At 71.3% G+C, this 55,862-nt stretch carries 50 protein-coding genes and 2 pseudogenes; 33 read left to right on the forward strand and 19 right to left on the reverse strand.

Features of this window, described 5'->3' with window-relative positions; translation table 11 throughout:
* Window positions 1–95, forward strand: a pseudogene (locus tag ACFXKZ_RS35260) (SAM-dependent methyltransferase); the annotation flags it as partial.
* 350 nt (window positions 96–445) lie between these two features.
* The gene (locus ACFXKZ_RS35265; RefSeq protein WP_380006126.1) at window positions 446–1,039 is read left to right on the forward strand and encodes a TetR/AcrR family transcriptional regulator; all 594 of its coding nucleotides are present in this window, start codon (window positions 446–448) and stop codon (window positions 1,037–1,039) included.
* Between the two features lie 19 nt (window positions 1,040–1,058).
* On the opposite strand, the gene ACFXKZ_RS35270 is transcribed toward ACFXKZ_RS35265, so the two are convergent.
* Complete coding sequence (locus ACFXKZ_RS35270) at window positions 1,059–1,790, reverse strand: response regulator transcription factor (protein WP_380006128.1); 732 nt, start codon at window positions 1,788–1,790, stop codon at window positions 1,059–1,061.
* Window positions 1,791–2,014: 224 nt separating this feature from the next.
* Here ACFXKZ_RS35270 and ACFXKZ_RS35275 point away from each other — a divergent pair, with 224 nt between their 5' ends.
* Genes ACFXKZ_RS35275 through ACFXKZ_RS35285 form a run of 3 tightly spaced genes read left to right on the forward strand, consistent with a single transcriptional unit; the run spans window position 2,015 to window position 6,248 of the window.
* On the forward strand, window positions 2,015–3,763 hold the full coding sequence (locus ACFXKZ_RS35275) for an amidohydrolase (RefSeq protein WP_380006130.1): 1,749 nt from the start codon (window positions 2,015–2,017) through the stop codon (window positions 3,761–3,763).
* Window positions 3,760–5,073 carry an ArgE/DapE family deacylase gene (locus ACFXKZ_RS35280; RefSeq protein ID WP_380006132.1) on the forward strand — a complete coding sequence of 438 codons (1,314 nt, stop codon included), beginning with the start codon at window positions 3,760–3,762 and terminating at the stop codon, window positions 5,071–5,073. Before ACFXKZ_RS35275 ends, ACFXKZ_RS35280 begins: the two co-directional genes overlap by 4 nt.
* Window positions 5,070–6,248 carry a nitrilase-related carbon-nitrogen hydrolase gene (locus ACFXKZ_RS35285; protein ID WP_380006134.1) on the forward strand — a complete coding sequence of 393 codons (1,179 nt, stop codon included), beginning with the start codon at window positions 5,070–5,072 and terminating at the stop codon, window positions 6,246–6,248. The genes ACFXKZ_RS35280 and ACFXKZ_RS35285 overlap by 4 nt, the downstream gene beginning before the upstream one ends.
* Before the next feature lie 144 nt (window positions 6,249–6,392).
* On the opposite strand, the gene ACFXKZ_RS35290 is transcribed toward ACFXKZ_RS35285, so the two are convergent.
* Complete coding sequence (locus tag ACFXKZ_RS35290) at window positions 6,393–7,073, reverse strand: TetR/AcrR family transcriptional regulator (RefSeq protein WP_380006136.1); 681 nt, start codon at window positions 7,071–7,073, stop codon at window positions 6,393–6,395.
* Window positions 7,074–7,224: 151 nt separating this feature from the next.
* Here ACFXKZ_RS35290 and ACFXKZ_RS35295 point away from each other — a divergent pair, with 151 nt between their 5' ends.
* On the forward strand, window positions 7,225–8,151 hold the full coding sequence (locus tag ACFXKZ_RS35295) for an NADP-dependent oxidoreductase (protein WP_380006846.1): 927 nt from the start codon (window positions 7,225–7,227) through the stop codon (window positions 8,149–8,151).
* 982 nt (window positions 8,152–9,133) lie between these two features.
* Entirely contained in the window at window positions 9,134–9,850 is a 717-nt protein-coding gene (locus ACFXKZ_RS35300; protein WP_380006138.1) for a helix-turn-helix domain-containing protein, read from the forward strand.
* Window positions 9,851–9,886: 36 nt separating this feature from the next.
* On the opposite strand, the gene ACFXKZ_RS35305 is transcribed toward ACFXKZ_RS35300, so the two are convergent.
* Complete coding sequence (locus ACFXKZ_RS35305; RefSeq protein WP_380006849.1) at window positions 9,887–10,456, reverse strand: TetR/AcrR family transcriptional regulator; 570 nt, start codon at window positions 10,454–10,456, stop codon at window positions 9,887–9,889.
* Window positions 10,457–10,645: 189 nt separating this feature from the next.
* Between ACFXKZ_RS35305 and ACFXKZ_RS35310 the strand changes: the two genes are divergently transcribed.
* From ACFXKZ_RS35310 to ACFXKZ_RS35325, 4 genes are read left to right on the forward strand one after another with little or no spacing between them, the layout of a single operon-like run.
* A complete protein-coding gene (locus ACFXKZ_RS35310) occupies window positions 10,646–12,118 on the forward strand; it encodes an MFS transporter (protein ID WP_380006140.1) in 1,473 nt (490 codons plus the stop codon).
* Between the two features lie 55 nt (window positions 12,119–12,173).
* Window positions 12,174–12,566, forward strand: a complete 393-nt coding sequence (locus tag ACFXKZ_RS35315; RefSeq protein WP_380006142.1) for a GntR family transcriptional regulator — start codon at window positions 12,174–12,176, stop codon at window positions 12,564–12,566.
* Entirely contained in the window at window positions 12,563–13,582 is a 1,020-nt protein-coding gene (locus ACFXKZ_RS35320; RefSeq protein WP_380006144.1) for an ABC transporter ATP-binding protein, read from the forward strand. The genes ACFXKZ_RS35315 and ACFXKZ_RS35320 overlap by 4 nt, the downstream gene beginning before the upstream one ends.
* A complete protein-coding gene (locus ACFXKZ_RS35325) occupies window positions 13,579–14,538 on the forward strand; it encodes an ABC transporter permease subunit (RefSeq protein ID WP_380006146.1) in 960 nt (319 codons plus the stop codon). The genes ACFXKZ_RS35320 and ACFXKZ_RS35325 overlap by 4 nt, the downstream gene beginning before the upstream one ends.
* A 110-nt stretch (window positions 14,539–14,648) precedes the next feature.
* Here the strand turns inward: ACFXKZ_RS35325 and ACFXKZ_RS35330 are convergent, their stop codons facing one another.
* The gene (locus ACFXKZ_RS35330) at window positions 14,649–16,133 is read right to left on the reverse strand and encodes an MFS transporter (RefSeq protein ID WP_380006148.1); all 1,485 of its coding nucleotides are present in this window, start codon (window positions 16,131–16,133) and stop codon (window positions 14,649–14,651) included.
* Window positions 16,134–16,253: 120 nt separating this feature from the next.
* Here ACFXKZ_RS35330 and ACFXKZ_RS35335 point away from each other — a divergent pair, with 120 nt between their 5' ends.
* On the forward strand, window positions 16,254–16,694 hold the full coding sequence (locus tag ACFXKZ_RS35335) for a MerR family transcriptional regulator (RefSeq protein ID WP_380006150.1): 441 nt from the start codon (window positions 16,254–16,256) through the stop codon (window positions 16,692–16,694).
* 66 nt (window positions 16,695–16,760) lie between these two features.
* On the opposite strand, the gene ACFXKZ_RS35340 is transcribed toward ACFXKZ_RS35335, so the two are convergent.
* Complete coding sequence (locus tag ACFXKZ_RS35340; RefSeq protein WP_380006152.1) at window positions 16,761–17,663, reverse strand: MurR/RpiR family transcriptional regulator; 903 nt, start codon at window positions 17,661–17,663, stop codon at window positions 16,761–16,763.
* A 206-nt stretch (window positions 17,664–17,869) separates the two neighbouring features.
* Between ACFXKZ_RS35340 and ACFXKZ_RS35345 the strand changes: the two genes are divergently transcribed.
* The 6 genes from ACFXKZ_RS35345 to ACFXKZ_RS35370 all read left to right on the forward strand — a co-directional run bounded on the left by ACFXKZ_RS35345 (window position 17,870) and on the right by ACFXKZ_RS35370 (window position 24,489).
* Entirely contained in the window at window positions 17,870–19,024 is a 1,155-nt protein-coding gene (locus tag ACFXKZ_RS35345) for a C45 family autoproteolytic acyltransferase/hydolase (RefSeq protein ID WP_380006852.1), read from the forward strand.
* 78 nt (window positions 19,025–19,102) lie between these two features.
* On the forward strand, window positions 19,103–20,755 hold the full coding sequence (locus ACFXKZ_RS35350; protein ID WP_380006154.1) for an ABC transporter substrate-binding protein: 1,653 nt from the start codon (window positions 19,103–19,105) through the stop codon (window positions 20,753–20,755).
* Between the two features lie 62 nt (window positions 20,756–20,817).
* On the forward strand, window positions 20,818–21,768 hold the full coding sequence (locus tag ACFXKZ_RS35355; protein ID WP_380006156.1) for an ABC transporter permease: 951 nt from the start codon (window positions 20,818–20,820) through the stop codon (window positions 21,766–21,768).
* Window positions 21,765–22,640 (forward strand): ABC transporter permease, encoded by an 876-nt coding sequence (locus ACFXKZ_RS35360; RefSeq protein ID WP_380006158.1) that lies wholly within the window; start codon window positions 21,765–21,767, stop codon window positions 22,638–22,640. The genes ACFXKZ_RS35355 and ACFXKZ_RS35360 overlap by 4 nt, the downstream gene beginning before the upstream one ends.
* A 2-nt stretch (window positions 22,641–22,642) precedes the next feature.
* Entirely contained in the window at window positions 22,643–23,671 is a 1,029-nt protein-coding gene (locus ACFXKZ_RS35365; protein WP_380006855.1) for an ABC transporter ATP-binding protein, read from the forward strand.
* Window positions 23,668–24,489: an ABC transporter ATP-binding protein gene (locus ACFXKZ_RS35370; RefSeq protein WP_380006160.1), complete on the forward strand. Its 822-nt coding sequence runs from the start codon at window positions 23,668–23,670 to the stop codon at window positions 24,487–24,489. Before ACFXKZ_RS35365 ends, ACFXKZ_RS35370 begins: the two co-directional genes overlap by 4 nt.
* Here ACFXKZ_RS35370 and ACFXKZ_RS35375 read toward each other — a convergent pair.
* Entirely contained in the window at window positions 24,402–25,190 is a 789-nt protein-coding gene (locus ACFXKZ_RS35375; RefSeq protein ID WP_380006162.1) for a TetR/AcrR family transcriptional regulator, read from the reverse strand. The genes ACFXKZ_RS35370 and ACFXKZ_RS35375 overlap by 88 nt on opposite strands.
* Window positions 25,191–26,034: 844 nt before the next feature.
* Between ACFXKZ_RS35375 and ACFXKZ_RS35380 the strand changes: the two genes are divergently transcribed.
* Window positions 26,035–27,051, forward strand: a complete 1,017-nt coding sequence (locus ACFXKZ_RS35380) for an ArsR/SmtB family transcription factor (protein ID WP_380006164.1) — start codon at window positions 26,035–26,037, stop codon at window positions 27,049–27,051.
* A 108-nt stretch (window positions 27,052–27,159) separates the two neighbouring features.
* Here ACFXKZ_RS35380 and ACFXKZ_RS35385 read toward each other — a convergent pair.
* Window positions 27,160–27,267 (reverse strand): annotated as a pseudogene (locus tag ACFXKZ_RS35385) (SAM-dependent methyltransferase); the annotation flags it as partial.
* A gap of 106 nt (window positions 27,268–27,373) precedes the next feature.
* A complete protein-coding gene (locus ACFXKZ_RS35390) occupies window positions 27,374–27,823 on the reverse strand; it encodes a nuclear transport factor 2 family protein (protein WP_380006166.1) in 450 nt (149 codons plus the stop codon).
* Window positions 27,824–27,953: 130 nt separating this feature from the next.
* Between ACFXKZ_RS35390 and ACFXKZ_RS35395 the strand changes: the two genes are divergently transcribed.
* Window positions 27,954–28,496, forward strand: a complete 543-nt coding sequence (locus ACFXKZ_RS35395) for a MarR family winged helix-turn-helix transcriptional regulator (protein WP_380006168.1) — start codon at window positions 27,954–27,956, stop codon at window positions 28,494–28,496.
* Window positions 28,497–28,502: 6 nt separating this feature from the next.
* Here the strand turns inward: ACFXKZ_RS35395 and ACFXKZ_RS35400 are convergent, their stop codons facing one another.
* The 6 genes from ACFXKZ_RS35400 to ACFXKZ_RS35425 all read right to left on the reverse strand — a co-directional run bounded on the left by ACFXKZ_RS35400 (window position 28,503) and on the right by ACFXKZ_RS35425 (window position 36,183).
* On the reverse strand, window positions 28,503–29,546 hold the full coding sequence (locus ACFXKZ_RS35400; RefSeq protein ID WP_380006170.1) for a LacI family DNA-binding transcriptional regulator: 1,044 nt from the start codon (window positions 29,544–29,546) through the stop codon (window positions 28,503–28,505).
* Between the two features lie 141 nt (window positions 29,547–29,687).
* Entirely contained in the window at window positions 29,688–31,919 is a 2,232-nt protein-coding gene (locus ACFXKZ_RS35405; RefSeq protein ID WP_380006172.1) for an RICIN domain-containing protein, read from the reverse strand.
* 267 nt (window positions 31,920–32,186) lie between these two features.
* Complete coding sequence (locus ACFXKZ_RS35410; RefSeq protein ID WP_380006174.1) at window positions 32,187–33,695, reverse strand: GntP family permease; 1,509 nt, start codon at window positions 33,693–33,695, stop codon at window positions 32,187–32,189.
* An 88-nt stretch (window positions 33,696–33,783) separates the two neighbouring features.
* The gene (locus ACFXKZ_RS35415) at window positions 33,784–34,203 is read right to left on the reverse strand and encodes a RidA family protein (RefSeq protein WP_380006176.1); all 420 of its coding nucleotides are present in this window, start codon (window positions 34,201–34,203) and stop codon (window positions 33,784–33,786) included.
* A gap of 58 nt (window positions 34,204–34,261) precedes the next feature.
* Window positions 34,262–35,017, reverse strand: coding sequence for an IclR family transcriptional regulator (locus ACFXKZ_RS35420; RefSeq protein ID WP_380006178.1), 756 nt, complete (start codon window positions 35,015–35,017; stop codon window positions 34,262–34,264).
* Window positions 35,014–36,183, reverse strand: coding sequence for a sugar kinase (locus tag ACFXKZ_RS35425; RefSeq protein WP_380006180.1), 1,170 nt, complete (start codon window positions 36,181–36,183; stop codon window positions 35,014–35,016). The genes ACFXKZ_RS35420 and ACFXKZ_RS35425 overlap by 4 nt, the downstream gene beginning before the upstream one ends.
* Before the next feature lie 122 nt (window positions 36,184–36,305).
* On the opposite strand from ACFXKZ_RS35425, the gene ACFXKZ_RS35430 reads away from it, so the two are divergent.
* Both ACFXKZ_RS35430 and ACFXKZ_RS35435 read left to right on the forward strand, forming a co-directional pair.
* A complete protein-coding gene (locus ACFXKZ_RS35430; RefSeq protein WP_380006182.1) occupies window positions 36,306–37,595 on the forward strand; it encodes an amino acid deaminase in 1,290 nt (429 codons plus the stop codon).
* Window positions 37,596–37,605: 10 nt separating this feature from the next.
* Complete coding sequence (locus tag ACFXKZ_RS35435) at window positions 37,606–39,222, forward strand: amidohydrolase family protein (RefSeq protein ID WP_380006184.1); 1,617 nt, start codon at window positions 37,606–37,608, stop codon at window positions 39,220–39,222.
* 90 nt (window positions 39,223–39,312) lie between these two features.
* On the opposite strand, the gene ACFXKZ_RS35440 is transcribed toward ACFXKZ_RS35435, so the two are convergent.
* Window positions 39,313–40,191: an SDR family oxidoreductase gene (locus tag ACFXKZ_RS35440; protein WP_380006186.1), complete on the reverse strand. Its 879-nt coding sequence runs from the start codon at window positions 40,189–40,191 to the stop codon at window positions 39,313–39,315.
* A gap of 211 nt (window positions 40,192–40,402) precedes the next feature.
* Between ACFXKZ_RS35440 and ACFXKZ_RS35445 the strand changes: the two genes are divergently transcribed.
* The 3 genes from ACFXKZ_RS35445 to ACFXKZ_RS35455 are packed head-to-tail and all read left to right on the forward strand — an operon-like array spanning window position 40,403 to window position 42,319.
* Window positions 40,403–41,059: a HemK2/MTQ2 family protein methyltransferase gene (locus ACFXKZ_RS35445; protein ID WP_380006188.1), complete on the forward strand. Its 657-nt coding sequence runs from the start codon at window positions 40,403–40,405 to the stop codon at window positions 41,057–41,059.
* A gap of 34 nt (window positions 41,060–41,093) precedes the next feature.
* The gene (locus tag ACFXKZ_RS35450) at window positions 41,094–41,282 is read left to right on the forward strand and encodes a CDGSH iron-sulfur domain-containing protein (RefSeq protein WP_380006858.1); all 189 of its coding nucleotides are present in this window, start codon (window positions 41,094–41,096) and stop codon (window positions 41,280–41,282) included.
* Complete coding sequence (locus tag ACFXKZ_RS35455) at window positions 41,279–42,319, forward strand: iron-containing redox enzyme family protein (protein ID WP_380006190.1); 1,041 nt, start codon at window positions 41,279–41,281, stop codon at window positions 42,317–42,319. The genes ACFXKZ_RS35450 and ACFXKZ_RS35455 overlap by 4 nt, the downstream gene beginning before the upstream one ends.
* Before the next feature lie 421 nt (window positions 42,320–42,740).
* On the opposite strand, the gene ACFXKZ_RS35460 is transcribed toward ACFXKZ_RS35455, so the two are convergent.
* From ACFXKZ_RS35460 to ACFXKZ_RS35470, 3 genes are all read right to left on the reverse strand, one after another.
* Window positions 42,741–43,061 carry a hypothetical protein gene (locus tag ACFXKZ_RS35460; RefSeq protein ID WP_380006192.1) on the reverse strand — a complete coding sequence of 107 codons (321 nt, stop codon included), beginning with the start codon at window positions 43,059–43,061 and terminating at the stop codon, window positions 42,741–42,743.
* A 284-nt stretch (window positions 43,062–43,345) separates the two neighbouring features.
* A complete protein-coding gene (locus ACFXKZ_RS35465; protein WP_380006194.1) occupies window positions 43,346–43,597 on the reverse strand; it encodes a hypothetical protein in 252 nt (83 codons plus the stop codon).
* A gap of 99 nt (window positions 43,598–43,696) precedes the next feature.
* Complete coding sequence (locus tag ACFXKZ_RS35470; protein WP_380006196.1) at window positions 43,697–44,725, reverse strand: alpha/beta hydrolase; 1,029 nt, start codon at window positions 44,723–44,725, stop codon at window positions 43,697–43,699.
* 156 nt (window positions 44,726–44,881) lie between these two features.
* On the opposite strand from ACFXKZ_RS35470, the gene ACFXKZ_RS35475 reads away from it, so the two are divergent.
* Both ACFXKZ_RS35475 and ACFXKZ_RS35480 read left to right on the forward strand, forming a co-directional pair.
* Complete coding sequence (locus tag ACFXKZ_RS35475) at window positions 44,882–45,346, forward strand: MarR family winged helix-turn-helix transcriptional regulator (protein WP_380006198.1); 465 nt, start codon at window positions 44,882–44,884, stop codon at window positions 45,344–45,346.
* 613 nt (window positions 45,347–45,959) lie between these two features.
* Entirely contained in the window at window positions 45,960–47,921 is a 1,962-nt protein-coding gene (locus ACFXKZ_RS35480; RefSeq protein ID WP_380006200.1) for a bifunctional aldolase/short-chain dehydrogenase, read from the forward strand.
* Window positions 47,922–48,099: 178 nt separating this feature from the next.
* On the opposite strand, the gene ACFXKZ_RS35485 is transcribed toward ACFXKZ_RS35480, so the two are convergent.
* Window positions 48,100–48,822 carry a GntR family transcriptional regulator gene (locus ACFXKZ_RS35485; RefSeq protein WP_078982397.1) on the reverse strand — a complete coding sequence of 241 codons (723 nt, stop codon included), beginning with the start codon at window positions 48,820–48,822 and terminating at the stop codon, window positions 48,100–48,102.
* Between the two features lie 114 nt (window positions 48,823–48,936).
* Here ACFXKZ_RS35485 and mtnA point away from each other — a divergent pair, with 114 nt between their 5' ends.
* Genes mtnA through ACFXKZ_RS35515 form a run of 6 tightly spaced genes read left to right on the forward strand, consistent with a single transcriptional unit; the run spans window position 48,937 to window position 55,804 of the window.
* Complete coding sequence (gene mtnA, locus ACFXKZ_RS35490) at window positions 48,937–49,980, forward strand: S-methyl-5-thioribose-1-phosphate isomerase (RefSeq protein ID WP_380006202.1); 1,044 nt, start codon at window positions 48,937–48,939, stop codon at window positions 49,978–49,980.
* A 53-nt stretch (window positions 49,981–50,033) separates the two neighbouring features.
* On the forward strand, window positions 50,034–51,176 hold the full coding sequence (locus ACFXKZ_RS35495; protein WP_380006204.1) for a sugar ABC transporter substrate-binding protein: 1,143 nt from the start codon (window positions 50,034–50,036) through the stop codon (window positions 51,174–51,176).
* Between the two features lie 33 nt (window positions 51,177–51,209).
* Window positions 51,210–52,829 carry a sugar ABC transporter ATP-binding protein gene (locus tag ACFXKZ_RS35500; protein ID WP_380006206.1) on the forward strand — a complete coding sequence of 540 codons (1,620 nt, stop codon included), beginning with the start codon at window positions 51,210–51,212 and terminating at the stop codon, window positions 52,827–52,829.
* A complete protein-coding gene (locus ACFXKZ_RS35505; protein ID WP_380006208.1) occupies window positions 52,826–53,962 on the forward strand; it encodes an ABC transporter permease in 1,137 nt (378 codons plus the stop codon). The genes ACFXKZ_RS35500 and ACFXKZ_RS35505 overlap by 4 nt, the downstream gene beginning before the upstream one ends.
* Window positions 53,955–55,172 (forward strand): S-methyl-5-thioribose kinase, encoded by a 1,218-nt coding sequence (mtnK, locus tag ACFXKZ_RS35510; protein ID WP_380006210.1) that lies wholly within the window; start codon window positions 53,955–53,957, stop codon window positions 55,170–55,172. The genes ACFXKZ_RS35505 and mtnK overlap by 8 nt, the downstream gene beginning before the upstream one ends.
* Window positions 55,169–55,804, forward strand: a complete 636-nt coding sequence (locus ACFXKZ_RS35515) for a class II aldolase/adducin family protein (RefSeq protein ID WP_380006212.1) — start codon at window positions 55,169–55,171, stop codon at window positions 55,802–55,804. The genes mtnK and ACFXKZ_RS35515 overlap by 4 nt, the downstream gene beginning before the upstream one ends.
* Window positions 55,805–55,862 lie beyond the last annotated feature (58 nt).

The raw sequence follows: 55,862 nt of genomic DNA on the forward strand, positions 1-55,862 counted from the left end.
CGTCCTCCCTCACCACGGGCATCGAGGATGCCTTCCTCAACTCCTACCGCAACGGCTCCTTCCAGTACCTCCTGATCGCAGCCGACCGCATCTGAACGCATCCGACCGCCGGGCGGTGATCACCGCCCGGTCCCGGAACCGTTCCCACGCCTGACGGCGCGTCCGCTCTTCCCACCTCTCTTCCCGCCTCCTCGCGAAGACCGTAGCACCAGTTTTCTCCAGATGGAGAAAACTTTGCCGGGGAACTAGCGCGTGTCTTCAAGCCCCCGTCGGGCTCTGCGGCGTGAGCGCAGCGAGGAGCCCGAAGGGCGGATGCCGTGCATCGGCGTGCCGGAGAAGCAGGTGCGCAGTGGTTCCATTCGCCTGTTTCACCGGGGCGGCGAGGTGCGGTGCCGGGCGTCGTGGAGCTCGGCGGGGGTTTGAAGACACGCGCTAGGGTGCCCCCATGTCTCCCGTCCGAGCACCCCGGTCGGCCGGCGGCGCGGCGCGGCGCGAGGCCCTTCTCGACGCCACCGTGCGGCTGCTCGCCCGGGACGGCGCCCGGGCCGTTACGCACCGCGCCGTGGCGGTCGAGGCGGGCACCACCCACGGGTCCGCCCGCTACTACTTCGGCACCCGTGAGCAGCTGCTCGACGAGGCCCTGCGCCGCCTCGCGGCCCGGCAGATCGACGAGATCCGTACCGTGTTGCGGCGCTCGGCCACCGCCGACCCGCAGGAGTTCGCCACCCGGCTCGCCCGCTACCTGACGGACACCGTCGCCGGCGATCGGGACGCGAGCATCGCCCGATACGAGCTGTTCCTGGAGGTGGCCCGCCGACCCGAGCTGCGCCCGGCCCTGGCGGAGTGGGGGGCGGTACAACGCGAGGCCCTGGCCGCCCGGTTGGCGGCCGTGGGCGCAGTCGAACCCGAGGCCGCCGCAGCCGACCTGCTGACCCTGCTCAACGGCCTCGTCCTCGAACAACTCGCCACACCCGACGACGACTTCGAGCACACCCGCCTGCGCCCCGCGATCCTGCGCCACTGCACCGGCCACGGATAGGCCCTGTCCGGGCCCGCCGTCAGCGCGCCGCCCGATCCGCCGGCCCGTCCCGCAACATGTGGGCCAGGAGTCGGCCCCGGGACCGCAGCCCCGTCTTGTCGAAGATGTGCTGAAGGTGACTTTTGACCGTGGGCACGCCGATCGACAACACGCGGCCGATCTCCGCGTTCGTGGCACCGTCGAGCAGCAGGGCGACGACCTCGGCCTCGCGCGCGGTCAGCTCCCAGGCCGCCTCGGGGGCCGGATCGGCCGCCGGCTGCTGCCACGCCCCGAACGCATACTCCACGTACGGGTGCGCCTTGCGGAGAAACCGCAGCTCGCGCGCGGTGAAATCGCCCTCGCGCGCGTCCCGCAACAGCGACACACCCCCCACGAGCCGGCCATCGTGGCGCAGGTACAACTCGGCCTCGTAGCGGATCCCGAGCGGACGCATGAAGTGCCGGTAGTAGTCCGACGCGTCGAACCGTTCCCCCAGGTCGAACAGCGTCGCCAGCGGGGTGTCCGACGCGGCGAACCGCCTCGGGTGGAACGGATCGAGCAGATGGAAATGGCTCAGGTAGCCGACATTGCGCACCGGCGGAATGGCCCGGAAGACGTGGCCGACCGCGTTCAGGCCCGCGTCGACGGAATAGAAGACCATCCCGGTCGCCGAGACCGACTCGGCCAGGAAGTCCATCGTCTGCGCCTTGAACTCGTCGACGTTTCGCGGGCCGACGGTGGATCGTGTGCCGCTGGGGTGCGTGGGGTGCATCGGGGCCGCCCGCTTCGTCCGAAGGAAGGGTCGAGGAGGGGTCGACCGAGGTGGCCGACCGGAGGAGATCGACACAAGGAGGTCGAAGGGAGGCAGGAGGAACCTAACCGCGTCCGAAGCCGGGGGTCAAGGTCGGGTGTCAACCGTTGGATCGATGTGCCCCACCGCGTCCGCGCCTACTTTCACCCGATGACCGGACCCGCCGGTCGGAGCGGAGGCAGCGGATGGCCAGGACACTCATCACCGGTGGCAACGTACTGACCCTCGATCGGTCCGCGCCGGACGCCGAGGCGCTGGTGGTCGAGGCGGGACGGGTGCTCGCCACCGGCAGCGCCCGCGACATGGCGAGCCTCGCGGGTCCGGGCGCGCGGACGATCGACGTGGCCGGGGCGACCGTGCTGCCCGGTCTGATCGACACCCACCCGCACGTGCTGCACTTCGGTGGCCTGGCGGCGGGCCTGGTCGACCTGACCGACGCCGTCGACCACGCCGACATCGTGGCCCGGATCCGCGAGCACGCGGCACACACGCCCCCGGGCGAGTGGATCATGTGTACGCCGGTCGGGGAACCGCACTACTTCGTTCGGCGCTCGTCGGCCGACCTCGCCGAACGGCGCCTGCCCGACCGGCACACCCTGGACGCGGCGACCGCCGATCACCCGGTGCTGATCCAGGCATGGGCGCCGCGCATGCCGAACGTGGTGGCGTTCAACAGCGCGGGACTGCGCGCCGTCGGGCTGAGCGCCTTCATCCCCGACCGCGTCTGCGACGTCGAGATCGACAAGGACGACGACGGCGCACTCACCGGCATCCTGCGCGGACCGGTCACCAACTACTACACGTACGACCCGTTCTGGTCCCAGATCCTGAGCAAACTGCCCCCGCTCGACCCCGCCCGCGCCGTACAGGGCACCCTCGACGAGATGGCCCGCTTCACCGCGCGCGGGGTGACCACCGTGTACGAGGGCCACGCGATGGAACCCGAACACATCGACGTCTACCGGCACTTGCGCGCCCAGGGGCTGCTCACCTTCCGCGTGCTGACCGCGCCGGACATCGAATCGGTCATCTTCAGCCCGTTCGAGCCGCTGACCACGGCCGACTTCGGGGCTCGCCTGGAGCGGCTGACCGCACAACCCTCCGAGCGGGACGACGAGTTGTTGCGCGTCGACGGCATCACCATGAGCCCGGGCGGGCCGTGCTTCTCCGGCTACTTCGCGACACACGAGCCCTACCCCGACCCGTTCGGGCGGCCCACCCGGGGAGTTCGGTTCCTGTCCCTGGAGAAGGAGGAACTGTTCGTCCGGTTCTGCGCCGAGCGCGGCATCCGCGCGAACATGTGCATGGGCGCCTTCCGCGAGCACGACGACTTCCTCGCGATCGCCGAACGTGTGGTCCGCGAGCACGACTTCCGCGATCGGCGCTGGATCCTGCAACACGCGATCACCATCACCCCCGACCAGGTCCGCCGCTACCGCGCGCTCGGATTCCAGGTCACCACGTCGGTCGGCTTCGCATGGGGCAAGGGCCGGATGTACGGGGAGCGGATGGGCGAGCACGTGTGGCGCGATCTCGTCCCCCTGCGCCGACTGCTCGACGCGGGCCTGGACCTCGGCGGCGGTACCGACTGGGGACCGAAGAACCCGTGGGAGCAGATCAAACTCGCTCAGACGCACGAGTTCGCCGGCTCCGCTCACCGCAACGCCGGTCCCGACCAGGTCCTCACCCGCGCCCAGGCACTGGAGATGTGGACCACCGGCGCAGCCCGGGTGCTGGACTGGCCGGACATCGGAGCCCTGGTACCCGGTCACCACGCGGACATCGCGATCGTCGACCGTGACCCCTCGCGCTGCGACATCGACGACCTCGCGGACACGCGGGTGCTGCGCACCCTCCTGGGCGGACGCACCGTGCACGACAGCGGCGACCTCGCGGACGCCGGCGACGAACCCGAAACGGAGAACGGCCGATGACCGCACACGAGCAGGTGCTCACCCGAATCGACGGCCTGCGCGACGAGTTGCTGGCCACCGTCGCCGCGGCCATCCGCATCCCGAGCGTCACGCCGACCTTCCCCGGCGAGGACTACGCCGACGTGGTGGGCGCAGAGGGCGCGGTCTCTCGCCTGTTGGCGGGCGTGTACGCCGACGCCGGCGCCGAGGTCGACGTGTTCGCGGTCGACCCCGGGCGGGACAACGCGGTCGGGGTGATCCGCGGTACCGGGGGCGGCCGTTCGTTGATTTTCAACGGTCACGTCGACGTCGTCCCGCCCGGCGACCCCGCCGCGTGGCGCTCCGGCGACCCGTTCGACGGGGCGATCGAGGACGGCTGGATCCACGGGCGCGGCTCGGCGGACATGAAGAGCGGCCTGGTCGCGCAGGCGTTCGCGGCCCGCGCGCTGCGCGAGGCCGGGGTGCGGCTGCGCGGCGACCTGATCCTCCAGGCCGTGGTCGGCGAGGAGAACCTCGAACACCACATGGGCACCTCGATGGTGCTCGCGCGCGGCTACACCGCCGACGGCGCGATCGTGGCCGAACCCACCGGCGCGGCTCGGCCGTTGACCGTGATGGCCGCGACCCCCGGCGTGCTGGTGATGAAGGTCGACGTGGTCGGCAAGAGCGCGCACTCGTCGATGCGCGGGCGCATGTTGCGCGGGCAGGGCACGCGGGACCCGATCGCGGTCAGCGCCATCGACCGGGGACTGGTGATCCACGAGGCCCTGCGACGCCTCGAACACGACTGGGCCGTCACCAAGTTCGACCCGCTCTTCGAACCCGGACAGTTCACCATCGCCCCCGGCGCCCTCGACGGCGGCGCCCGACACTCCCGCAGCGGCGCGTTCATCCCGGACCAAATGAGCATGGTCTACGCGGTGTTCCACCCGCCGGCCGAGGAACAGGACACGATTCGGGCGGAGATCGAGAGCCACATCGCGCACGTCGCCGCCACCGACCCGTGGCTGTGCGACCACCCGCCCGTGGTCACCTGGCAACTGTGCTATCCCGGCTCGCGCGTGGACCCGACCCATCCGCTGTGCGACGTCGTGGTCGGCGCGCGCGAACTGGCCGGGCACGACAGTCGATACGCGGCCCGACCCGGCATCGAGGCGTTCCCCTCCGCGACCGACGCCACCTGGCTCTGCCGGGCGGGTATTCCGACCGTGGGCCTGGGCCCGGGTGAACTGGCCATGGCGCACACCTACGACGAACGTTGCGCGGTCGACGAGATCATCTGCGCGGCCCGTACCTACGCGCTCGCGGCGATCGATTGGTGCGGCGCATGAGCGGTTCCGAACCGATCGCGCCGTACATGGCCGTCGGACTGTCGACCATCGTGCACGGCATCGGCGCCCGCCGGCACATCACCCGCAACCTCGACACCATCGAGGACGCCATCCACGCCGCGGTCTCGACCATCGGGATCAACATGCCGGTCAAGCTGATCGCGCTCGCCGAGGGCGCGCTCACCGGCTTCACCGACGAGATCTTCGACCTCCCGCACGTCCGGGCCGCCCGGGACCTGTTCATCGACATCCCCGGCCCCGAGACCGACCGCCTCGCCGCCCTCGCCCGCCACTACGGCACCTACCTCGTCGTCCAGTGCAAGGCCCGCTGGCCCGAGATCGTGCCCGACCGCTACTTCAACGTGCTGTTCGTGATCTCCCCCGACGGCGAGATCGTGCACCGCGCCGCCAAGAACCACGTCTGGTGCCGCGAGCGCTCGTGCACCCCGCACGACGTCTACGACCGCTGGGTCGAGGTGTTCGGCGACGGGATCGACGCCTTCTACCCGGTGCTGCGCACCCCGGACATCGGCAACATCGGCACGATCTGCTGCAGCGACGGCGAATACCCGGAGGCGGTACGGGCGTTGGCGCTGAACGGCGCCGAGGTGGTGTATCGCCCCAGCGAAGCGGTGCCGATGACCCAGGCCGGCCCCGACCCCGGCGGCACGTGGCTCCTGCAGAACCGGGCCCACGCGCACTTCAACTCCCTGTACATGGTCTGCCCGAACGTCGGCCCGGTGTACGTGACTCCCGACGCCCGGCACCCCTACGACATCGCCGGCGGGCACTCGCACATCGTCGACCACCTCGGCGCCGTGATCGGACACACCGTCTCCGGCGCGAACAGCTTCGTCGCCGGCATCGTGGACATCGAGGCGCTGCGCCGATTCCGGACGATGAACCTCAACTCCAACTGGCTGAAGGACCTGCGCACCGAACTCTTCCGCCGGATGTACGACCACCCCGTACACCCGGCCAATCTGTGGCTCGATCAGGATCCAACGGGCCATGCCGACGTCGACGAGATCTATCGCGCCAACATCCGCCGCCTGATCGATCGCGGCTCCTACACACCGCCCGCACACGCCTCCCCGGGCGCGCGGTACATCCCACCGCCCGGCGGCGACGATCCGGCGATGCTTTTGGACCGGTGGGCGGACGCGGACGGGTGAACGTCGGCCCGGTGAACCCGTGCCGTCGGCCGTCCGTGTAGGTGACGGAGACTCCAGGCTCCGGCCCACCATCGGGGCCCTGCCGGAATCAGGAGGGGATCGACGATCGACCGCGGCCCGGACGACGCCGACCGGTGCGGGCGTTCACTGCGCTCGATGCGCCGGCCGGTGGAGGTCGTCGAGGTGGAGTGGGGCCGGGGCGGGTAGGGGTGTGTCGGGCGATGGCCGGCAGGACTGGAGGAAGTAGGCGAGCAGGCGGCGGGATGCGGCGACGGAGTCCGCCGGGGAGTCGCGCAGGACGCCGTTGTTGGCCAGGAGCAGGAGGGTGACGTCGCTGGTGTCGAAGTCACGGCGCAGTTGTCCGGCGTCCTTCGCCCGCTGTACCAGCCGGGCCAGGCCCGCCTCGGCGCGGACACGCTCGCGCCGGACGTCGGGCGCGTCGGGGAATTCGGCGAGGAACGCGGCGCTGAACCCTCGGTCGTGGGCCTGCATCATGCAGACCTTGGTGAGGGCGGTGCGCAGTCCGCGCCAGGGATCGTCGTCCCGGAGGGCCTCGTCGAGGGCGGCTACGCACTGGGCGAGTTGTTCGGAGAACGCGGCGGCGATCAGCGAGCCGCGGGTGGGGAAGTGCCGGTAGAGGGTGGCGGCACCCACGCCCGCCCTGCGGGCGATTGCGCCGGAGGACACGCCGGGGCCGTCCAGGGCGTACGCCTCGCGGGCGGCTCGGAGGAGCCGGGCGCGGTTGTTCCGGGCGTCGGCCCTTCGGCCCGTCGCGGGGGTGCCGGAGGTGCTGGGAGGGGGGTTCCGAGACAGTCGGGCAGGCATGTCTCCCACTTAAGCACAAACGGAAGGGGTCGACCGTTTGGCGGGTTAGCGTGACGTGGTGCCGCGGTGTTTCGCGGCCGACCGTCGGCCGCGAAGGTGCGCGGCCGTGAACTCTCCCGCCGAACGACGGGCGTGTGTACGGAGGTTGACCGTGTTTGCCGTGCAATACCACCGCTATGGGGGTTCCGAGGTTCTCGCGGTCGAGGAGGTCGAGGAGCCGCACGCGGGGCCCGGGCAGGTCCGCATCGCGGTGCGGGCCACCGGTGTCACCCCTGCCGACTGGTACCTGCGTTCGGGGAGGCTGCGGGACTTCGTCTCCCTGGACTTCCCGCATACGCCGGGCATGGATGCCGCGGGAATCGTCGACGAGGTGGGGGAGGGGGTGATCGGCACCGCCGTGGGAGACGCGGTGTTCGGTCTCGTTCCCTTCGTGGATCAGGGCGGCGCCGCGGCCGAGTACGCCGTGCTGGAGGCGTGGGCGTCCAAGCCTCGGTCGTGGTCCTTCGAGGAGGCGGGTGGAGCCGCGGGCAACATCGACACGGCCACGCGGGTATTGGAGGCGTCGGCCGCCGCCGAGGGCATGACCCTGTTGATCGAGGGCGCCGCCGGAGGCGTCGGCACCATCACGGCGCAACTCGCCCGGGCCCGGGGCCTCGCGGTGATCGGCACCGCGAGCGAGGGCAACCACGGCTTTCTGGAGCAGTTCGGTGTCGTACCGGTCACCTACGGGGCGGGGCTGGCCGATCGGGTCGCCGCGCTTGCTCCGCGCGGGGTCGATGTGGTTCTGGATGCGGCGGGCAAGGGCTCTCTCGCCGACCTTGTGGCCATCGCCGGTGACCCGGGGCGGGTGGTGACCATCGCGGACTTCGATGCCGCTCGGCACGGTGTGCGGTTCTGCCGCTCCGAGGCGGGGGAGTCGCCGGGCTGGGCCGGGCTGCCCCTGGCGGCCGAACTGGCCGACGCGGGCCGCCTCACCGTCCCGCTGCACGCGGTGTTCCCGCTGAAGGAGATCGCCACGGCGCACGACGTCAGCGCCCTCGGCCACGCACGCGGCAAGATCGTCGTGACGGTGCCTTGACGCCCGGCGGCGGGTTTGCGGATGGGCGGCCCGGAAGCACACCGAGGCCGCGCACGATTCCCGGCGCGACCACCCGGCTCCGCGCTTCGCCGTTGATCTCGGCGCGGACGAGCGGGGCCGAGGTCGCGCCGGGTACGCCCTGCCGGCCTGCGCGTCGCGCGTTGCCCGACCCCGACCCGCTGCTCCGTCGCGACGGGTTCGCGATCGTCCCCATCGGGCCCGGATGGGCTTCGCTGCCCGGTGCTTCCCTCCCGGGGGCATGAGGACAAGCACGGCTCCGGGCCGAGGCATGGGTGGTGCCTCGGCCCGGGCGGCGGCCCCGCGGATCGGGCGCGGCATCACACGAGGTGGCGATTCGTGTCTGCCGCGGGTCGAGGACCCGGGCGCGTCCGAGGGCGTCTTGGTGTTCATGACCGGTCGCGAGCGCCGGTCCGCTCGCCGGGGAGGCCGGATCGGCGATACGGGCGCGGGCAGCGCCCTCCCCCCGGTGCTGCCCGCCCCCCGTCGACGGGCAGCCGGTCGGTCGAAGCGGTGATATCGGTACTTCTTCGTCCGTCCGCGGCCCGCCCCGCGGCCGATTCGCGGCCGATTCGCGACCGAGGAGCCGGCGGTGCGGGATCGCCGTGCCCGAGTCCCAGATTGGCGGGTCCGAGGGCGCGTGTATTGCACGAATACGTCACGGTGGGGGCTGCGGCGCGTTCCGGCAGCCAAACGGTCCGATTCCGGGCTCGTCGGCGCCGTGACCGACACGCTACTGTGCGTCGATATGCGAGAAGCCGGTCGACCGTCGGGGGACAGGCGCCCCGAAGCGCGCGGTGGTGGGAGCGCGACGAGTGCCGTCCGCGCCGAGGTGAGCCCTGCGGCAAACGGTGCGGAGGCAGGGGAGTTCGTGGCCCGAAGGGCGGGTCCGGCATTGCGCGGACAGGTGTTGGGCCTGCGTGGATTCCGCCTCCGAGCCCGTGGCACCAGACACCGGTTGGTCGTGCCGGACGGGGTCGTCAGGGTGATGATCGGGTTCGGCGAACCGGTGCGGGTGGTCGACGCGATCGACCCGAGGCGTGCCGTGTCCGGAACCTCGATGGTCACCGGGGGGTGTACGAAGACCGTGATCGGCGAGCACACCGGTGTCCTGGCGGGCGTCACCGTGCTGCTGACGCCGCTCGCGGCCTACCGGATCTGCGGCCTCCCGATGGCCGAATGGGTTGACCGCCCGCTGGACCCCGTGCACCTGCTCGGCTCGCGGGGGCGGCACTTCGACGAACGCCTGGCCGAATGCCCGGACTGGTCGGGCCGTTTCGGCTTGGTCGAGGACCTGCTTGCCGCCCGGCTCCGGGACGGTCCGCTTTGTTGTCCCGAAGTCGTTGACGCCTGGCGGGAGTTGGTGCGGGTGGACGGACGCACGCGAGTGGACGAGCTGGCCGACGCGGCCGGCTGGAGCGTACGGCGCCTGGAGCGGCGCTTCCGCGAGCAGATCGGCACGTCGCCCAAGACCATGGCTCAAGTCCTGCGCCTGCGCGCGGCGTTGCGACTGCATGACGCGGGGCTGTCGTGGACGGAGGCGGCCACGGAGACCGGCTACCACGATCAGCCCCACTTCGTCCGCACCTTCAAGGGTCTGATCGGGTGTACGCCCGGCCGATTTCGGTCCGACCAGGAGGTGCGGCGAAGTGTGGGCGAGGCGGGGTGGGTCGATTCGTGACCGGGTCGATTGTGGGATTACCCGGCCGGCGGCGGGTCACGACAACAGTCGGTCGACCAGCCCGTCGATGTACTCCGGAGTGAGTGCGCCGATCCCGAACAGGACCCGGATGTACATCGGGGCCATGACGTGGTCGAGTACGTCCAGCGCGTCGGGTGGGTTTTCCCCGCGCTCGGTGGCGCGGTCGAGCATCGACTGCAGTTGCCGGGAGCGTTCGGCGAGGAAGTCGTCGCGTGCCCGCAGGCCCTGTTCGTCCATGTCGGACAGCGCGATGGTCAGGCGCAACACCGCCGGGCCGTCGGGGCCGGTGATTTCGCGGGCCACGTTGGCCGCGTAGGTGTGGAGGTCGCCGGACAGGCTTCCGGTGTCGGGCATCGGCGAGCGTGCGGTGAGGCGGGAGTTCGTCACGTCGGCGAGCAGATTCTCCAGGCTGCCCCACCTGCGATAGATGCTCGTGTCGGCCACACCCGCGCGGGCGGCGACCTCGCCGACGGTGAAGCCGGTGTAGCCGCGTTCGCCGACCAGATCCGCGACGGCCTGGTGTACCGCCGCGCGCACGCGGGCGCTGCGCCCGCCGGGCCGCCGGGCTCGTTGTGGTTCATCCATCCGCGGCTCGTCGATCTGTGACTCGTCCATCCGCTCACCTTAACGCAGCCACTGCTTGCGTTAGTGGGCGGATGCGCTTTACAGTCCTCTCTAACGCAGTAGTCAGCTGCGTTTGTGGGTCCTGCCGGGCTTATTTGTGCCGGCAAATCGGTCATGCCCGGTCGTACCGGGCGAAAGAGGGGGACGAGCATGGCTGCATTGCCTGTGGCCGCAGGCGGTCGATCGAGCCGGACGGCGTTGCTCGCTGCGACCTGCGCGGGCCAGTTCATGGTGCTGCTCGACAACACGATCGTCGGCGCGGCGCTGCCCGACATGCAGGAGCGCCTGCATACCGAACTGACCGGCCTGCAATGGATCGTCGACGCCTATGTGCTGCTGGTGGCCATGTTGCTGCTGTCCGGCGGCGTGTTCGCCGACCGCTTCGGCCGAAAACGGGTGTTCCTGTCCGGCGTGGCGGTGTTCACCCTCGCGTCGTTGATGTGCGCCATGGCGCCCTCGGTCGGCTGGTTGCTCGCCGGACGGGTGCTCCAGGGCGTCGGTGCCGCGGCGTTGAGCCCGGCGTCGCTGGCCCTGCTCGTCGCCGCCCATCCCGTTCCGCAGGAACGAGTGAAGGCGATCGGACTGTGGGCCGGCTTCAGCGGCATCGGCCTGGCCGCCGGTCCGCCGGCCGGTGGCATGTTGGCCGATGCCTTCGGATGGCCCGCCATCTTCCTGATCAACGTGCCCATCGGCGTGCTGCTCCTGGCGGCCGGGCTGCGCCTTCTGGGCGAGTCCCGTAATCCGAACGCGCCCGCGATCGACGTCCCCGGGACGGTGTTGTCCGTCCTCGGCGTGGGGACGCTGACATATTCCCTGATCGAGGGCGGCAGCCGCGGCTGGACCTCGCCGCCGATCCTGGGCGGCTTCGCCGCCGCGGTCGTCGTCCTCGCCGCCTTCGTCGTCGTCGAGGGGCGCCGCGCCAATCCGGTGCTCCCGCCGCGGTTGTTCCGCCGGCGACTGTTCACCGTGTCCAACACCGCCATGGTCGTGGTGGGCTTCGCGCTCATGGGCTCGACGTTCTTCTTCTCCCAGTTCTTCGTGTACGTCCAGGGCACTTCGCTGGTGCGCGCCGGCCTGCAGACCCTGCCGTCCACGCTCGCGATGGTGATCGTCAGCCCGTTCGCGGGCAGGCTCGCCGCCCGGTACGGCTTCCGCGTCGTGGTGACCGCAGGTCTGACCCTGGCCGGACTCGGGCTGCTGGCGCTGGGCTTCGTGCACGCCCACACCGGCTACGGGAACGTGTGGTGGCGACTGGCGATCGTCGGTATCGGCTTCGCCCTGACCATGTCCCCGCTCACCGGCGCCGCCATCCAGGCGGTCGACCCGCAGGAGGGAGGGCTTGCCGCGGGCATCAGCAGCACCACGCGCCAGATCGGCGCCGTGCTGGGCGTGGCCGTGCTCGGGGCCGTCGTGCGCACGCGGCAGTCCGACGGTGCCTCGTTCGAGGCGGGCCTGAACAGCGCGTTCCTGGTGGCCGGCGTGATCACCCTGATCAGCGCCGTATTCACGGGCCTGTGGCTGACGGCAACCACGCCCACCGAACCCCCTACGCGACGGCACCAGGCCGGCGATCCCCGCGTGACCGCAGCCGCCGGCGCGGTCGAGCCTCCCGGGAACAGTTGACTCGGGGTTCTCGCCTCTCTACTTTTACTATCATCATAGTGAAACGGAGAGTCGGGTGTTGAAGTTACGTCTCGACGGTGCCACCGGCGTGCCGCCCTATCTGCAGATCGTGCAGCAGGTCCGACAGGCGCTGCTGCTCGGCTACATCCGCGTCGGTGACCGACTGCCGACCGTCAAGGAGGCGGTCGCCGAACTGGCGATCAACCCGAACACGGTGGTCAAGGCGTACCGGCAACTGGAGCACGAGGGCCTGGTCTCGGCCAAGCCCGGCCAGGGCACGTTCGTCGTCGGCGAGGTGGCCCCGGTGCCGCCCGGCGTACACGCGGCGCTGCGGCGGTCGTTGCAGCGGTGGGTGCACGACGCCTACGCGGCTGGGCTGGACGACGAGATGGTCACCGCGATGTTCGCGACGATTCGTGCCGAGGTTCGAAACGAGGGCGTCGCGTGAGCGCGCCGCTGTCCATCGAGCCGGTTCTCGCCGGCGCGGCGCCGGCCCTGGAGACCGAGCGTCTGGGCCGGCGTTATGGGAAGGTCCGGGCGCTGCACGACTGTTGGTTGTCGTTGCCGGCGGGTTCGGTGATCGCGTTGGCGGGGCCCAACGGCGCGGGCAAGAGCACCCTGCTGCAGTTGGTGACGGCGCTCCTCGAGCCGACCGAGGGCGTGATCCGGGTGTTCGACGAGCCCGTGCGGGCGGGCGTGGCGGCGGGTCTGGAACGGGTGGCGTTCGTCGCGCAGGACCACCCGCTGTACCGGCACCTCACCCTGGCCGACCATCTCGAACTGGGCCACAGGCTGAACCGGCGCTGGGATCGGACGCTCGCGGAACGGCGCTTCGCCGAACTGGACCTGCCGCTGCGCCGTCGCGCCAAGGACCTCTCCGGCGGCCAACAGGCCCAGGTCGCCCTCGCTCTCGCGATGGCCAAGCGCGCGCCGTTGCTGGTCCTGGACGAGCCTTTGGCCAGTCTGGACCCGCTGGCCCGACGCGAGTTCATGGCCACCGTGCTGGCGGCCGTCGTGGAGGACGGGCTGACCGTACTGATGTCCTCCCACGTCGTCGCCGAGCTGGAACGGGTCTGCGACTGGCTCGTGGTGTTGTCCCACGGCCGCGTCCGGATGACCGGCCCGGTGGACGACCTGGTCGCCTCGCACCGGGTACTGACCGGCCCGCGCACCGAACTCGGCACGTCCATCCCGGGCGTGGTGCGCCACGAACAGGCGGAACGACAAAGCACGTTGCTCGTGCACACGATCGGCGAGCGACCACCGGTGCACCCGAACTGGCAGTCACGGCCGGTCGGGTTGGAGGAGTTGGTACTCGCTTATCTGGAACTCCCGGAGGGGGAGCCGGTGGTGCCGGGCAACGCGCCCGGGATACCCGGAACACCCGGTAAGCCTCGAATACTTCCGGACCCGTCGACAGGCCGGGCGTCGAATTCTCCTCCTGCCGAATGGAGTTCCCGGTGATCTGGCTGACCTGGCGTCAACACCGGATCCAGGCGCTGAGTGCCGTCGGCCTGTTGATCCTGGCCGGCGTGTTCCTCGGCATGCACGGGCAATCCCTCCACGACGAGTACAACCGGCACGTCGCAGGTTGCCTCCATCAGACCTCGCCCTCGCCCGCCTGTTCGCTCACGGTCCGGTCGTACTTCAACGAAGTCGCCCGGGCGGAACGGCTGATCACCTGGGTCAACGTGATTCCGGGCCTGGTCGGCGCGGTCGTCGGGGCGACGCTGCTGGCCCCCGAGTACGAGAACGGAACGTGGCGACTGGTCTGGACCCAGGGCGTCACCCGCACCCGGTGGCTGGTCACCAAGTCGGCGCTGATCGTGTCGGCCACGCTGCTCTTCGGCGCGGCGATGTCATGGCTGTTCACCTGGTACCGCGAGCCCCTGGACAAGGTTTCCGTCGACGGCCGCTTCTCGGCGCAGGCCTTCGATACCGAGGGCCTGTCACTGGCGGTGTACACGCTGTTCGCGCTGTCCCTCGGTGCCCTCGCCGGCTTGCTGCTCCGCCGTACGGTCGCCGCCATCGTCGTCGCCTTCGCGGTGTTCCTCGCGGTCCGGCTCCCGGCCGAGAACTACCTCAGGCCGCACTACCAAAACCCGCTGACCCGCTACTGGTCACCCACGCCTCCGCGTTCGGAGAAGGTGCCGCGCCGGGACTGGATCCTGTCCGACGGCTGGCTGGACGCCTCCGGACGGCATCTGTCCCACGACGAATTCCGCCGCATTGCCAACGCCCACGCGGACGACGCGAGCCTGGTCGAATACCTGCGATCCCACGGCATGCGCTCCTGGGAGACCTACCAGCCGGCAACTCGCTTCTGGCACTTCCAACTCGTCGAAGCGACCCTGTACGTCACGCTCTCCGCCCTGCTGCTCACCGCGACCGTGCTGTGCCTTCGACGGCGTCCGTTCTGACCGACCCTTTGAGGGGTGGCGTCGCGTGTGGAGTCGTGGTTCCGGGGGCGCCGCTTGTTGCCGCCGGGCGCGTGCGGGGCGGGTCTGTCGGGCTGGTGCGGGGGTGGCCGTCAGGTGTCCGAGGTGGGTGCCCGGGCCGCCGTCGGGCGGGTGTTTCGTGGCATCGCGACGAGGGCCATCACCGATGCGCCGGCTACGCAGCCGGCCGCCACCGCCAGGGCCGCCGCGTAGCCGTCGGCGAGGGCGTGCGGGGCGGGGGTTCGGCCCGCGCCCGTCACGGCGGAGGCGATCGTGCTCAGGACCGCCAAGCCGACGGCGCCGCCGACTTGGCGGACGGTGTTGAGCAGCCCGGCCGCCACACCGCCTCGGGCGGGCGGGACACCCGCGGTGGCGGCCAGCGTGATCGGCGTGAAGGCGGCGGCGGTTCCGAGCCCGAACAGCATGCCCGGGACGGCGACGGCCCACCAATAGGAGCCGTGCGCGGCGGCGGTCGCGGACGCCGCGAGCGCGATGAGCCCCACCGCGCCCAGGGCGCAGTACGCGGAGACGGCGCGGCGCGGGCCGAGCCGAAGGCTCAGTGACCCGGCGGTTCGTGCCCCGACCATCATGCCGAGGCCGATCGGCAGGAATCCGCATCCGGCGCGCAGCGGTGTGTAACCGCGGACGTACTGCATGTGGAACGACAGGATGATCAGCGTCGCGACGAAACCCAGCGCCACCAGGAACATCACCACGTTGGCGCCGCGCACCGACCGCAATCGGAACAACCCCGGCGGCAGCAGCGGATCGGCGGCCCACCGGGCCTGATGTACGGGGAAGAGGCCGAGCAACAACACGCCGACCGTCAGCACGGCCCACACCGACGAACTCGCCCACCCCACCGCCTCGGAACGCATCACGGCGAACACCACGGCCACCAGCCCCGACGTGGCCACGAGCGCGCCGACGACGTCGAGCCGACCGGGCCCGCCCGATCCGCGTCGGTGCGGCGCGAGTACGGCGAGGCCGACGGCCACGGCGCCGATCCCCAACGGGACGTTCACCAGAAACACCCAGCGCCACCCGAGCCACTGGGTCAGCACCCCGCCGAGCACGGGCCCCGCCGTCGCGGCGATCCCGCCGACCGCGCTCCAGGTGCCCAACACCCCGGCCCGACGCGGCCCTTCCGCAAACGTGGCGGTGAGCACGGACAGCGTGGTGGGCATCGACAACGCCGCCCCCAGGCCCTGCGCCGCCCGGGCCGCCGACAACATCGCCGGCGACGTGGCCAGTGCGCACACGAGCCCGGCCGCCGTGAAGAGGGCCATCCCGACGGCGAGGCTCCGGCGCGGCCCGTACACGTCGCAGCAGCGCCCGCCGAGCAGGAGGAACCCGGCGAACGCGAGCGTGTAGGCGTTGACCACCCAGGGCAGCGCCGCGGGGGAGTAGCCGAGGTCGACCCGGATGTCCGGCAGCGCCACGGACACGATCGTCGCGTCCAGGACCACCACGAACGAGACCACGCAGGCAAGCACGAGCACCACCCGCTCCCGGCGCCGGATCGCCCGCTCGCCGATCGAGGTCGGCGGCGTACTCGTGTCGCGGACGGTTCTCATCGGCTCTCCCGAGGTGCGCGTGGCAGACCGACTCGCGGCCGGCGCGGACATCCGCGCCCGGGGCCGGGTCGAGTGGGATCGACCTTGCCTTCTCAACCCGGGTTGAGGTCAACTGAGGCGATGAGGGACACCCCGGTCGCGGTCGGCGACGTCGCGGACCGCTTCGACCTGCCGATCTCGACGCTGCACTACTGGGAGCGCCGAGGGCTGATCACCCCGCACCGCCGCGCGGGCCGGCGCTACTACGACGCGGAACACCTGTACCGAATCGCGCTGATCCGCCTGTGGCGCGACACCGGCCTGATGTCGCTCGACGAGATAGCCGCCGTCCTGGCCGGCCGCACCGCGACACACAACTGGCGCGACACCGTCGCCTCGAGGATCACCGCCATCGAGGCGCAAATAGACCAACTCGACACGGCCCGCGGCTACCTCGGGTACATGCTCGAATGCACCCGAGACAACCCGGCAGCCGACTGCCTCCAATTCCGCACCGAAGTCCGGGTCCCCGCCCCCAAACACCCGCCAACCCACGACCGACCCGCGCCACCCGCCCCCTGAGCGGAGGCTACGAGCGGCGTGGTCGAGGTGGATGGCCGGGGCTCGTGACCACCCCCTGCTTCGGTTTCAGCGTTTGGGGCGGGCTTCTCTGGGGTCGAGGAGTTGGGCTCTGAGGGATGTGAGTTGGTGGGAGTGTTCGACGGAGCGGGTTTCGTCGAGGGAGGCGACGGCCAGTAGGAGTGCGTCGCCGAGGACGAGTGCGGCCAGGGATTCGGTGGTGATGCCGGTCGGGGTGTGGGGGGCGTACAGGACCGCGTCCGCCGTGTCGGCCAGGCGTTCCACCAGTTCGTCGGTGACCACCACGATGCCGGCGCCGAGTACGCGGGCGCGGTCCAGCAGTACCTCCATGTCGTGCAGGAATCGGCCCGGGACGAACATCACCACCACGTCCTGGCGGCGCAGCGTGAGCAGTTCGTCGGCCAGCGCGAAGCCCGTGGTGCCCACGAAGCGGGCTCGCCGGCCCATGCGGTTGAGCTTGAGCGCGAGATGGCGGCCGGCCAGTTCGGAGGCGCCGACGCCGTACGCCAGCACCTCGCCGGCGTCGGCCAGCAGTTGGGTGGCCCGGCGGAAGGCGGTCGCGTCCAGGTTGGCCCGGCCGTGTTCCAGCCGTTCGATCGCCTCGTCGTAGACCCTGGCGCGGATGCCGTCGAGGTCCTGGCCGACCTGGGTGATCCGCTGCCGGACCCGCACCTCGGGGGCCACGTCCGTGACGAAGTCTGCGGCGATGTCGCGCTTGAGCGCGGACAGGCCACCCAGCCCCAGGCGTTGCAGGGTGCGCACCACGGTGGCGTTGCTGACGCCGATGCTCGCGCCGAGGTCCGCGGCGCTGGCGAAGAGTACTTGCTCGGGGGAGCAATTGGTCAGGTATCTGGCCACGTTCCGCTCGGCCGGAGACAGGTCGGCCCACTGCTCACGGATCGCCGCCCGGACTCGGGCCAGCGCCGGATTCTCCTGCGGTTGTTCGCTCACGCCTCTTGACTCCCCGGTATCAACCATTACTCTCCTCATGAAACAAGCAATACATGTTACCGCAATCTCGTAATGACTGTTACGGCAGCGGCTCGGATCGAACCGCCCCGGGACGACCCGGAACGACAAGTGTCGCCGCGACCCCCGCGATACGCCCGTACGGCGGACCCCCATACCCCAGCACCCCAGGAGACGACGTGAGTGGCGTGTCCCTTCCGACCATCGAGATCGGCGGCGAGCCCCGGAGCCGGGGCCGCCAGTACGGCGAAGGGGCGAGCGCGCTCATCCATACCGCTGTCGACTACTACGCCGAGGCGTTCGGCGCCGCCGGCGGCCTGACCTGGAGTCAGGTCACCGCCCGCGCCGAACACTGGCTCGCCCCGTCCCGCGCCTTCGCCCCCGACCTGGTCGAGGAGATGACCGGGATCGCCGAGGGCGCCGGCCTCGACCTGCTCGACATCCTCGCCCTCAACGCCCGCGGCGAGATCATCTACGACGACACCTTCGCCGCGATGGGAGCCCCGGCCGCACCCCCGACCCCAAAGACCCCGGAGACCCCCGACGGCTGTACCTCCTTCGCCCTGCTCGAACCGGCCTCCGGCGACGGCCACGTGTACGCCGGTCAGAACTGGGACTGGCGCCACGGCGTGCGCGAGACGGTCATGGTCGTGCGCGTGGTCCAGCCCGGCAAGCCCACCGTGGTGATGCAGGTCGAGGCGGGCCAGGTCGGCCGGCAGGGCGCCAACTCGGCCGGCCTCGCGCTCAACGCCAACGGCCTCGGCGGTCGCTTCGACCACGCCATCGGCATCCCGCAGACGCTGATCCGGCGCCGCGTACTCGACTGCGCCAACCCGGCCGAGGCGCTGGACGTGCTCTTCCGCACCCGCGCACACATCGCCAGCAACGCCCTGCTCACCCACCGCGCGGGCTTCGCGATCGACGTCGAGACCACCCCCGGCGCCAACGGCTGGATGTATCCCGACGACGGCCTGCTCGTGCACGGCAATCACTACCAGGCCTTCATGCCCACCCAGCTGGCCGCGAACTACCGCCCCTCGGCGCCGGATTCGCTGCTTCGAGTGCCGCGCGCAGAGGCCGGCCTGCGGCGCTGCCGGGACGCGGGCGACCCGGCCGCGACCCGCAAGCTGATCCACGCCGCGATGTCCGACCACCTCGGCTACCCCGAATCGTTGTGCACCCACCCGGATCCGGCCCGACCGGCGGTCCGACAGTGGGCGACGCTCCTGTCCAGTTGCGTCGATCTGACCACGGGCGAATACCGCGTCACCGCCGGCACCCCGTGCGATCACGAGTACGAACTCCTGCCCTGGAACCTGCACGACGGCCCCGGCGGCGCCTGAACCCGCCGCTCCCGGCGCCGCTCGGCCTCGCATCCCCGCACCCCGCGTCCCCGCACGCCCGCATCCCCGGAGAGTCGCATGCCCCGCACCCGTACCCGTTCCCTCGCCGCCCTCGGCCTCGCGGCCCTGCTCGGCCTGAGCACCGCCTGCTCCACCAAGACCACCGGCGGCAACCACCCCGCGGGCACCCCCGGCAAACCCGCCGACCTCGCGCTGACCGACACCACCGCCAAGGGCACCGGCCCGGTGGACAACGTCAGATGGCTGCTCGCCAAGGAACCCAAGTCGCTGGACCTGGACGTGCGTTCGGACAGCGACTCGAACGCGCTGCTCGCGAACGTCTGCGAACGACTGTTCCAGACCCAACCCGACCTGAGCTCGCGCCCGCACCTGGCCGACTCGGCCACCTACACCGATCCCACCACGCTCGTCCTCAAGCTGCGCGCCGGCGTCACCTTCCACGACGGTTCGCCGATGACCGCCGACGACGTGGTGTGGAGCCTGCAACGGCACGCCGCCGACGGCAGGAACGAATCGGACGAGTTCGAGCGGGTCGGCTCCATCGAACGCACCGGCGACGCCGAGGTCACCGTGCGGCTGAAGGAACCCGACGCGCTGTTCACCAAGGCCCTCGCCGGCAACGCGGGCGTCGTGCTCGACCGCGAACAGGCCGAGCCCGCGGGCAAGGACTACGGCACCCCGGGCCGCACCGACGCCTGCACGGGCCCGTACACCCTCAAGGAATGGAAGGCCGGCAGCCGGATAACCCTGGAGCGCTACGACGCCTACTGGGACAAGTCCCGCAAGCCGCTGGTGCGTTCGGCCACCTTCGGCTGGGCCGACGAGAACGCCATGGTCAACAGCATGACCACCGGCGCCGCCGACGGCACCTACCTGACCACGATGAGCGCCGTCCCGCCGCTGGCCGGCAACGGCGCGCTCACCGTCTCCTACGGCTCCTCCTCCCGCGCCTGGACGCTCATCCCCACCGAGCGCGGCGGCATGAAGGACTCGCGCGTGCGGCGCGCGCTCTCGCTCGCGCTGGATCGCCAGGGCATCGCCAAGGCGGCCTTCGCCGGACTGGCCACCCCCTGGAAGACCCCCCTGGGACCGGGCGCGTGGGGCTACGAGAAGGCCACCTTCCAGGCCGGCTACGACGCCCTCCAGGGCGCCCCGGCGCAGCCCACCGCCGCCGACCTGGACGCGGCGAAGAAACTGGTCACCGAACTGGGCCCGGCGGCCCCCACCCTCGTGATCGCCAACGACGGCACGCCCACCCGCAACCTGATCGCCAACGCGGTGGTGGACGCGGCCCACCGGATCGGCCTCAAGGCCCAGATCAAGACCATGTCCGGCGCCGACTTCACCTCCCTGTACACCGACCAGGCGCTGCGCAAGAGCGTCGACATGTTTGCCGACGACTGGTACATCTCCAAGGCCGACCCGGCCGGTTTCTACGACAACGCGCTCACCGGCTCGAACAACAACTGGGTCGGCTTCGGTTCGCCCGAGTACGACAAGGTCGTCAACGAGGCGCTGCGCACCACCGACGACGCGGCCCGGGCCAAGCTGCTGGTCGAGGCCGAGCGCCGGTTCACCGCCGACGCGGTGTGGCTGCCGCTGGTCCAGGTGCCGAACGTGCTGGTCACCAGCACCAAGCTGACCGGCGCCCCCGCGTCGATGTCCAACGTCGCCTACCCGTGGCTGGCCGACCTCGGCGCCAAGGGCTGACGTCCCGCGCCGGTCCCACCGGCGCGCCCAGGCCCGTTTCCCCGCCCCCGGAGGTGTCTCCCATGCCCGCCCGCGCCCTGCGCATCACCCTTGGGCTGCTCGTCACCCTGCTCGCCGCGTCCTTCGTGATCTTCGGCGCCATCTACGCCGCCCCCGGCGACCCGGCCGCGTTCCTGGTCGGCGGCCAGGAGGACGCGACGCCGGAGAAGCTGGCCGCCGTCCGGGCCGCCTACCACCTCGACGACCCGCTGTGGGTGCAGTACGGGGACTGGATCGGCGGCGTCCTGCACGGCGACCTCGGCCGCTCGATGCAGTACCACGACCAGGTCGCGGACCTGGTGTCCTCGCGCGTGCCCACCACGCTGTTCCTCGTCTCCTACTCCGCCGTGCTGTTCGTGGTGGCCGGCGTCGCCCTCGGCGTGGTGTCGGCGGTGCGCGGCGGGCGGGTCGACGCGGTCGTCGTCGCGGTCACCACACTGCTCGCGTCGATCCCCAAGTTCGTCAAGGCGCTGGCCCTGGTCGCCTTCCTGGGCGTGCAGTTGGGCTGGTTCCCGGTCACCGGCGCCGGCGAGGGCTTCGGCGACCGGCTCCACCATCTGACCCTGCCCGCGCTCTCCCTGGCCCTGGGCGAACTGGCCGTGGTCAGCCGGGTGACCCGGCAGAGCATGTTGGAGCAGTACGCCCAGGACCACGTCGCCGTGGCCCGCGCGGCGGGACTGTCCGAGTTCAAGGTGATCCGCCGACACGTGCTGCGCAACGCGCTCGCGCCGGTGGTGACCATGTGCGGCCTGATCACCGCGAGCCTGTTCGCGGGCACCGTGGTCGTGGAGACCGCGTTCGGGATCAGCGGAATGGGCTCGCTCCTGGTCCAGGCGATCAATACGCACGACTTCCCGGTGACCCAGGCCGTGCTGCTGCTCATGGTGCTCGCGTACATGCTCGTCACCACGCTCGTCGACCTCGTCCACCCGCTGATCGACCCGCGGGTGCGCCTCGAAGGAAGCGCCGCATGACCCTCCTCCAAGCCGCCGTGCCGTCGGCCACCACGGCATCCCCCGAGCCGGCCAAGCCCAAGCGGACCTGGCCGATCCCGTTCCGGATCGCGGCCGGATTCCTGCTGCTGACCGCGGCGTCGGCGATCCTGGCGCCGCTGGTGGCGCCGTACGAACCCGACGCGATCGACCTGAACGCCTCGCTCGCGCTGCCCGACGGCGCACACGTGCTGGGCACCGACCAGTCCGGGCGCGACCTGCTCTCCCGGGTGTTGCACGGGGCCGGCCCGAGCCTGGTGGCGCCGCTGGCGCTGCTCGCGCTCGCGTCGGTGATCGGCATCGCGCTGGGCACGCTGGCCGCCTGGCACGGCGGTTGGGTGGACGCGTTCGTCTCGCGCGTCACCGACGTGATGTTCGCGTTCCCCGGGTTGTTGTTCGTGATCCTGATCGTGTCGGTGTTCGGCGACGGACTGACCACGGCGGTGATCGCGCTCGCGCTGGCCTACTCGCCGGTGGTGGCCAAGTACACCCGCAGCATCGCGCTCGCGGAGCGGGCCAAGCCCTACATCGACGCCTACCGGGTGCAGGGCATGGGCGGATTCGCGATCTGCGCCCGGCGGCTCGTGCCCAACCTGGCACCGTCGCTGATCGGCTACCTGGTGCTGATGTTCGGCCAGGTGCTGATGGGCATGGCCACGCTCAGCTATCTGGGTTTCGGTGCCCAGCCGCCCAGTTCGGAATGGGGGCTGATGGTCAAGGAGGGGCAGGCCGCGCTGATCCAGGGCGCGCTGTGGCCGGCCCTGGTACCAGGCACCGCGATCGCCCTGGTCGTGGTGGCCTTCAACGTCGTCGGCGTGCGGATCTCCGACCGCCTGGGGGTGAGGGAACGATGACGATGGTCGACAAGGCGAACGCGGCCGTCGAGAACCGGCTCGACCACGATCGCCTGCTGGACATCGAGGACCTGACGGTCGAACTGCCCGGCGTCGGCGCGCGCCGCCCGGTGCTCGACGCGGTGCGCCTGTGCGTGGATCGCGGCGAAGTGGTGGGCCTGGTCGGCGAGTCCGGCTCGGGCAAGTCCACCGCCGCCAAGGCCGTGTTGCGGATGTTGCCGCGCGACGCGCGGATCCGCGGTCGGGTGGGCGTGGCCGGGCGCGATGTACTCACCCTGGACACCGGCGACCTGCGCGAACTGCGCGCCCGCCGGGTGGCCATGGTGCACCAGGACCCCCGCTCCTCGCTCAATCCGGTGCGCCGGATCGGCGACTTCCTGACCGAGCGGCTGATCCACACCCTGGGCCGGCCGAGGGCGCAGGCGTACGCCGAGGCACTGCGGCTGCTGGAAGCGGTGGGCATCGTGCGACCGGCCGAGCGGTTGCGGCAGTTCCCGCACGAGTTGTCCGGCGGGATGCTCCAGCGGGTGGTGATCGCGGCGGCGCTCGCGGGCGACCCCGAACTGCTGCTCGCGGACGAGGCGACGAGCGCGCTGGACGTGACGACCCAGGCCGAGATCCTGGCCATCCTGCGCGAACACCGCGCCCGGCGCGGCCTGGGCCTGCTGTTCATCACGCACGATCTGCACCTGGCCGCGGCCTACTGCGACCGGGTGTACGTGATGTACGCCGGACGGGTCGTGGAGGAGCGCACGGCCGAGCAGCTGTTCGCGGATCCTCGCCATCCGTACACGGCCGGACTCCTCGCCTGTACACCGGAGTTGGGCGATCCGCGCCCGATCCGGCCGATCCCGGGCCGGCCGCCGTCGCTGGACGACGCCTTCCCCGGCTGCCCGTTCGTCGCGCGCTGCCCGGCGGCGCAGGGCGCGTGCGAGACCTGGCGGCCGGTTGCCCGCGAACTCGACGGCGGCGGCAGCGTGATGTGCCGCCGCACCGACCTGGACCACCCCGTGGAGATGGTGCGCGCATGACCACGCCGGCTTTGGAAGTACACGGCCTGTGCCGCGAGTTCGCGCTGCCGGGCCGTCGTGGCGGCCGGACGGTCGCGGCCGACGACATCTCCTTCACCGTGCCGCCGGGCGGTTCGCTCGGCCTGGTCGGCGAGTCCGGCTCGGGCAAGACCACGATCGCGCGCATGTTGGTGGGCCTGGTCCGCCCGGACGCGGGCACCATCGCGGTGGACGGACATCCGCGCGCGCCACGCGCACGGGGCTCGGCGCAACGGCTGCGTCGGGCGCGCGAGATCCAGATGGTCTTCCAGGACCCGTACGTCTCGCTGGATCCCAGGCTCACCGCCGCGCAGTGCGTGGCCGGCGTACTGCGGCTGCACGGCGAGGCGGATCGTGACAAGCGGGTGCGTGAACTGCTCGACCAGGTCGGCCTGGGCACGCGCGAGGCCGACGCGCGTCCGCATCGGCTCAGCGGCGGACAGCGGCAACGGCTGTCCATCGCCCGGGCGTTGGCGGCCCGCCCGCGCGTCCTGGTGCTCGACGAGGCGGTCTCCGCGCTGGATGTGTCGATCCAGGCGCAGATCCTGCACCTGCTCACCGAGTTGCGCACGGAGACGAACGTCGCGCTGGTGTTCGTCAGCCACGACCTCGCGGTGGTGCAGCAGGTCACCGACGACCTGTTGGTGCTGTATCGGGGCGTGGCGGTCGAACAGGGCCGCACCGCCGACATCCTGACCGACCCGCGACACGCCTACACCCGGCTGCTGGTCGGCTCCGCACCGCGCCCCGGCTGGGACCCGGCCTCGGTCGGCGCACTGCGCGCGGAACTCGTCGAGTGAGACACGCGGTCGCCGGCGCGTCGGTTCGAGAGGCGGGCCTCGATGCCGTCGAGGATGAAGTCGAGGCCGGTTCGGAAGGTCTCGTCGGGGTCCGGGTGCGGGCCGTCACGGACGACCGATTCCAGCGCCGGGAATCGGCCGGTGGCGAAGACGCGTTCCAGATAGGGCCCGAAGGCGGCCTGCCACTGCCGCTTGTCCATCCCGGTGGCCCGCTCGGCGCGCCACTCGGTGATCTCGCGGCGCACCGCGCCGATCACGTACGCATCGACCGCGTCGACGGCCGGCACGACGATGTCCAGGCCGATGTCGCCCATCGCGGCCAGCACGGCCTCCCCCCGGGCCAGCGCATGCGGTCCGAGCCGGGGACGCCCACCGATCAGATCGGCGAACCATTCGTGCCGGTGGGCTGCCTGCCGGGTGGTCTCGGCCAGGGAGTGCAGCACCTCGCGCCAACCGTCCCCGACCGGCCGAATCTCCGCGTGAACCGCATCGACCATCAGGTCGAGCAACTCCTCCTTGGTGGCGATGTAGCCATACAGCCGCATCGGCCCGACGCCCAGCACGGCGGCCACCTTGCGCAGCGACACCGCCTCCAGGCCGTCCACATCCGCCAGCCCGATCGCCGCACCCAGAATCCGCTCCCGGCTCAACGGCGCCGGCACCGGCCGACTCGGCGGCTCCTCCCGCTCCCACACCAACATGCCGCCGACGATACATCGCCTGCATCGATACGACGTATTCCACCAATACGGCGCATCATCACCAGTCGTGACGACCACCACCCTTGCCGAAGCCGCCTCGGTTTTGATCCCATTCCGCGGCCGGCCCGGGAGAGGTCGAGGCGTGCCTCGTCGCCCTGCTCGACGTTCGGATGAGCCGTGACGCAGCCGACCGATGGGCCGCGCACCGGGTCCAGCGGGATGCCCTCGACGACGGCAGTCGGATCGAGTGGGACGAACCGACCTGGTGGGCGCCGGGGTCGTTGTACGGCGTCGACTCGAGACACGGCCCCGGCGAGGACCACCTCCACGACGACGACCGGGTACGGGAGTGGCCGACCGAGTTGCGGCGGCGCAGGCCCCGACCGGTCCGACCGACGAGTGCGGCCGGAGGTGGGCGGATATCCGCTCACCTCCGGCCGGGTTCGAGTCCGGTGGACGTCCCGGCCCTCCCCGTTGGGCGGGGTGCGATCCGGGTGTGGGTGCCGCATGGGGTTGGGCGGCGTGCTTTTCGGCCTGTGCTTCCGCCCCGTGTCGGATCCTCGGCCGATTGCGTCGCCTGTACCCATGTGGTCTCGCACCCGGAGTCCTCCACTGCGGCTCGAATCTGCTCGGCGGGCGGACGACGTTGTCCGTTCGCCTCGTTCCCGAAGCCTGGTCGATCCGGCGTCGTCTGAAAACGCCTTTCAGGCTGGGCCGAAACCCCCTGGTCGGAGCGCCGTCGAGGACGCACACTGTCGTGGTCCTCCCGATGAGGTACGCACCGAACGGGAGGTGGCATACAGCGCGTCTCGGACGAATCGCCCCCGACCCTCGGAGTACACGAGTGCTGCGGATCCACTTCACCGCGGAGGACCTGGCCCGGACCCGACTGGCCACGACGGTCGGTGCGGCGGCCGAGACCTACCACAGCCTGGAACTGCTGCACGGTCCGCGCAGACCGCTGCCCTTCCGGGCCTGGCGCGCCGAGGTGGCCGCGCGACTGGAGGCGGGGCCCGGTCCGCTCACCGCGCTGATGCCCGTCCGCGGCCCGGGCCTGGACCTGCGCACGCTGGTCGGGGACTCGCCCTCCCTCGACGAGGGCATCGAGAACCTGCTCGCGGTACCCGGCGCGCGATTACGCGCGGAACTGGCGGACCTGACCTTCGATCCCGCCTACTCGACCTGGGTGCGCGATTTTCTGGACGGCGCCCTCGAACCGCGCCGCGAGTTCGCCGAGGCGCTGCGGGCCGCTCATGCCGCGACCGTCGCGCCCTTCCACGAGCGGGTGCGCTCGCACCTGGAGGCGGCCCGCAGCCGCTACACCCGCGCCTTGCTCGACGGCGGTGTCGAGGGGCTGTTGGCCGGGTTGTACGTGCCGTTCATCCGGTGGAATCCGCCGGTCCTGGAGATCCGGCGACGCAAGGACCACGACATCGTGCTCGGCGGCCGGGGCCTGGTGATCGCACCGACGCTCTTCGTCTGGCGGGAATCGGCGGTGCTCTGGGACGTCCAGGACGAAACCGCGCCGTACGTGCTGGCCGTGCCCACGGTGCGCGACCTCCAGGACGGCGCCGCGCTGTGGCGGCCCGGTACGGGCGACGATCGCGCGCTCGGCGCACTCCTGGGGCAGACCCGGGCCGCCGCGCTGACCGTGATCAACGACGGTTGTACGACCACGGAGTTGGCCCGTCGGCTGAACGTCTCGGCGGCGTCCGCGAGCCAACACGCGACCGTGCTGCGCAACGCCCGGCTGATCACCACGACCCGTCGCGGCGGCGCGGTCCTGCACTCGCTGACCTCGCTGGGCCTGGAACTCCTCGGCGAAACCCCGCCGCGCGCCCGCCACCCGGCGCGGACCTGACCCGACCCGCCCATCACCGCCTGGACCACCCCGACTACCCGACGCTGGAAGCGGGCGCCACCGGCAGCCAACTCCCGCTCACCCGCTGACCGCACGCCGGCACCGAGGTCAGGGTTTGCGGGCGACGAAACCCCACTGGTCGACCGGGGTCGTGGTGACCGGCTCGTCGGGGCGCCACAGGGTGATCGAGCCGAAGCCGGGTCCGGCGAGGTCGAGTGGGCCGACGCCGATCCCGAACACGCTCCGGAGGCAGGGGAGTTCCGCGACCCGGTCGAGCCCCCGCAGACCCGGACGTGCCCGGCGCCGCCACGTCCTCCGGGCGCTACGCCGTCTCGGCCGCCGAGTCGTCGCCGATGATCGAGTCGACGGTGATCCAGTCCGGCGGCATCGTGGACGGCGTCTTCCAGAAGATGTCGAGCTTGCGGATCAGCCCGTCGTCGTTCAGCTCCAGGTAGTTGGCGAAGCGCATCGCGAGCGGCTCCTCGCCGGCGGCGTACGTGATGGTCTCCACGGCCTCGTTGAACGCGTAGCGGCCGTCGTCGCTGAGGAATGTGAAGCGCGACCGGAGCTCGTGGGCCCGGGTGCGGCCGATCACACCGGACACGAACGCGATGTACGCGTCCTTGCCCCGGCAGGTGTCCTCTTCGTTGTCGCGCATGCCGATGCGGACGAAATCATCGGCGAGAGTGGACGCGACGAGGTCCCAGTCGTGGCTGTCGACGCCCTTCCAGAAGTTCGCGACGGTCTTCGCCCGCTGCTCGCGGTCGCTCATGACGGCGGGTTCCTTTCTCTGGATTGCCCGGCCCTGCACCGAACCACAGTTGCGACACTGACGCAACCATCTTGCTAAAGTGGGCCCCGCCGGGCCGCCCGGCACCACACGACGCGACCGGGAAGCCCAGATGACCGACGCCACCCCCCAGCCCGACCCGCACCCCCGACTCAGCGAGGCCGCCATAGGCGGCGACTCGCCGCACGGTGCCTGGCTGCGCTCGGTCATCCCGCCCCTGCGCGATCTGGTGCGCGTATCCCGCGACGACCGCCTCGTCGAACGGGTGGGACGCGAGGCCGGCGTACGGGTCCCCACCCACCTGGTGCTCGCCCTGACCCGCATCGGCGACTTCCAGCCGGTACGCCTGTCCGACCTCGCGGACCGGATGGAGGTCGGCCGCACCACCCTCAGCCGTCAGGTCGCCGAACTCGTCGCCGCCGGATTCGTGCGGCGCACCCCCGACCCCGACGACGCCCGCGCCGCCGCCCTCGAACTCACCGACCACGGCGAGGAGACGCTGCGCCGGATCTGGGCGGCCTGGAGCGACGCCATCGCCGAAGTCACCCGCGACTGGCCCGAATCCGACCGCGAGGCCCTTCCCATACTGCTGGGCCGCCTCACCTCGGGACTGCAACGCCTGACCGAGAACGGACCGAAGTCCCCGACCCGGTAACGGCGGTCAGGCCGCCGTCGACGCCCCGGGCGCCGGCCCCGTGCTGGCCCGGATCAGCAGCGTCGGCTCCACCGCGGCCGGCTCCTGTGGCGCCGTCGGGTCGGCGATGTACCGCAGCAGCCGACCGACGGCGAGGGCTCCCATCTGCCCGAACGGCTGGGCCACGGTGGTCAGGGACGGCGAGCAGTATTCGGCCAGCGGGATGTCGTCCACACCCACCACGGACACGTCCGCCGGCACCCGGCGGCCGAGTTCGTGCAGCGCCCTGATCACCCCGAAGGCCATCTCGTCGCTGGCCACGAAGACCGCCGTGACGTCGGGGATCTTGCCCAGGATCAGGCCGTGGTGATAGCCGGAGGCGGGGGACCAGTCGCCCACCAGCTCCGGCGGCACCGACCGACCCTCCTCCTCCAGGGTCGCGACCCGGCCCCGCGAGCGGCCCGCCGCGTCGTGCCACTCCTGCGGCCCGGCGACGTGCCAGACGCTCTCGTGCCCGAGGTCGAGCAGGTGCCGGGTGGCCAACCGGCCCACCGACTGCTGGTCGACGGCGACCACTTCGGTCGCCGCCGTGCGCGAGCCGTCGACGGTGATGGTGGGCACCACGGAGGTGAGCTGTTCGATGCGCCGGCTGACGTGGATCAGCGGCACCGCGAGGATGACGCCCTCGACGTGCTGCTCGGACAACCGGACCAGCGCGGCCTCGATCGCGGAGGTGTCCAGCGAGGCGGTGGTGGCGGTGCTCACGGTGTAGCCGGCCTCGTCGGCGGCGCGTTCGATGCCGACGGTGAGGGCGGTTCGGGAGTAGAAGCCGGTCTGGAGGGTGACCACGCCGAGGGAACGGCTGCGCCCCGAGGACAACACCCGGGCGGCGTTGTTCTTGCGGTAGCCGAGCTGGTCCACGGCGACCAGCACCTTCGCGCGGGTTTCGGCCTGGACGTTCGGATGGCCGGCCAGAGCGCGGGAGACGGTCTGCGCGGAGACGCCGGCGACTCGGGCGACGTCGGCCATCCCGGGTGGCCGGGCGGTGTCACGTGGCCTGTCGTTCGCCATGGGGATCCTCCCCCGTCGAGCCGCCGGGGGTCCTCCCGGTCGAGCCGCCTTGATATCGATGCCAGTCGATCACAAATGAAATATCGATTCAAGGCGGCCCGATCGATCCCCGCGCCGGGATCGATAACATCCGGAGGTCCGTCAGGTGATCGTCCACCGCTGGAGCGGCGATCCGGTGTCCGTCTGCTGCGTTACTGCGGCGCCGTTCGCGGTCGAGCCGGTGGTGAGCAGTAGTCCGCTGTGTACGGAGGCGACGGTGTAGTCCCCGGCGGGCAGCCCGGTCAGGGTCCACCGCTGGTTGTCGCGGCCGGTGCAGGTCCACTGGACGACCTTGGCGCCGGCCGTGGTCGCGGCGCCCTCGACGTCGGCGCACAGCCCGGATTCGGCGTTGGCCAGTTCGTAGGAGCCGTCGCTTTGCCGGGTGAAGCGCCAGCTCTGGTTGAGGCCGCCGCCGGCGGTCCAGGTGATCAGCGAAGTGCCGGGCGTGGTGCTGTGATTCGGGTCGTCGAGGGCCTTGCCGCCGGTGGTGAGGGTGTGGGTGCCGCTCAGGTCGCCCAGCCCGGTGCCGACCGCGGCGATGGTCAGGGTCTGCTCGGCGGCGGTACGGCCCGCGCCGACGCCGCTGCCGGTGGTGTCGGTCCAGGCGCGGACCGGGGTCGTCTCGGCGAGTCGGCCGGATGTCCCCGAGAGACCGACGACCAGTCCGCTGTAGCGGTTGACCAGCCGGTACGTCCCGGTGGCCGCGCCGTCGGCGGCGGTGCCGGGGATGACGAACCACTGCTGACCCAGGCTCGGCCCGCCGGCACCGACCGCCGTGACGGTGGGGGTGGTTCCCCAGGCGCGGCCCGCGGCCGGGGTGGTCGGGACGCCGAGGAGTCGGCCGGTGGCGGCGTTGGTGATGCGGTAGGAGCCGTCACCGTTGGCGGCGAAGCTCCACGCCTCCAGACTTGATCCGGTGGCGGCCGGCAGGGACGTGGTGGCCGAGCCGCCCGACACCTGGGCCAGGACCCGGCCGCTCCCGCCACCGATGCGGTACGTCTTCGCGGGGTCGAACGGGGCGACGGCGGGCGCCGAGCTGCCGATGTCGACGTTGACGTATTCGGACGAGGATCCGCCGGAGCAGCCGAAGGAGCAGTAGGAGCGGAAGTTCTTGCCGACGATCACGGAACTCGTCTTGCTCGCGCCGTCGAGGAACCAGCGGTACCACGAAGCCGTGTGGTAGCCGCCGGTGTCGCCGATGAGCTTCCACTTCTGGGTGGCGAGATTGTCGGTGGCGTAGAACTGCTGCGGCGCGTTCCCGCTCTGGTCGACCGCCTGCGGTTGCCCGATGTACAACCCCAGATAGGCGTTGTACGTGATGTCCATGACGAACAGCGGCGAGGTCGGCGGCGCGGTGCCGGCCGCGACCTGCTGAGCGACCGTGCCGGTGTTGGCCGGGTCGTACTCCTTCGAAGTGGGCGTGTAGCCGACGGAGTTGGTGGCGTCCACCGGTACCGCGTTGCTTTCCTTGCCGCCCACGCCGGGCTGCGACCAGGCGCCGTCGTACCACTTCTGCCAGGTGCCGGTCGCCATCTTCCCCGAGATGGGCGCCCGGGCCACGTGGGCGTAGAACGCCTTCCAGCCGCCGTTCTTGTCCACCACGCGCGAGCCGTAGAAGGCGTAGAAGTAGCCGGAGGCGGTGTCCACGTAGAGCCGTTGGTCGCCGTCGCCGTAGGAGTAGGTCTGGTTCGGGAAGGCGGCGGTGTCACCCCGCTTGGTGCTGTAGGGCGACGTGATGGCGTGGTCCTTGATTGTCCACGTCCGGCCCTGGTCCCGGGAGACCGCGTAGTCGATGGAGTCGAAGTGCACACCGTCGCCGAAGGGTTGCGGGCTGAACTCGTTGTGTACCAGCCCATACCAGTCGCCGGTGTCCGGGTCGACCCACATCCCGGTCAGATCGCAGAAGTTGCGCTGCGAGTACCCCGAACCGGCGGGCGCGTACGTAGACTCCACGCCGGTGGGGCTGTTGTTGCAGAAGGCGGTCGTGTTCGCGTTCGTGCCGGCGTTGCCGATCGTGTCGGAGAAGCGGGCCGAGTCGAAATCGGTCCCGGTGAAGAAGCTCCACGCGCGGCTCTGCGTTGCGCCGTAGAGGGAATGGGCCTGCTGGAAGTAGAAGGTGCCGTCCTTGTCGATGTAGGGGTTGGCCGGGGTGTCGTCCGGGTGCGTCCACGACCCCTTGGCGCCGACGGTCACGGAGTAGGTGGGGGCGGTCGCGGTTGCCGGCGCCGAAGCCGACTCCGCCGCGGAAGCCGTACCCGCCGAAGCCGAGCCGCCGCTCGCGAACGCCAGGGCCGTGCCGAGGACCGCCGCGATGATTCTTCCGGGAGGTGACATCTCTCTCCGTTCTCCAACGCCCCACCGCAGCACCTGCGGACGGTGCGTTCTGATATCGATATCAGCGTGGATCGCTCGGTCGTGGCGGCCCGTAGAGGCCGGACTTCCGAGGGGAAAGCGAGTACGTCGTGCCGGCGAGCGCGCGCCCACGCCAGGAACTATGGCAGAGGATGTTATCGATGCCAATGGTCTTGGCCGGGCGACCATACGCAAAAGGCCGCCTTCCCGGTTCCGGGAAGACGGCCTTCGGCCCGCGTACGTGCGCCGCTAGATCACCAGGCTCAGCAACGCCGCGACCGCGAAGCCCGCCACCGACAACACGGTTTCGAGGACCGTCCAGGACTTGAGGGTGTCGCGCTCGGAGATGCCGAAGTACTTGGCGACCATCCAGAACCCGCCGTCGTTGACGTGGGAGGCGAAGATGGAGCCCGCGGAGATCGCCATGATGATCAGGGCGAGGTGGGCCTGCGACATGTCCTGGCCCTCGACCAGGGGCACGACGATGCCCGAGGTGGCGACGATGGCGACGGTCGCCGAACCCTGGGCGACGCGCAGGACCACCGAGATCAGCCACGCGAGGACGATGACCGGGAGGCCGACGTTGTCGAAGGTCGTCGCGAGCGCGTTCGCGATACCCGACGCCTTGAGGACCGCGCCGAAGACCCCGCCCGCGCCCACGACCAGCAGGATGTTCCCGACGGGCTTGAGCGAGGCGGTCGACACCGTTTCGAGTGACTTGCGGGACCAGCCCCTGCGGATGCCGAGCAGGTAGTACGCGAGGATCAGCGCGATCGTCAGGGCGACGAAGGGGTTGCCGAAGAACTCGATGACCGAACGCACGGTCGACGGGTCGAAGGCGATGGAGGAGAACGTCGCGCCCAGGATCAGGATGAGCGGCGTGCCGATGATGGCGAGAACCGTACCGAGCGCGACGGGCTTCTCCGGCGGCTCGATGCCCGAGGCGGCCTGCTCGGCGGCGACGGCGGCCTTCGCCTCCGCGGCGGCCTCGACCATGTCGTGCGGGACGTCGACGAAGATGCGCTTGCCGATCCACGCGGCGTACGCCCAGGCGGCCAGCACGGCGGGGATGCCCACGACGACGCCCATGAGGATGACCCAGCCGAGCGAGACGTCGAACAGCCCCGCCGCGGCCACGGGTCCGGGGTGCGGCGGCAGGAACGCATGGGTCATCGACAGACCGGCGAGCAGCGGCATCGCGTACAACAGGATCGACTTGCCGGAGCGCTTGGCGGCGGCGTAGACGATCGGCGCCAGTACGAAGATGCCGACGTCGAAGAAGACCGGGACACCGAAGATGAGGCCGGTCAGGCCCATGGCGAGCGGCGCGCGCTTTTCGCCGAAGAGGTTCAGCAGGCGGGTGCTCAGCACCTCCGCGCCGCCGGACACCTCGAGGATCGCGCCGAGCATCGTGCCCAGGCCGATGATGATCGCCACATGGCCGAGAATGCCGCCCATGCCCGACTCGATGACCGAGACGGCGGCGGACTTCTGGACGGTACCGAAGAGTTCGGTGACGGACAGCCCCGCGCCGAGGCCGACGGCTATGGAAACCGCGAGCAGCGCGACGAACGGCTGAAGCCTGACCTTGATGATCAGGTAGAGAAGGAGCGCGATGCCGAGCGTCGCGACGGTCAGCAGGGCGGCCGTGCCGTCGAACAGGAGCAGCAGACCGCCGGTGTGCGGTGGGGACTTCGGGGGCGGCGTCGAAGCCGGCAGCGTGGACAGCACGGAGGGGACCTCATGGATTCCGGGCACGTGGGGCAGGGGGACCGCGGCACGGCGCCATGGGGGAGGAGGGCGCCGTGCCGTGGGGGACAGCCGGGAACGATCGGGGCAAGGGGGCTCAGCCGAGAACGGCGAGCGCGTCGATCTCGATGAGCAGACCCGCGGGGAGGCCGACGTAGACGGTGGTGCGGGCGGAGGCGGGCGCGGTCAGGCCCTGCTCCTCGAAGTACGCGTTGTAGATCTCGTTCATCTCGGCGAAGTGGCCGGTGTCGGTCAGGTAGACGCGCATCATCATCACGTCGTCCCAGCTCGCGCCGCCCTCCTCCAGGATCGCCTTGACGTTGGCGAAGGTCTGAAGGGTCTGCTCGCGCAGGGTCGGACCGGCGGGGGTGGGCGCCTGGCCCTCGACGGCCGGGAGGAACCCGACCTGGCCGGCGACCTGGAGGATGTTGCCCTTGCGCACGCCGTGGGAGAACTTGGCGGGCGGCGCGGTGTGCGTGGCGGGGGTGATCGCGGTCTTTTCGAGCTTGTCGGTCATGAACATGCCTTCGTGGTCGGGGCGGTGATCGAGCGCTGATCGCCCGGTCGTCGGGCGGTCAGCGCGGGGGGTGGGCGGTGCCCGAGTACTCCCGCGTGATGGCGTCGGCGGTGCGGCGTACCAGCGGGAGCAGGCTCAGGAGTTCCTCGGCGGTGACGACGACATTCGGCGCGGAGACCGACATGGCGGCGACGACCAGACCGTCCGCACCGCGGACGGGGGCCGCGATGCAGTTGATGGACTCCTCGTGGCCACCGAGGTCGGTGGCCCAGCCCTGTTCGCGGACGGTCGCCAGTTCCCTGAGGAACGCGGCGGCGTTCGGTATCGAACGGGACGTGTACATGGGGTAGTCGAGCCGCTCGGCGACGGCGCGCCGTTCGGGCTCGGGCAGGTCGCCGAGGAGCAGCTTGGCGACGGCGGCGACGGTGATCGCGACCGGCTTGCCCACACGCGAGTACATCCGCACCGGGTAGCGGCTCTCGACCTTGTCGATGTAGAGGACCTCGTTCTCCTCGTACACCGCGAGGTGCACGGTGTGCCCGCACTGCTCGTTGAGCGCGACCAGGTGCGGGTGCGCGATCTCGCGGACGTCGAGGTTCTCGACGGCCTCTTGGGCGAGCGCGAACAGGCGCGCGCCGAGGCGGTAGCGCTGGTCCTGCTGGCGGTAGACGAGACCGTGCTCGTGCAGGGTGCGGAGCAGACGCAGTGCGGTGGACTTGTGGACGCCGAGGCGCTCTGCGACCTGTCCGAGGTCCGCGGGCCCCTGGGCCAGCAGCGGCAGGATGCTCAGCGCGCGGTCGACGGTCTGGCTCATGGCGTACATACCTCCCGGTCCGCCCCGGTGGCGGTGGCCTCGGTCCAGCCGGGGCCGAGACGCAGTCTGCCCCAGGCCGCGTCGTCCAGGGCCGCGAGGCGATCGGCGACGGCGCGCGGCGGCGGGACGGCGAGGTCGCCCGCGACGGTGAGGGCGGCGGCGGCCATGAGGTGGCCGTGGCGGATGCGCCGGCGTACCGGCAGGCCGCGCAGGGTCGCGGACAGGAACCCGGCCGCGAAGGCGTCGCCCGCACCGACGGGAGCGGCGATGTCGACGGTGAGGGCCGGTACGAACACCGACGGCCCGTCGTCGGTGAAGACGGTGGCGCCCGCGCCGCCCTGCTTGACGACGACCACGCCCGGCTCGGGGAGCGCGGCCCGAATCGCGCTCGCGCCGCGGATGTTCCACGCGGCCGCGGCCTCGTCCTCGCCGACGAAGACCAGGTCGGCGCCGCGCGCCAGGTCGAGCAGGACGGTGGGGTCGGCCGCCACGCTCCGGCGCTCGTCCCAGAGGTTCACGCGGTAGTTGACGTCGAAGGACACGAGGGGCCGACCGGGCCGGCGGCGGGTCGCCTCGCCCAGGAGCGCGAGGCAGTCGTCGGAGAGGGCGGCGGTGATGCCCGAGACGTGCAGGATGCGGCCCGACCACAGGTCCCGGTCGGGGACGACGCGGGGCGACATGGCGGAGGCCGCGGAGCCGGCGCGGTAGTAGAGGACTTCCGCGACGGGTTCGGTGACGGTTTCCGCGTCGCGTTCGGCTTCGACGCCGGCCGGCGTGACCCGGTCGCCGTCCCCGACGGCGCGTTCGCCGGCGGTGCGGAAGTAGATGCCGGTCGGGCGGAGCCGGTCGCGCTGCACGGCCGACGTGTCGACCCCGTACGCCGCGACCGCCTCGACGAGGTGGTCGCCGAAGCCGTCGGTGCCGACCCGGCTGAGCCAGCGCGTACGGTGCCCGGCCGCGGCCAGCGCGCACGCCACGTTGGACTCGGCGCCGCCTATGCCGCGCTCGAAGGACGGAACGTCGGCGAGGCGACCGGAGCGTGTGGGCAGGAACGTGACCATGGACTCGCCGAGGCAGACGACGTCGACGGTTGCCGGTGCGGTCACGCTCACGATCGCTCGGGCTCCTGGTTCATCGGATGATCGCAGATCATCGGGCGGTCGCATCCGCCTCGTCGACGGCCGCGCGACGCCGACCATTGACCCGGCGTTGGCTCGGATGTTAGACAGCAGCGAGCGATATACGCAATGGCCGTTGCACAGGATGCAACGATACTCCGGAGGTGCCCATGGCCGTCGACAACGCCGTCGGACGGCTCGCCAGGCTCGCGGACGAGCGTGTCGACCACCGTTTCAAGGGCCTGCCGCCGGACGCCGAGGGCCTGACCGTCGGCGAACTGGCCGCCGAGCGGCGCAACCTGTTCACAGGCGGCTTCACCACGCCGGTCCTGGCCCTGTCCGCCGAATCCGTCGAGCACAACCTCGCCCTGATGGAGACGTACGCACGACGGCACGGCCTGGCGTTCGCCCCGCACGGCAAGACGTCGATGGCGCCGCAGTTGTTCGCCCGCCAACTCGAGCACGGCGCGTGGGGCATCACGGTGGCCGTCCCGCACCAGGCCCGGGTCGCCCGCGCGTTCGGCGTCCCGCGGATCTTCCTCGCCAACGAGGTGGTCGACGCGGCGGCGCTGCGCTGGGTGGCCGCCGAACTCGACGCGGACCCGGACTTCCGGTTCCTGTGCTACGTCGACTCCGTGCGCGGCGTCGCGTTGATGGACGCCGCGCTGCGCGCCGCCGGGGCCCGCCGCCCGGTCGACGTGGTCGTCGAACTCGCGGCGGGCGAGGGCGCCCGCACCGGAGCCCGGACCGAGAGCGAGTGCGCCGAGATCGCCGACGCGGTCGCCGCCTCCCCGGTCCTGCGCCTCGTCGGCGTCGCCGGCTACGAGGGCGAGGTGCCGCGGGCCGACGGCGACCGCGTGCGTGCGTGGCTGCGCCGACTGACGTCCCTGGCCGCCGAGTTCGACAAGCGGGGCCGCTTCGAGCAGCTCGACGAGATCGTGCTCAGCGCGGGCGGCAGCGCCTGGTTCGACGCAGTGGCCGACGTCTTCGCCGAGCTTCCCGCGCTGTCCCGCCCGGTCCTGAAACTGCTGCGCTCCGGAGCGTACGTCTCGCACGACGACGGCCACTATCGCCACCTCACGCCGTTCAACCGGGTCCCCGACGAGGGCGTCCTCCAGCCGGCCTTCCGGCTGTGGGCCCAGGTCGTCTCCCGCCCGTCCGCGACACAGGCGTTCGTCAACGCCGGCAAGCGCGACGCCGCGTACGACCTCGACCTGCCGGAAGCACAGGTGGTGCGCTCCGCGCGGGACGGCTCGACGCGTCCCGCCGCCGGCATCGCCGTCACCGGCCTCTCCGACCAGCACGGCTGGATCACCACCGACGCCGACGCCGAGTTGGAGGTGGGCGACTGGCTCGGGATGGGCCTGTCGCACCCGTGTACGTCCTTCGACAAATGGCAGCTGATCCCGTTGGTCACCGCCGACGGCACCGTGACCGACTACATCCACACCCTGTTCTAGGAGCCGTCGCATGGACCTCGTCATTCGTGATGCACGCGTCATCGACGGCGCCGGCGGCGCGTCCTACCGGGCCGATGTGGGTCTGGACGGCGGCCGGATCAGCGAGATCCGGCGTGCGGGCGGTCCCCGGCTGTCCGGGCGGCGCACCCTCGACGCGGGCGGGCTCGCGCTCTCGCCGGGCTTCATCGACATGCACGCGCACAGCGACCTCGCGCTGCTGCGCGACCCGGACCACTCCGCCAAGGCCGCACAGGGGGTGACGCTCGAAGTCCTCGGCCAGGACGGCCTGTCGTACGCGCCCGTCGACGACCGTACGCTCGCCGAGGTGCGCAGGTCGATCACCGGCTGGAACGGCGACGGCTCCGACATCGACTTCGACTGGCGCACCGTCGGCGGCTACCTCGACCGCCTCGACCGCAACTTCGGCGGGCAGGGCATCGCGGTCAACGCGGCCTACCTGATCCCGCAGGGCACACTGCGCATGTACGCCATGGGGTGGGACGGCCGCCCCGCGACCGACACCGAACTCGCCCGGATGAAACAGCTCGTCGCCGAGGGCATGGAGCAGGGTGCGGTCGGCATGTCGTCCGGGCTCACCTACACGCCCGGGATGTACGCGGACGACGCCGAACTCACCGAACTGTGCCGCGTCGTCGCCCGATACGACGGCTACTACTGCCCGCACCACCGCTCGTACGGAGCCGGGGCGTTGCAGGCGTACGAGGAGATGGTGCAACTCACGAAGGCGGCCGGCTGCGCGCTCCACCTGGCCCACGCCACGATGAACTTCGGCGTGAACAAGGGCCGGGCCCCCGACCTCCTGGCCCTGCTGGACGCGGCGCTGGACGACGGCTGCGACATCTCCCTCGACACATATCCCTACACCCCCGGCTGTACGACGCTCGTCGCCGTGCTGCCGAGTTGGGCGAGCGAGGGCGGCCCCGAAGCGACCCTGGCCCGGCTCCGGGACGACGCCGAGGCCGAGCGCATCCGTCACCACCTGGAGGAGATCGGCTCCGACGGCTGCCACGGTGTCCCCATCGAGTGGGACACGATCGAGATGTCCGGCATCACCGATCCGGGTCTGGAGGCGTACGTGGGCAAGACCGTCGCCCGCAGCGCCGCCGAGCACGGCGAGGAGCCGTGGGTCACCGCCCGACGCCTGCTCATCGGCGACCGGCTCGGCTCGACGATCCTCCAGCACGTCGGGCACGAGGAGAACGTTCGGCAGATCATGCGCCACCGGGTCCACACCGGCGGCAGCGACGGAATCCTGCAGGGCGACAAGCCACACCCGCGCGCGTACGGCACCTTCCCGCAGTACCTCGGCCGCTACGTTCGCGAGTTGGGGGTGCTGAGCCTGGAGGAGTGCGTGGCGCACCTGACCTCGCGTTCGGCGGCCCGACTGGGCCTGCCCGACCGGGGTCTGGTCCGCGAGGGATACCGCGCCGACCTGGTCCTGTTCGACCCGGACACGGTCGCGGCCGGCTCGACGTTCGAAAACCCGCGCGTCCTGCCCACGGGTATCCCACACGTCCTGATCGACGGCAGGTTCGTCATCGAGGACGGCCGCCGCACGGACGTCCTCGCGGGCAAGGCGATCCGCCGAACCGGGACGTCCGCCTAGCGACCGAGCGACCGAGCGACCGGGCGACCGGGCGGCCGTTCGTGCCGTACGGCGGGAGCGGCCGCGTGTCGATCGTGCCGGGCGGCGGGGTCAGCCCGGGAGGGTTTCGCCGCCGATGGGGGCCAGGACTTCGCCGGAGTAGTAGCCGGACAGGCGGCCGGAGGCGAAGAAGACGTAGGACGGGGCGATCTCGTCGGGGTGTGCGGCGCGGCCCATGGGTGTCTGCTCTCCGAACGAGGCGACCTTTTCCGGCGGGAACGTGGCCGGGATGAGCGGGGTCCAGACCGGTCCGGGGGCGACGGCGTTGACCCGGATACCCCGTTCCTGGAAGGACTGGGCCAGGGAGTAGGTGAACGCGAGGATCGCGCCCTTGGTCGCGGAGTAGTCGATCAGTGTCTTGTTTCCGCGCAGCCCGTTGATCGACGACGTGTTGATCACGCTGCCGCCCGACGGGAGGTGGGCCAAGGCGGCCTTGGTGGTCCAGAAGAAGCTGTGGATGTTCACCCGGAACGTGTGGTCCCACTGGGCGCTGTCGAGTTGTTCGAGGTCGTCGACCGGGTTCTGGGTGCCGCAGTTGTTGACGAGGATGTCGAGCCCGCCGAGGTCGGCCACGGTGCGCTCGACCATCTCCCGGCAGTTGCGTTCGATGGACAGATCGGCGCGATGGAGTACACACGTGCGCCCGGTTGCCTCCACCAGCCGTCGGGTGTGCGCGGCGTCCTCGTCCTCCTGGTCGGACAGGTACGCGACGGCGACGTGGGCGCCCTCCTTGGCGAAGGCGACCGCCACGGCGCGCCCGATACCCGAGTCGCCGCCCGTGATCAACGCCCGTTTGCCGTCGAGGAGCCCGCTGCCCCGGTAGTCGGCCATCTCGTCCCGAGGGGACGGCGTCATCTGCCGGGTCGTGCCCGGCGCGCTCTGCTGCTGCGGGGGCGGGGGCGGGGGAGTGTCCTTGGCCGGTTTACTCATCGCGGGTCCTTTCGAGCACGACCATGGGGCGGTCGGTGGCGTGGCCGTCGCCCGTGCGGGCGCGCGATCCGCCCGCTACCCGCAGGGCTCCGGCCCATGCGCGGCGGGCAGCGGGCGGATACGTGCACCGGCGCCCACCCGGTGCGATCCCGTCGGCGCGAGGATCATGGAGTTTGTCGGGGCTCCCCGGGGGCAGCCGACGATGATGAGAATGCTTCGTTTGCCCGGTGTGTATCGACCTCAGGCGGACACGAAACTCCTGGCGTCGGCGTTCGTCGAGCAGGGGTTGCATCGAGCCGATCAGGTGTTGGACGTCGGGACCGGGACCGGGGCGGTGGCGCTCGCGGCGGCTTCCGCGACGTCCCCCGGCTGTCGGGTCACGGCGATCGACATCTCCCGCCAGGCCGTGTGGGCGGCTCGCCTGAACAGCGCGTGGCGTCGCGGCCGGGTCAGCGTACGTCGCGGCGACCTGTTGGAACCCGTGGCCGGCCGGACGTTCGACGTGGTGTTGGCGAATCCGCCGTACGTGCCCACGCGGGAGGAGAACGCCGCTCCGCGCGGGCGGGCGCGGGCCTGGGACGCCGGTACGGACGGGCGGCTCGTGCTGGATCGGCTGTGTACCCAGGTGCCGCGCCACCTGAAGCCCCAGGGCACGCTCCTGGTCGTGCATTCCGCGCTGTGCGGCGTGGGGACGACGCTGGGGCTGCTCGAAGCCGTCGGCCTGCGTGCCCGGGTGGTCGCCCGCAGCCTGGAGCCGTTCGGTCCCGTCCTGTCCGCGCGGGCGGCCTTCCTGGAGGAGCGCGGCCTGATCGAGCCGGGCTGTCGCGAGGAGGAGTTGGTGGTCATCCGTGGCGACTTCCCACAGTGACACCCGCAGGATCACGGTCGTCGACGGCGGCCCGATGCTGGTCGAGGGGCCCGTGGAGGTGGAGCTTGCCGACGGGAGTACGGCCTTCTCCGACCGGAGCGTGGTGGCTCTGTGCACGTGCCGCCGAACCCGTCGCCCGCCGTGGTGCGACACCAGCCACCGAGCCCATCGGCTCCCACCGGAGCCACGATTTACCCCACCGACGGCCGGGGAGGACGGATGACCACGCCGATACTGCCAACCCCTCGCGGGCCGCTGTCCCGCGCGGTTCTCGCGGCTCTGGCCGAACCGGCCGGGACGGGCGTACGGGCGCCGGCCGGAGCCGACCCCGACTCCGGCGCCGACGGCTTCGGCGAGGACCTCCAGTTCGCCCTGTACGCCTGCTATGAACTGCACTATCGCGCGTTCGCGGGAGTCGATCCGCGCTGGGAATGGGACCCCGACCTCCTGCGTCTGCGTGCGCGACTGGAGAAGTCGTTCCTGTGCGCACTGCGGGAGAACGTCGACGCCGATGGCGGTGTGGACGATGCCCTCGCGCCGCTGCTGATCGAGCCCCTCGACGGCACCGGGGTCAGCCGCCACCTCCTGGAGCGCGGTGACCTGGAGCAGTTCCGCGAGTACGTCGTGCACCGCTCGCTCTACCACCTGAAGGAGGCCGACCCCCAGGCGTGGCTCATCCCGCGCCTGACCGGACGCGCCAAGGCGGGCGTGGTCACCGTCGAGTTCGACGAGTACGGCGGCGGCCGTGCCGAACGTATGCACGCGCGGCTGTTCGCCGACCTCATGCGCGGACTCGGGCTCGATCCGACGTATGGCTTCTACCTCGACCGGGTGCCCGCGCCGATGCTGGCAGTGGTCAACCTCATGTCACTGTTCGGACTGCACCGGGCGCACCGGGGCATGGCCGTGGGCCAGTTCGCCGCCATCGAGATCGGCTCGCCACCCGGTGCGGCCCGCCTTGCCGCGGCGCTGGAACGGTTGAACGTCGCGGACCCGGCGTGCGCCCTGTTCTACACCGAACACGTCGAGGCGGACGCCGTCCACGAACAGCTCATGCGCCGCGAAGTGGTGGCGGCGCTGCTGGAGCACGAACCCGACCTCGAGGACGACGTGGTCTTCGGGATCCGGGCCGGCGGCGTCGTGGAGGACCGGCTCGCCGCGCACCTGCTCACCGCCTGGAACGAGGGCCGCAGCTCCCTGCGCCCACCGGAGCGGCTTGCCTCGGAGCCGGCGCGCCGGGCCGCGACGGGCGCACCGTGATCACCGAATACGCGGATCCCGGCGCACTCGTCCTCCTCGCCGACTTCGTCTCGCCCCCGGCCGCCGACCCGGCCGAGGAGGCGACCCTGCGGCGCTGGTCGGAGCAGGCGCCGCGGAAACTGTGGCTGCGCGTTGGAGAGCCGGTTGGCTGCCGCCTTCGCCGGGCACCGGGCGTGACCGGCTGCGCTTCGGCTCGCTCGTCCCCGGAGCGAGCGAGCCGAAGCGCGCGGCACCCCGTCGGGTCCGCTGGTGGGTACGGCGGGCCCGGCGGGGGTTGTCCTCGCGGGGTGGTCCGGCCGGGTCCTCGCGGGATGCAAGCGCGAGGACCCGGGGTCCGGTTTGCGAGGCCGAGAGTGCCCGTTGGGCGCCTCTTTACGGCCCAACGACACGGATGCTCAGGGGGATCGGGTGCAGGGGCGGTTCACTCGAACGCGGTAGCCGATGGCGGCGGGTTCTCGCGGCCCGGGGCGAGGGCGCGCGCGTGGTTCTCGTGTCCGCGGACCTGGATGTGGTGGTCGGTGCTCGCGATCACGACGCAGGGGTGGCCGTGGTCGGTGTTCTCGGTGTCGATGTGCAGTTCACCCTCGGTGCCGACGGCGAGTTTCGGGCCGCCGGTGAGTACCGCGTTCCAGGTGAACGGGTAGTCGGTGTCGGCCGCGGGCCAGTCGTGCAGACAAACGTCCACCTCGACGTGGCGCCCACCCGGCACGTCGATGTGGCCGTGGGCGGCGAGAACGTCCATCTCCCCAGTGTGCCCCCGAGGCTGCCGGCGCGGCCCCGCGGAACCGGCGGACGTACGAATCCGGGGCGCCTGCTCGGCGCCTTCGGCGGGCATCCGCGGCGTTTTCGCGGCCTACCCCCGTCACCCGGGCGGAGTATCGCTCCGGGTGACGGGGGTAGGCGTATGGGTGTGCCGGCTGCTCCGGTGGCCGGTACCCGCGCGATCCGGCGTCGGTCCATCCCCCCGGTCCGACGAACGGACCGCGTGTGCGGAGGAAGCGTCGGCGGTCGGCGGAAACGGGAGCTTCACGCCGGCCCCCGACCTCCGGCCCGGACCCGGCCCCGGTCCGCGCTCGATCCGGTTGCCGGCGCGGTGTTGCTCCAGCTGACGAGCCTGGTGCCGGGGAGCGCGCCGGAGGCCAACCACGCCGGGCCGACGCCGTATCCGGTCCCGGTCTCGCCGATGCGGTGCGTGGCCCCGGCGGCCAACACCTGCAACAGGCGGCCCTGTTCGGGCCTGCAGGAGAACGCGAATCCGTGCCGGCGCGCCGCCTCCACCGCCCGCCGGACCAGAGGGGGGAGAGCGTCGGCGTCCCGGTCGCGTCGGTTCCGGTGAGCGACATGACGCCATGATGAAGCCGCGCCGGGCGCCGACGGTCAGGGGTGGTCCGTGACGCGGTGTGCCAGCCAGGCCAGGGCGGGCGGCATGCGGTGTTCGACGGCGTGGTGGCCGCCCTCGAACAACTCGAAGTGCACGATGTCGTCGGGGACTTCGATGTCGGTGAGCGCGTCGCGGAAGGCCAGTGCGCCCAGGTCGAGGAACCATTCGTCGCGGGTGCCGGCGTCGATCCGGATGCCGCGCTGCGAGCGGAGGGCGTCGGCGTGCGCGGGGGCCATGCGTACCGGGTCCCAGGCCAGCCAGCGTTGCCACTCGCTCTCGCGCAGAGCCCCGGTGCGGGGGTCGAAGGGGAGGGTGGGGGAGCCGTCGGGGCCGGGGGAGAAGCAGGCGGAGACGCCGAGGATCTCCAGGAGGTTCAGGTCTTCTTCCCTGGTGAAGGCGACGCGCGAGCGGAAGTCGGCCCACCAGCGGAGGATGTCGCCGCCGTAGGGCCGTAGTTGGCGGGCCGCGGTGAGGAAGTGCGGTTGGTATTGGGCCTCGGACAGCGAGTCGCCGGAGTGGGTGGCGAAGGCGCCGAACAGGTCCGGGCGGAGCATCGAGGTGATCGCGGCGCCGAGTCCGCCGCTGGACTTGCCCGCGATGGCCCGGTGGTCGCGCTCGGGGAGGGTGCGGTAATGGGCGTCGACGTACGGCACGATCTCCTCGCACAGGTAGGAGTGGTAGCGGCCGGTGCCGGGCGAGTCGATGAACTGGCTGCCGCCGTACGTGGTCCAGGCGTCCACGAAGACCAGCACCATCCCGGGTGCCTCGCCGCGAGCGAAGATCTCGTCGATCAGTTCGGGGACCGGCTTGCGAAAGGCCGTGCGGTTGCCCCAGACCGGGAGGGTACCGGCGTAGCCGAGCAGCAGATACGTGACGGGGTAGCGGCGTTGGGGCGCTTCGTCGTAGTCGGGTGGGGTGTAGACCCACAGCGGGCGTCGGGTCGGGTCGCCGAGGGGGTTGCCGCGCAGCAGCACACTGTCGACGACGTGTTCGTCGATGCGGCCGGCGAGGGTGAAGGTCGTCATGGGTTCGGACAGTACTACGATTTCAAAATATCTGAAATAATAATTTCCGGAGGGTAGGGTGGCCCTGTGACAGCACGGCATGCGGCGGCGCAATCGGCGCGGACACAAGACTCGATCGACCGGCACATCCTCCGTTGGGAGCACGAAGTCCCGGGCTTGGAACCGGAATTGGAGGGCGCCATCACCCGCATGCAGATGCTCGTGCGACACCTGCAGCAGGAGAAGGAGGCCGCCTTGGCGCGGCACGGCCTGAAGTTGTGGGAGTACGAGATCCTGTGGCGCCTGCGCTCGGCGGGCGAGCCGTACCGTATGGCGCCCACCCGCCTGGCCCGGGGGCTCGGCGTCCATCCCGCGACGCTGACCAGCCGCCTCGACCGCCTGCAGTCGGCGGGCCTGATCACGCGTGAGCATGCGGCCGAGGATCGCCGCAGTCTGCTCGTCGGCCTGACCCCCCGGGGCGCCGAGACGTGGGCGGCGGTGATCGACGACCAGCGGGCGGCCGAGACCGGTCTGCTGGCGCCCCTGACCGGCAAGCAGGTGGGCGACCTGGCCGCCCTCCTGCGGGTCGTGGCCCTCGCCGTCGAGGAGCACGGCTCGCCCCTCATGCCGGACCTCGACTGAATCGCCATCGAGCGGGGACGGCGGCCCGTGTCCGGCACCGGGGAAGCCGGAGGCGGGCGCCGGCTCGACGCGGGCCTCGGCCCTACCGACCCGAAGGGGTGGACCGCGAGGGGCCGCTGCTCCGGTGCCTCGTCGTCCGGGCGGCGGGTGGTGCCCGCGCGGTAGGAGACGGCGAGCGTTGCGAGTAGGCGGGTGACCCGGGTTTCACGCTGCCGGCGCCGAGGAACGGGTGCGCGCCGACCTCCCGGCCGGTCAGGCCCGGGCGACGAACACGGCCACCGGCATGGGCGGTGGGCATCGAAGGTCTTCGGCCCCACGCTCCCCCTCGACCAGGCCGCAGAGGCATACCGCGCCATGGACGAACGCCGCGCCATCAAGGCCCTCCTTCGCGTCCGACCCACCCCGACCGAACCGCCGCGGCCCCGCACCCGAGCAGGCCGCGGCGGACTTCGTACGACGTGAACCCGGTGCGTGCCTCGCTCGCGGTGCAGTGGTGCCCGGGCGGACCCGGCCTTCCGGGCCGGCGTATTGACCGTGGGCACGGCAGCTCCTAGGTTGTCAGACAAATTGGCTTGGTTGGTCTGATGAATACCAGGACGAGGACGGTGCACCCATGCGCAATCGATGGTCCGACGCGGACGCCGGCGACGGTCCCCTGGGGCAGTGCGCCTACGGTTCACGGCTGATCGGCGGCGAACCCACACTCGTGTTGCACGGCGGCGGCAACACCTCCGTCAAGGCCGAGATCGCCGATGTCACCGGCGCGCCGGTCGAGGTGCTCTACGTCAAGGGCAGCGGCCACGACCTGGCCTCGATCGGCCCCGAGGGGTTCGCCCCGCTGCGCCTGGCCCGGCTGCGCGAACTGCTCACCGTCAGCGCGCTCAGCGACGCCCAGATGGTCAACGAACTGCGCTGCGCGCTGCTCGACGCGTCCGCCCCCGACCCCTCCGTCGAGGCGCTGCTGCACGCGATGTTGCCGCACCGCGCGGTACAGCACAGCCACGCCGACGCGATCCTGACCCTGACCAACCTCGCCGACGGCGAGGCGGTGATCCGGGACGTGTTCGGCGACGACGTCGCGATCGTCCCGTACGTGATGCCCGGCTTCGATCTCGCCGTGCGCTGCGCCGAGGTGTGGCGCGACCAGGCACACGCCGGGACCATCGGCCTCGTACTGCTCAACCACGGCCTGTTCACCTTCGGCGACGACACTCGCGAGGCGTACGAGCGCCACCTGGACCTGATCACCCGCGCCGAGCGCCGACTGGCCGAACACACCGACGCCGCGCCCGCCCCCGCCCCCGCGCCGGCACGCCCGACGAGCGCCGAACTCGCCCTGCTGCGCCGGGAGATCAGCGAGGCCGCGGGCCGGCCGATGATCGTCGCCCGGCACGCCGACGAGGACACGGCGAGGTTCGTCGCGCGGGCCGACCTGGCCGAGGTCGCCTCGCGGGGCCCGGCGACCCCCGACCACGTCATCCGCACCAAGCGGGTGCCGCTGGTGGGCCGTGACGTGGCCGGCTACGCCGACCGCTACCGGGAGTACTTCGAACGCCATCACCGGCGTCGCGGCACCGAGTTGAAGCCGCTGGACCCGGCGCCGAGGATCGTGCTGGACCCCGACCTGGGCATGCTCACGGTCGGCGGCAGCGCCAAGGACACCGACGTCGCCCGCGACATCTACCGGCACACGATGGACGTGATCACCGTCGGCGAACGCCTCGGCGGCTACCGGCCCGCGTCCGAGGAGCACATCTTCGACCTCGAATACTGGGACCTGGAGCAGGCCAAGCTGCGCCGGGCCGGGGCGCCGCAGGCGTTCGCCGGCGAGGTTGCGCTGGTCACCGGGGCCGCGTCGGGCATCGGCAGGGCGTGCGCACAGGCGCTGGCGGCGGCCGGCGCGAGCGTCGTCGGCTGGGACCTCGACGCCGGCGTCACGCAGACCCTGCCGGGCGTCGGATACCTCGGTCAGGTCGTGGACGTCACCGACCGCGCTGCAGTGGAAAGCGCCCTGCGGGCCGCCGTCGAGCGGTTCGGCGGCCTCGACATGGTGGTCGCGAGCGCGGGCGTGTTCAAGGCGGGCGCGCCGATCTCCGCGCTGGACGCCGACGCGTGGCGCACCTCGATGGCGGTCAACGTGGACTCCGTCGCCCTCCTGTTCCGCGAGGCCCACCCACTGCTCGCGCTCGCGCCACGCGGCGGCCGGGTGGTGGTGATCGCGTCCCGCAACGTGCCGGCGCCCGGGCCGGGCGCGGCGGCGTACTCGGCGTCCAAGGCGGCCGTCACGCAGTTGTCCAGGGTGGCCGCGCTGGAGTGGGCCGCCGACGGCATCAGGGTCAACGTGGTGCACCCGGACGCGGTCTTCGACACCGGCCTGTGGACCGACGAGATCCTGGCCAAGCGCGCCGCCGACTACGGCATGACGGTCGAGGAGTACAAGCGGCGCAACCTGCTGCGTACCGAGGTGAGCAGCACCACCGTGGCGCAGGCGGTCACCCGGCTGTGCTCCGACGACTTCGCCGCGACCACGGGCGCGCAGATCCCCGTGGACGGTGGCAGCGAACGGGTCGTGTGAGTGCCTACCGTGCCCACGAACGGGCACGGTAGGGGGAGTTGGGCGGGTACGCGCGGAACTGCGCGCGCGTACCCGCTCGTTGCCGTGCGCTTGCGCGGTCGGGCTTCGAGAGGCCGCCGCTCGTGCGCTCGCGGGTTCGCCCCGAGCGCCGTGCGGTCGGGCCGCCGTGCCGGCGCGGTCAGGCCGTGCGTACCAGCTGGAACTCGTAGGAGCCCTCGACGAAATACGTCTTGCAGTATGCGAGCAGCCGGTGGTCGTCGTCGTAGTGCAACTGGTCGAGCAGCACGAACAGGCGGTGTTTGGCCGCGTCCGGACCCCACGCGATGTGCGCCGACGAGACCGCGTGCACCTTCGCGAGGCCGAGCGTCGGATGGATGCCCAACTCGGTTTCGAAATAGGCGAACAACGACCCGCTCAGCTCCTCCGGATCGAACGCGGCCGGCAGCAGGCCGCGCGGGATCACGTCGTAGGAGTAGGCGACCACGTCGCCGTCGGCGGTCACCCGGCGGCGCAGTTCCAGCGCCTCGGTGTCGGACGGAACACCCATGCGTTCGGCCTCGTCGGGCAGCACTTGGCGCAGCGTGCGCCGCCCGTACTCGTGCCCGGGTTCCTTGCCGCTGCGCCGGATCGACTCGGTGATCGAGCCCATGCGTTCCAGGCCGTCGCGCACCGCGGGGCGGGTGCGCACGAATGTGCCCGCGCCCTGCTGGGTGCGGATCAGGCCGAGCACGTCGAGTTCCTTGAGCGCGGTGCGCACCGTGGCCCGCGAGACCCCGAACCGCCTGCACAGATCGGCCTCGGTCGGCAACCGTGCCCCCGCGGGATGGACGCCGTCGCGGATCTCGATCTTGAGTTCCCGAACGATGTCGTCGGCCAGCGGCCGCCGTGTCTGGGTCGCCATGTCGGACATCTTGACACGCTTCGAATTGTCTGACAACTTCGGCGCACTCGGATCATGAGGACGACCCGCGGAGGCATCGACGGGTCGTCCCACGAAGAGACGGAGACGCGGCGGATGCGCACGATCGACTGGATTCCCGCCGACGACGCCGAGCGGGAACCCGGCAGGGGATTCATCAGGCTGGTCGACCAAACCCTGCTGCCCGACAGCCTCGTCGAACTCGACATCCACGACCTCGACGTCCTGGTGGACGCGATCCAACGACTGGCGGTACGCGGAGCCCCCGCACTCGGCGTGGCCGGCGCCCTGGGCGTCGCGCTCGCCGCGCAGAACCTGCCGGCCGACCGGGCCCGGCAGGCCATCGCCGAACTGCGCGAGGCCCGGCCCACGGCGGTCAACCTCGCCTACGGCGTGGACACCGCGCTCGCCGCCCTGGAGCAGGGCGGCCCGCTCGCCGCCCTGGACGCCGCGCTGCGGGTACGGGACGCGGACATCGCGGCCTGCGTCGCGATGGCCGAACGGGGTACCGACGCGCTGGCGCGGCTGGTTCCGGACCGGGCCGCGCTGACCGTACTGACCATCTGCAACACAGGCGCGCTCGCCGCCGTCGAGCACGGCACGGCGCTCGGCGTGGTGGCGAAGCTGCACCGCGACGGCCGACTGGTGCGCGCCATCGCGTGCGAGACGAGGCCGCTGCTCCAGGGTGCGCGGCTGACCGCGTGGGAACTGGGCCGCATGGGCGCGCGGTACGACGTGATCGTGGACTCGGCTGCGGCGATCACGTTGGCCCGGGGCGGCGTCGACGCGGTGCTGGTGGGGGCCGACCGGATCGCCGCCAACGGCGACACGGCGAACAAGATCGGCACGTTCGCGGTGGCCTTGGCCGCGGCTCGGGCCGGGGTGCCGTTTCTCGTGGTCGCCCCCGAGACCACGATCGACCGGGACACCCCGAACGGCGACGCGATCGAGATCGAGGATCGCGGCGGCGCCGAGGTCCGCTTCTTCCACGGTGTACGGGTCACCCCGCCCGACGCCACCGCCCTCAACCCCGCCTTCGACGTGACACCCGCCGACCTGATCACGGCGATCGTCACCGACACGCGCGTCATCGACGTCGCGGCGGGCGACACCCCTGCCGGCGACACCTCCCGTGCATGACACCCCCGCGGACCGGCCGGTCGTGGCCGAGACCACCGAGTGAGGAGAACACCATGAGATCCAAGGCCATTCGCGTGATCGGGGCCGCCGCCGTCGGAATGTCCCTGCTCGCCGCCTGCTCCCAGAGCACCGACGACAAGAAGGCGGAGCCCGGCGCGTCCGGCGCCGCCGGCGGCGCCGGCAACTGCGCGACGCAGCGCACCGTCGACAACGCGCGCAAACTGCCCGAGGCCAAGCCCGCCGGCCTCAAGGGCGACTTCAAGGTGGCGCTCGTCCGCCAATCCGGCGTCGGCGACTACTTCGAGCAGTGGGGCGACGGCGCGACCAAGCAGATCAAGGCCGCCGGCGGCAGCGTCACCGTGTACGACGCGCGGGGCAACAACGCGACCCAGGTCAGCCAGCTCGACCAGGCCATCAACGCCAAGCCCGACGTGATCATCGTGGACCACGGCCTCGCCGACTCGGTCAACCCCAAGATCGACGACGCGATCGCCAAGGGCATCCCGGTCGTCGTCTACGACGTGGCGATCTCCAACTGCAAGGCCACCTACATATCGCAGGACGACGCCTCGATCGCCGACAAGATCCTCGGCTACATGAAGCAGGACAACCCCTCGGGCGGCAAGCTCGCCTACGTCAACGTGTCCGGCATCGCGCCGCTCGACTCCCGCGACAAGGTGTACCAGCAGTTCCTCAAGGACAACCCGACGTTCACCCAGAAGGCGCGCTTCGGCAAGTACACCGAGTCGGTGGCCGCCGACACCGCGACCGAGGGCACCGCGGCGCTGTCGGCCGCCCCGGACACCACGCTCGCGTTCGCCGCCTACGACGAACTCGCCAAGGGCACGCTGATCGCGCTGCGCCAGAACGGCATGACGAACAAGGTGAAGGTCTACGGCGTGGACGTCTCCACCGCCGACATCCAGCTGATGACCGAGGCCGGCAGCCCGTGGCGGGCCACCGCCGCCACCGACCCGGCGAACGTGGGCGCGGTCGTGGCCCGGGCCTCGATCGCGGCGGCCGGGAAGGTCGACCTGCCGCAGAAGATGACGATCCCCGCGACGCTGATCACCCAGGACACGCTCAAGGCGAACGGCGTGACGAACATGGACACGCTGCGCAAGGCACTGCCCGAACTGGCCACCCCGGACGTGCTCGGGGCGCCGTGGATCACCCCGATCCGGCCGGGCGCCTGACCCACCCTCGGTCGAAACCGGAAAGGAGGCCCCGTGCAGCCCCGACAAGACGACCGACGCGAAGACCGCCGAGACCGCCACCGGGACACCGTCCTCGAAGTGCGGGACATCTCGAAGAGCTACGGCCCGAACCGGGTGCTGCGCGGGGTCGGCCTCCGCATCGGCGCGGGTGACATCTACGGCCTGATGGGCGCCAACGGCGCGGGCAAGTCCACGCTCATCAAGATTCTTTCGGGCGCGGAATCCCCGGACGGGGGTGAGATCCTGCGCGACGGCGAAGTCGTGGTCTTCCCCGACCCGCTCGCCGCCCAGCGCAGCGGCATCGGCACCGTGCACCAGAACCCCAACGACGGGGTGATCCTCGACATGACCGTCGCGGAGAACCTGGCGCTGGACCGGCTCGGTGACCGATCCTCGCCCATCTTGTTCAGCCGGCGCCGGACCGAGGCCCAGGCCGTCGAGGTCGCGGCCACCCTGGGCCTGCGCTTCGACCGGCAGACGTTGCGCGCACCGGTGCGCGACGTGGGCGTCTCCGAGCGGCAACTCCTGGTCCTGGCGCGGGCGTTGTCCCGCAAACCCAGGCTGCTGATCCTGGACGAGCCCACCTCGGCGTTGTCCGCGGAGGAGAGCGCGCGCCTGTTCGACCTGGTGCGCGCGCTCGCCGCGGACGGCATGACCGTCCTGTTCGTCACCCACAAACTCGCCGAGATCGACCAACTGTGCGACCGCGTCGGCGTCCTGCGCGACGGGGCCATGCAGGGCGAGTTCGAGCCCATACCCGGGCGGGGGTTCGATTGGACGACCGTACTGACCGCCCTGTTCGACCGCACCCCCGCCGAGTCCGAGCGTGCCGAACTCCCGCCGGGGGAGCCGGTATTGGCGCTCGAAGGGGTCCGCCTACAGGAGGACGACCCGCACCCCCTCGACCTGGAACTGCACCGCGGCCAGGTCACCGTGCTGCTCGGTCTGCTCGGCAGTGGCAAGACCGAACTGCTCGAATGGATCTTCGGCGCCACGTCGATCGGCGCGGGCCGGCGAACCCTCGACGGTCGCCCCTTCGACCCCGGGTATCCCGGCGCCGCGATCAAACGCGGCGTCTACCTCGTCCCCGAATCCCGCCACGAACAGGCGATCATCCCCGGCTGGCCGATCCGCTCCCAACTGACCCTGCCCTTCGTGAGCACGTTCACCCGGGGCACCCTGATGCGCACCGGCGCCGAACGCCGGGCCACCGCGACGATGATGCGCGACCTCGGCGTGGTGGCCGCCGGCCCCGACGCGCCGATCGAGACCCTGTCCGGCGGAAACCAGCAGAAGGTGGTCATCGGCCGCTGGCTGCTCGGCGAACCGCGGGTACTGCTGCTCGACGAACCGTTCCGCGGCGTCGACATCAACGCCCGCCACGACATCGGCGCCACCGTGCGCGAACTCGCCGCGACCGCCGCGGTCCTGGTCGCCACCTCCGACGTGGACGAGGCCCTGGAGGTCGGCGACCGCATCGTGGTGCTCGACCGCGGCCGGATCACCGCCGACCTCGCCCTGAGCGACGCCGGCCGCGAACGCCTCATCGCGGCGATGAGCGTACGCCGTACCCCGTCACCACCGCCCTCGGAGGCAGCGCCGAGCGCAGCCGGAAAGGAAAGCCACGCATGAATCTGCGCGACTCGACATCGACCGCGCGGCGGACCCCACTTCCGGCCGCGTTCCCGGCCGCGCTCGGCGACTTCGTGGTCCGCTACGGGATCATCCTCGTGGGCGTCACGCTCTACATCGCGTTCTCCGCCACCACGACGGGCTTCGGCACCTGGGACAACACGGTGTCGATCCTGCAGATCCAGGCGGTCGCGGCGATCGCCGCGCTCGGGATGACGCTGACCGCCATCGTCGGCGACCTGGACCTGTCGGTCGGCGCGGTCACCGGCCTGTCGGTCACGGTGGCCGCCGAGGCGATGATCCACTACGAACTCACCGGCCCGAGCGCGATCGTCATCTGCCTCCTGGTCGGCCTGCTCGTCGGATGTGTCAATGCCACCCTCATCGTGTTCCTGAACATCCCGCCGCTGCTCGCCACCCTCGGCACCATGTTCACCATCCAGGGCCTCAAACGCTGGCTCGTCGACGGCCAGACCCTGACCACCGGCATGAAGCTCGGCGACGGCACCGTGGTCAAGGGCAGGTTCACCGACGACTTCACCGCCATCGACGGCGACAAGCTGTTCGGCATCCCCTACTCCGTCTACCTCTTCCTCGTCATCGCTCTGCTGCTGTGGGTCTTCCTGCAACGTACCCGCCACGGACGGGTGTTCTACGCGGTCGGCGGCAACGAGGAGGCCGCGCGCCTGGCCGGTACCCGGGTCAAGCGCTACAAGTTCGCCGCCTACGCCATCTCGGGCGTACTCGCCGCGACCGCCGGCATCATCCTCGCCTCGCGCCTGCGGCAGGGCGACGTCACCGCGGGCGACTCCTCGCTGCTCGACGCGGTCGCCATGACCCTGGTCGGCTACGCGGTGCTGGGCGCCAAGAAGCCCAACGCGCTCGGCACGTTCGTCGGCGCGGTGTTCATCGGGCTGATCCTCCAGGGCCTGACCATGCGCGGACTGCCCTACTACACGCAGGACTTGATCAAGGGGCTCGTGCTCATCTTCGCCCTGCTGATGTCCTTCTCGCTGCGCCGCGGCCGGCGCCGCCGGGCCGCCGCGGCGACACCCGGCTCCGACTCTCGGGTCGGAGCCGGCCCCGAAGTCCCCACCACCGCACCGGCGATCGCGGAGCGCACCCATGGCTGACCGGATCCTGACCTCCGCCGAGGTCCCCGCCTACATCGCCGAACGCGCCACGCTGCGCGACCTGATCGACCCGACGACGCTCACCGTCGCCGAGGTCGGCGACGGCAACCTCAACCTCGTCTTCGTCTGCGCGGACGCCGCGGGCCGACGGCTGGTGCTGAAGCAGGCGCTGCCGTATGTACGCCTCGTCGGCCCGGAATGGCCGATGACCGAACAGCGTGCGGTGCGGGAGGCCGCCGCCCTGCGGATCCACGGCGCACTGTCCGAACACGTCTGCGGTCTCCTCGACTTCGACCCCGACGGGTATGTGCTCGCGCTCGAAGACCTGTCCGACCACGAGGTGTTCCGCACCCGGCTCAACGCCGGCGGAGCACACGAGGGCGTCGCCGAACGACTCGCCGAATACCTCGCCGACGTCGCGTTCGGCACCTCGGTAGGCAGCCTCACCGAGGCCGAGTTCCGTGCCCGTGCCGCCGCCGCGATCAATCCGGAACTGTGCGAGATCACCGAGGATCTGGTGTTCACCGAGCCCTTCCTGGGCGCCGAACGCAACTCGGTACGGCCGGCGCTCGACGCGCTCTACGCCGAACTGCGGGCGGATCGGGCGTGGTCGGCCGCCGCGATGGCGATGAAACACACGTTCCTCACCACGCAGGAAACCCTGCTGCACGGCGACCTGCACACCGGCAGCGTCTTCGTTCGCGGCAACGCGCGGGACGGCGACCTGTCGGTGCGGGCGTTCGACCCCGAGTTCGCGTGCTACGGGCCGATCGGGTTCGACCTCGGCATGTTGTGGGCGAACCTGCTCTTCGCGGGCACCCGGGCCGCCGCGCTGGGCGAACAGGGGCGTGCAGAGGCCCTGTTCGGGACACTCACGACGAGCTGGGAGGCGTTCACGGCACGGCTGCGCGGACACTGGCCGGGGCGGCGCGCGCCGGAGCGCTACCCGGACGCCTACCTCGACGGGCGGCTGCCGGCCGTCCTCGCCGACGCGTTCGGCTTCGCGGGCTGCGAGGCGGCGCGGCGTACCGTGGGGCTGGCCAAGGTCAGCGACCTGGAGACGCTGGACGACGATCGGTACGCCGTCGTCGGCGCCGCGATGTTGCGGCTGTCCCGAACCCTGCTCGTGGACCGGGCCACGCTGACCCCGGCGCGTGTCGCCGAGGCCGCGTCCGCGCCGGCGGGCGGCGAGGGACGCGGACCCCGATGACGGCGGAGCACATCCTCGCGGCCCTGGTCGACGCCGGCCGGCAGTGCGTGGACAGCGGCCTCGTCCTGGCGAGCGGCGGCAACCTGTCGGCCCGGCTGCCCGGCACCGACACCTTCGCGGTGACGGCTGCCGGCAGCCGGCTCGACCGGCTGAGCGAACGGGACTTCGCGATCGTGCGCCTCGACGGCGAGCCGCTCGCGGGCGACGCGGGTTCGGCGGCACCGTCCAGCGAATGGCGCCTGCACCAACACACCTACCTGGCCCGACCCGACGTCGAGGCGGTGGTGCACGTGCATCCCGAATACGCCGTGCTCGTCGACGCCATGGGCGAGCGCATCCGCCAACTCACCCTCGACCACATCGCGTACGCCCCCGTGATCGAACGTGTGCCGTTCCACCCCAACGGCTCCCGCGAACTGGCCGAAGCCGCGGCAACCGCGACCCACCACAGCGACTGCGTAATCCTGGCCCACCACGGTTGCTCCACGGTGGGCACATCCCCCCAGGACGCACTACGCAAAGCCCAAAACCTGGAAAGCGCGGCCCGCTACACATACCGCCTACTCACGTTGGGCAACCAAACCACCGAATTCCCCCGATACGCCCGCACCTCGGCAACCCAACACCACTGACCCCCCGACACCCGGTGCCACAACCGGAAACGCTCACCGGGTCGGCGAGCGGATCCAT

This window comes from Embleya sp. NPDC059237, assembly GCF_042754105.1.
Taxonomy (GTDB): domain Bacteria; phylum Actinomycetota; class Actinomycetes; order Streptomycetales; family Streptomycetaceae; genus Embleya.

What these genes read in the sequence shown, in the direction of transcription:
- ACFXKZ_RS35495 (WP_380006204.1), top strand. Translation starts at nt 50,034, where the DNA reads ATGAGATCCAAGGCCATTCGCGTGATCGGGGCCGCCGCCGTCGGAATG.
- ACFXKZ_RS35375 (WP_380006162.1), bottom strand. Translation starts at nt 25,190, where the DNA reads ATGTTGGTGTGGGAGCGGGAGGAGCCGCCGAGTCGGCCGGTGCCGGCG.
- ACFXKZ_RS35435 (WP_380006184.1), top strand. Translation starts at nt 37,606, where the DNA reads ATGGACCTCGTCATTCGTGATGCACGCGTCATCGACGGCGCCGGCGGC.
- ACFXKZ_RS35420 (WP_380006178.1), bottom strand. Translation starts at nt 35,017, where the DNA reads ATGAGCCAGACCGTCGACCGCGCGCTGAGCATCCTGCCGCTGCTGGCC.
- ACFXKZ_RS35275 (WP_380006130.1), top strand. Translation starts at nt 2,015, where the DNA reads ATGGCCAGGACACTCATCACCGGTGGCAACGTACTGACCCTCGATCGG.
- ACFXKZ_RS35280 (WP_380006132.1), top strand. Translation starts at nt 3,760, where the DNA reads ATGACCGCACACGAGCAGGTGCTCACCCGAATCGACGGCCTGCGCGAC.
- ACFXKZ_RS35365 (WP_380006855.1), top strand. Translation starts at nt 22,643, where the DNA reads ATGGTCGACAAGGCGAACGCGGCCGTCGAGAACCGGCTCGACCACGAT.
- ACFXKZ_RS35305 (WP_380006849.1), bottom strand. Translation starts at nt 10,456, where the DNA reads ATGGATGAACCACAACGAGCCCGGCGGCCCGGCGGGCGCAGCGCCCGC.
- ACFXKZ_RS35290 (WP_380006136.1), bottom strand. Translation starts at nt 7,073, where the DNA reads ATGCCTGCCCGACTGTCTCGGAACCCCCCTCCCAGCACCTCCGGCACC.
- ACFXKZ_RS35390 (WP_380006166.1), bottom strand. Translation starts at nt 27,823, where the DNA reads ATGAGCGACCGCGAGCAGCGGGCGAAGACCGTCGCGAACTTCTGGAAG.
- ACFXKZ_RS35415 (WP_380006176.1), bottom strand. Translation starts at nt 34,203, where the DNA reads ATGACCGACAAGCTCGAAAAGACCGCGATCACCCCCGCCACGCACACC.
- ACFXKZ_RS35265 (WP_380006126.1), top strand. Translation starts at nt 446, where the DNA reads ATGTCTCCCGTCCGAGCACCCCGGTCGGCCGGCGGCGCGGCGCGGCGC.
- ACFXKZ_RS35350 (WP_380006154.1), top strand. Translation starts at nt 19,103, where the DNA reads ATGCCCCGCACCCGTACCCGTTCCCTCGCCGCCCTCGGCCTCGCGGCC.
- ACFXKZ_RS35470 (WP_380006196.1), bottom strand. Translation starts at nt 44,725, where the DNA reads ATGACGACCTTCACCCTCGCCGGCCGCATCGACGAACACGTCGTCGAC.
- ACFXKZ_RS35335 (WP_380006150.1), top strand. Translation starts at nt 16,254, where the DNA reads ATGAGGGACACCCCGGTCGCGGTCGGCGACGTCGCGGACCGCTTCGAC.
- ACFXKZ_RS35445 (WP_380006188.1), top strand. Translation starts at nt 40,403, where the DNA reads ATGCTTCGTTTGCCCGGTGTGTATCGACCTCAGGCGGACACGAAACTC.
- ACFXKZ_RS35400 (WP_380006170.1), bottom strand. Translation starts at nt 29,546, where the DNA reads ATGGCGAACGACAGGCCACGTGACACCGCCCGGCCACCCGGGATGGCC.
- ACFXKZ_RS35405 (WP_380006172.1), bottom strand. Translation starts at nt 31,919, where the DNA reads ATGTCACCTCCCGGAAGAATCATCGCGGCGGTCCTCGGCACGGCCCTG.
- ACFXKZ_RS35355 (WP_380006156.1), top strand. Translation starts at nt 20,818, where the DNA reads ATGCCCGCCCGCGCCCTGCGCATCACCCTTGGGCTGCTCGTCACCCTG.
- ACFXKZ_RS35270 (WP_380006128.1), bottom strand. Translation starts at nt 1,790, where the DNA reads ATGCACCCCACGCACCCCAGCGGCACACGATCCACCGTCGGCCCGCGA.
- mtnK (WP_380006210.1), top strand. Translation starts at nt 53,955, where the DNA reads ATGGCTGACCGGATCCTGACCTCCGCCGAGGTCCCCGCCTACATCGCC.
- ACFXKZ_RS35285 (WP_380006134.1), top strand. Translation starts at nt 5,070, where the DNA reads ATGAGCGGTTCCGAACCGATCGCGCCGTACATGGCCGTCGGACTGTCG.
- ACFXKZ_RS35450 (WP_380006858.1), top strand. Translation starts at nt 41,094, where the DNA reads ATGCTGGTCGAGGGGCCCGTGGAGGTGGAGCTTGCCGACGGGAGTACG.
- ACFXKZ_RS35460 (WP_380006192.1), bottom strand. Translation starts at nt 43,061, where the DNA reads ATGGACGTTCTCGCCGCCCACGGCCACATCGACGTGCCGGGTGGGCGC.
- ACFXKZ_RS35430 (WP_380006182.1), top strand. Translation starts at nt 36,306, where the DNA reads ATGGCCGTCGACAACGCCGTCGGACGGCTCGCCAGGCTCGCGGACGAG.
- mtnA (WP_380006202.1), top strand. Translation starts at nt 48,937, where the DNA reads ATGCGCACGATCGACTGGATTCCCGCCGACGACGCCGAGCGGGAACCC.
- ACFXKZ_RS35310 (WP_380006140.1), top strand. Translation starts at nt 10,646, where the DNA reads ATGGCTGCATTGCCTGTGGCCGCAGGCGGTCGATCGAGCCGGACGGCG.
- ACFXKZ_RS35395 (WP_380006168.1), top strand. Translation starts at nt 27,954, where the DNA reads ATGACCGACGCCACCCCCCAGCCCGACCCGCACCCCCGACTCAGCGAG.
- ACFXKZ_RS35455 (WP_380006190.1), top strand. Translation starts at nt 41,279, where the DNA reads ATGACCACGCCGATACTGCCAACCCCTCGCGGGCCGCTGTCCCGCGCG.
- ACFXKZ_RS35515 (WP_380006212.1), top strand. Translation starts at nt 55,169, where the DNA reads ATGACGGCGGAGCACATCCTCGCGGCCCTGGTCGACGCCGGCCGGCAG.
- ACFXKZ_RS35505 (WP_380006208.1), top strand. Translation starts at nt 52,826, where the DNA reads ATGAATCTGCGCGACTCGACATCGACCGCGCGGCGGACCCCACTTCCG.
- ACFXKZ_RS35425 (WP_380006180.1), bottom strand. Translation starts at nt 36,183, where the DNA reads ATGCGACCGCCCGATGATCTGCGATCATCCGATGAACCAGGAGCCCGA.
- ACFXKZ_RS35485 (WP_078982397.1), bottom strand. Translation starts at nt 48,822, where the DNA reads ATGGCGACCCAGACACGGCGGCCGCTGGCCGACGACATCGTTCGGGAA.
- ACFXKZ_RS35370 (WP_380006160.1), top strand. Translation starts at nt 23,668, where the DNA reads ATGACCACGCCGGCTTTGGAAGTACACGGCCTGTGCCGCGAGTTCGCG.
- ACFXKZ_RS35480 (WP_380006200.1), top strand. Translation starts at nt 45,960, where the DNA reads ATGCGCAATCGATGGTCCGACGCGGACGCCGGCGACGGTCCCCTGGGG.
- ACFXKZ_RS35330 (WP_380006148.1), bottom strand. Translation starts at nt 16,133, where the DNA reads ATGAGAACCGTCCGCGACACGAGTACGCCGCCGACCTCGATCGGCGAG.
- ACFXKZ_RS35360 (WP_380006158.1), top strand. Translation starts at nt 21,765, where the DNA reads ATGACCCTCCTCCAAGCCGCCGTGCCGTCGGCCACCACGGCATCCCCC.
- ACFXKZ_RS35440 (WP_380006186.1), bottom strand. Translation starts at nt 40,191, where the DNA reads ATGAGTAAACCGGCCAAGGACACTCCCCCGCCCCCGCCCCCGCAGCAG.